Source organism: Streptomyces sp. NPDC007025, assembly GCF_042869455.1.
Lineage (GTDB): Bacteria > Actinomycetota > Actinomycetes > Streptomycetales > Streptomycetaceae > Streptomyces.
Window position 1 is genome coordinate 396588 of the sequence record NZ_JBIAFT010000006.1, and the last position, 57671, is coordinate 454258.

Sequence of the window (57671 nt, forward strand, 5' to 3'; positions counted from 1 at the left end):
GTCCCTGTCCGCGCCAGCCCGCATCCCCGAGGACCGGCCATGACCATCACCCTTTCCGGTATCAGCAAGACCTTCGGCGACGTCACCGCCGTCCAGCCGCTCGACCTCACCGTTCCCGAGGGGACGTTCTTCGCCCTGCTGGGCGCCTCCGGCTGCGGCAAGACCACCACACTGCGCATGATCGCGGGCCTGGAGGAGCCGACCTCCGGCAGCATCCTGCTGGGCGACGAGGACATCACCCACCTCCCGCCCCACAAACGCCCCGTCAACACCGTCTTCCAGAACTACGCGCTCTTCCCGCACCTGGACGTCGCAGAGAACGTCGCCTTCGGACTGCGCCGCCGCGGGGTGAAGTCGGTCCGTAAGCAGGTCGCGGAGATGCTCGACCTCGTCCAGCTCGGGGACATGGCCCGCCGCAGACCCCGGCAGCTCTCCGGCGGACAGCAGCAGCGCGTCGCCCTCGCCCGTGCTCTGATCAACCGCCCCCAGGTCCTGCTCCTGGACGAGCCGCTGGGCGCCCTGGACCTGAAGCTGCGCCGCCAGATGCAGCTCGAACTCAAGCGCATCCAGACCGAGGTCGGCATCACTTTCGTGCACGTCACCCACGACCAGGAAGAGGCCATGACCATGGCCGACGGCGTGGCCGTGATGCACGGCGGACGCGTCGTCCAACTCGGGCCGCCCGCCGAGCTGTACGAGAACCCGCGCTCCACCTTCGTCGCCAACTTCCTGGGCACCTCCAACCTGATCGAGGCCGAACTGCTCTCCGGTGCCGCCGCGCCCGGCGAGCGGCCGGAGTCCGGCGCCGGGAACGCTTCCCCGGACGGGGCCGGAGACGGGCTCGGGGACGGCGCCGAGATGCGGGTCAAGGTCGTGGAGACCGGCGACCCGCTCCGGCTGCCCGCGGCCCGCTGCTCGGCCGAGGGCGTGCCCCCGGGCGGGAGAGTGCTGGTCGGTGTGCGGCCGGAGAAGATCTCCCTCGTCCGCACCGACGAGGCGGGCACGGTCCCGCCGGAGGTCCCCGACGGCCGCAACCGGCTCACCGGCCGAATCCGGGACGCCGGCTATCTGGGCGTCTCCTGGCAGTACCTCGTCGAGACCCCGGCCTGCGAACTCACCGTCTACGAGCAGAACGTGGAGCGCGACAGCAGGCTCGCGCCGGGCGCGCACGTCGTAGTGCACTGGCGGCCCGCGCACACCTTCGCGCTGGACGCGGACCAGGACGCACGGGCGGGGGAGGAGGCCCTGTGACAGCCGTGGCCACACCCCCGCCCGCCGGCCCCGCTCCCGGCGCGGCGCCGGGCACCGCCCAGGAGCCCGGCAGCGCGGACTCCGCGGGTGGCGGCCGGCGGCCGCGGCGCGGACTGACCCCGTACTGGCTGCTGCTGCCCGCCGGGCTCTGGCTCGCGGTCTTCTTCGTCGCCCCGCTCTTCTACCAGGCCTCCACCTCGGTGCAGAGCGGCTCGCTGGAGGAGGGCTTCCGCGTCACCTGGCAGTTCTCGAACTACACCGACGCGCTGGGCACCTACGGCGAACACTTCCTCCGCTCGTTCGGCTACGCGGCTGTCGCGACGGCACTGTGCCTGATCATCGGCTATCCGCTGGCGTACATGATCGCCGTCCGGGCCGGGCGCTGGCGCAACCTGCTGCTGGTCCTGGTGATCGCGCCGTTCTTCACCAGCTTCCTCATCCGCACCCTGGCCTGGAAGACGATCCTCTCCGACGGCGGCCCCGTCGTGGCCGTCCTGAGCTCCCTGCACATCCTGGACGTGACCTGCTGGCTGGGACTGACCGGTGCCGACCGCGTCCTGGCCACCCCGCTCGCCGTGGTCTGCGGGCTGACGTACAACTTCCTGCCGTTCATGATCCTGCCGCTCTACAGCTCCCTGGAGCGGATGGACACCTCGCTGCTCGAAGCGGCCCGGGACCTGTACGCCACACCGTCGACGACATTCCGGAAGGTGACCTTCCCGCTCTCGCTCCCCGGCGTGGTCGCGGGCACGCTGCTCACCTTCATCCCGGCCTCCGGCGACTACATCAACGCCCAGCTCCTGGGGTCGCCCAACGAGCAGATGGTCGGCAACGCCATCCAGAAGCAGTTCCTCAACGTTCTCGACTACCCGACGGCGGCAGCGATGTCCTTCATCCTGATGGCGCTCATCCTGATCATGGTCAGCGGCTATCTGCGCAAGGCGGGGACGGAGGAACTGGTCTGATGTCCCCGACCCCGACCCCCGCCTCGGCTCCGGTCGCGCGTGCCGCGCCTCACCCCGGACCGCTCGCCGCCGCACTGCGGCTGCTGCGCCGGAACGCCGTCGTCCTGGTGGGATGTGCGGCCCTGGCCTATCTGCTGGTGCCCAACCTGGTCGTCCTGCTGTTCTCCTTCAACAAGCCGGCCGGCCGCTTCAACTACACCTGGCGCACCTTCTCCACCGATGCCTGGACCGACCCCTGCGGCGTCGCCGGGATGTGCAGCGCGCTGGGGCTCAGCCTGCAGATCGCGGCGCTGGCCACGCTGATCGCCACGGCCTTCGGCACGTTCGCCGCCTTCGCGCTGGCCCGTTACCGCTTCCGGGGCAAGGGCACCACCAACGCACTGATCTTCCTGCCGATGGCCATGCCCGAAGTCGTGATGGGCGCCTCCCTCGGCACCCTCTTCCTCAACACCCGCGTCGAATTCGGATTCATGACGATTCTGATCGCGCATGTCATGTTCTGCCTGAGCTTCGTCGTGGTCGCCGTCAAGGCCCGGGTGATGAGCATGGATCCCCGCTTGGAGGAGGCCGCCCGCGACCTCTACGCGGGCCCCTTCCAGACGTTCTGGCGCGTCACCCTGCCGCTCGCCGCGCCGGGAATCGCCTCCGGCGCCATGCTCAGCTTCGCTCTGTCGTTCGACGACTTCATCATCACCCAGTTCAACGCGGGTCCCTCGACGGTCACCTTCCCCATGTTCGTCTGGGGCGCGGCGCAGCGCGGGGTCCCCGTGCAGGTCAACGTGATCGGCTCGGCGATGTTCGGGCTGGCGCTGGTGATCGTGCTGGCAGGGCAGCTCGCGGCCAACCGCCGTGGGAAGCCGCGAGCATCGCCCTCCGGTGCACCGCCCGCGGCCCGCACCGGCACCCCTGCCGGCACCCTGTCCGGCGGCGCCGGGCGTACGACGCGGCGCCGCCCCCGGACGTACGACGCGGCGCCGCCCCCGCCGCGCGCCGCGCGGAGCCCCCAGGAAGAAGGGCGACCATGAACGACACCGGGACCGCACACCTGAGTACGACGAGGAGTCGATGACCGTGAGTGATGCCGTGGCCTCTCCCGCTGCCCTCCGCTCCCTCGCCGACGCCCTGCCCACCCCCTTCTGGCTGGACGACCCTGCCCACCGCCCCGAGCGCCGCCCGGCACTCGTCGGCGACGAGCACTGCGACCTGCTGGTGGTCGGGGGCGGCTACAGCGGCCTGTGGACCGCGCTGCTCGCCAAGGAACGGGACCCCGCCCGCGACGTGGTGCTCGTCGAGAGCGAGGAGGTCGGCTGGGCCGCCTCCGGACGCAACGGCGGCTTCTGCGCGGCCTCGCTCACCCACGGTTTCGGCAACGGCCTCGCCCGCTGGCCAGAGGAGATCGCCGAACTCGAACGGCTGGGCCGGCGCAACCTGGACGCCATCCAGGAAGCCGTCTCCCGCTACGCCATCGACTGCGACTTCGAGCGCACCGGCGAAATCGCCCTGGCCACCGAGCCCCACCAGGTCGCCGAACTGGAGGAATGGGCGCAGCAGGCCGACGCGCTCGGCGTGGGCGACGGGCTGACCCTGCTCGACCGGGACGCGGTGCGCGCCGAAGCCGATTCGCCGACCTTCCTGGCCGGACTCTGGGACCGCACCGGAGTCGCCATGGTCAACCCCGCACGCCTCGCCTGGGGCCTCAAGCGCGCCTGCGAACAGGCCGGCGTCCGCATCCACGAGCACACCCCCGCGACCCGGCTGGACACCCGCGGCGCCGGGATCGCCGTCGGCACTCCCTATGGCCGGGTGCACGCCCGCAGCGTCGCCCTGGGCACCAACGCCTTCCCCTCGCTGCTGCGCCGGGTGCGGCCCTACATCGCCCCCGTCTACGACTATGCGCTGATGACCGAACCGCTCGACGAGGAGCAGCGGGCGGCGATCAACTGGCACAACCGCCAGGGCCTCAGCGACAGCGCCAACCACTTCCACTACTTCCGCATCACCACGGACAACCGCATTCTGTGGGGTGGCTACGACGTCCTCTACCACTACGGCAGCCGGATCTCCCGCGACTACCACCAGCGTCCCGAGACCTTCGCCAAGCTCGCCCGGCATTTCTTCCGCTGCTTCCCGCAGCTCGAGGGACTGCGCTTCACCCACAGCTGGGGCGGCGTCATCGACACCTGCTCGCGCTTCTCCCCGTTCTTCGGCACCGCCGCCGACGGCCGCGTCGGCTACGCCGCGGGCTTCACCGGGCTCGGTGTCGGTGCCACCCGGTTCGGTGCCGAGGTCATGCTCGACCTGCTCGCGGGCGAGCGCACCGAGCGCACCGCGCTGCGGATGGTGCGCAAGAAGCCGCTCCCGTTCCCGCCGGAGCCGGTCCGCTGGGCCGGGATCGGCCTCACCCAGTGGTCGCTGGCCCGCTCCGACGCGCAGGCCGGACGGCGCAACCTGTGGCTGAAGGCCATGGACAAGGTGGGCATAGGCTTCGACAGCTGACGGTGCCGCCGACGTCTCCAGCGGGAGGGCGTCCGCGGCGCCTCAGCCGTCGGCCGGCGGCGTACGGCGGGCCCGCCGTGGGTTACGGCCGCACGGCATCCGGCTGCCGTGCGGCGGCTACTACCGGTCGGGGCGTGGCAGGCGGGCGTCGAGCCCCGACCGGTGTGCGGCCACGAAGGCCGCACACAGCAGCAACACGCTCAGACACCAGCCCGCCAGCACATCCAGCGGCCAGTGGTACCCCCGCCACACCAGCCCGAGCCCGTTCCCGGCCACCAGGGCGACGACCAGCGCTCCCGCCGCTCGGCACGCGGCACGGGAGAGCTCGCCGCTCAGCAGGAGCAGCGCGCCGCCGAACGCCGCCGCCGTGGTGGCGGCGTGCCCGGACGGGTAGAAGCCCCCACCGCCGGACGGACCGGCGCGGTCCGTCCACATTTTCAGGCCCAGCACAAGGGGAACCATCAGCGCCACGGCCGCGCCGTAGCAGGCCACCGGCCACCAGTGGCGGCCTCGCGAACGCAGCAGCGACAGCGCCATCGCGGCGGCGAGCAGGGGCAGCGCCACCTCCGCATTCCCCAGATCCGCGAGCGCCTCGGCCGGTATCTGCGGGGGCGCGGCCCGGCGCACGGCCGCGCCCAGTTCCTCGTCCCGGTCGACCAGCGCACCCGCCACCAGCACCTGCCAGGTGCCCAGAAGCAGTACGAGAGCGCACAGACCGCAGGCCGCTGCCGGCAGCGGCCCGCGGTGGCGCGATCCTCCGGAGCCCGGAGGGGGTGTGAGCGTGGCCGGCCGCCCGGGAACCGGGGGGACAGTTCCAGGGCGGCCGTGTCGACCGGGTTCCCGCCGGTCCCGGGGGGTGTGGGACAAGCGACTATCCGATCGGTGAGGAACGTGCGCGAGGGCACGACCGGGCCTGTCTTGGGGAGTGACCGGCTCGGACCGGGAACCCGGAGGTGGCCCTCCGTGCCTCCCGGCGACTCAAGAAACCGTACGGCAGCGGCTCGGGCCCCGACAGGCGCATTACGCACCGGACATCGGCCCCGCACACATTCTTCACCGGTGCTGCTCCCCTGCTGGTCACCGCCCGCTCCGGCGGTACGCGGCGCCCGTGGGCTCGCGTTCCTACCACGCTACCGGTCCGGCCGCGGGGAGGACCGGCCGCCGGAGGGCCGGTCCTCCCCGTCTCCCCGCGCGGCGGCGCGCCGCGCACCGCCCGGCCGGAACGCCGCGAGCCGCCGGCCGGAGGGAAGACCGGCCGACGGCTCGCTCAGCAGGGCTCGGCGAGCCCTCGGGTCCTCACAGCCCGGCGACTGCCTCCTCCAGGACGTCGAGGCCCTCGTTGAGCAGGTCCTCGCCGATGACCAGCGGCGGCAGGAAGCGCACGACGTTGCCGTAGGTGCCGGTCGTCAGGACGAGCAGGCCCTGCTGGTGGCATGCCTTTGCGAGCGCCGCGGTGGCCTCCGGGTTGGGCTCCTTGCCACCCGGCTTCACGAGCTCGACGGCGAGCATGGCGCCCCGGCCGCGGACATCGCCGATGATCTCGGAGCTCTCCGCCAGCTTCTCCAGCCGCGGCTTCATGATCTCCTCGATGCGCCGGGCCTTGGCGGGAAGATCGAGCTCGCGCATCGTCTCGATGGATCCGAGCGCGGCCGCGCACGCCACCGGGTTGCCGCCGTAGGTGCCGCCCAGGCCGCCGCTGTGCGCGGCGTCCATGATGTCGGCCCGGCCGGTGACCGCGGCCAGTGGCATACCGCCCGCGATGCCCTTCGCGGTGGTGATCAGGTCCGGCACGAGGCCCTCGTCCTCGCAGGCGAACCACTGGCCGGTGCGGCAGAAGCCGGACTGGATCTCGTCCGCGACGAAGACGATGCCGTTGTCCCGCGCGAACTGCTGGATGCGCGGCAGGAAGCCCTTGGCCGGGACGATGAAGCCGCCCTCGCCCAGCACCGGTTCGATGATGATCGCGGCGACGTTGTCGGGGCCGATCTGCTTGGTGATCTGGTCGATCGCCTGGGCCGCGGCCTCCTCGGCGCAGTTCTCCGGGCCGGTCAGCCAGCGGTAGGGGTAGGCGACGGGGACCCGGTAGACCTCGGGCGCGAACGGACCGAAGCTGTGCTTGTACGGCATGTTCTTCGAGGTGAGCGCCATCGTCAGGTTGGTGCGGCCGTGGTAGCCGTGGTCGAACACCACGACGGCCTGGCGGCCGGTGTGCGCGCGGGCGATCTTGACGGCGTTCTCCACCGCCTCGGCGCCGGAGTTGAACAGTGCGCTCTTCTTGGCGTGGTCGCCCGGGGTGACCGCGGCCAGCTCCTCGCAGACCCGCACGTAGGGCTCGTAGGGAACGACCATCGCGCAGGTGTGGGTGAAGTCGTTGAGCTGCTCCGTCGCCCGGCGCACGACCGCCTCGGCGCTGTTGCCGACCGAGGTCACGGCGATACCGGAGCCGAAGTCGATGAAGGAGTTGCCGTCCACGTCCTCCAGGACGCCGCCGCCGGCGCGGCGCGCGAAGACCGGCAGCACCGTCCCGATGCCGTTGGCGACCGAGGCCTGCTTGCGGGCCATCAGCTCCTGCGACACGGGCCCGGGGACAGCGGTGACCACACGCCGCTCCTGGGGGAGGGAAGGCCCTCCGGACAGTTCCGTCTTTCCGGTCATAGCGCACTCCTCGGGAGGAACGGGTGTCTGGCACTTCGCAGGCTAGGGGCACGCGGACGGACGACACATGCACCGCTCCGGAGAAGTGCGGACCGCGTGTTGGCCACGACGGACATAGGTGTGCAGGCGGCGGCCCGCACCGGCCGTGCCCGGCCTCCTCTGCCGACTGCCGACGTCCGCGCACCCGGCACGCCCGCGGCCACGTGTGAGCCGCGGCCCCGGCGATCCCGCCGACGGGCCGGGCCAACTGACATGGTCAGCCGCTAGATTGGGGGAAGGAGGGCGCCGGTCGCTTACCGGACCGGCGCGTCGGGGCGTCAGGGAGCTGAGGCAGCACATGGACATGGGGCTTCCCCACCGGAAGCAGGGCACGGGCAGCACGCACCACACTGCCCCCACCCCCACCGGCCACCCCGCGGTCCCACCCCAACCGTCCGCGCCCCCCGCGGCCCCCGACACGAGCGCCGCCACCCGGGCCTCCGGAGTGGAGGCGGGCCCGCCACCCATGCCCCCCGGCGCCCCCCAGGGTGCCCCCCCGCTCGCCGACTGGCTGCGCCTGCCCCGCCCCCAGGCGGCCCCGGGCGTATGGCGCTGCGGCTACGAACAGCGCCCACCGGAAGACCCCGACCGCACCCCCGCCCGCCAGCTCGTCAGCGGCGCCCTCATCTCCTTCCTCATGGGATGGCTGCTGTGGTCGTTGTTGTGGAACGGGTATCTGGGCAGCTACTGGAAGTGGCCCCTGCTGGCTCTGACGCCCGATTCATGGCGGGAGGCGGACGGCAACCAGATGCTCTATGTGTGGTCGGCCTGGCTGTACAGCGGCGCGATCCTGGTGGGCCTCGCCTTCTTCTTCGGCCGTGTGGGCCGCTGGGACGAGCTGGCGCGGCGCGTGTGGGCGCGGCTCACCGGGCAGGGAGCACGGCACCACGGCGGATTCGTCCCCGACGAGTCAGCGACGGCGGAGTCTGGGCACGCACCCGTCCCCCCGCCGCACCTCGACCCCGTCCAGTGGCCGGAGCTGCGGGCCGGGGGGGCCGGGCGGGCGGCCGAGGTGCTGGCGGGGGAGCTGGGCGCCGGCCGGATGACGGATGTCGACCATGCCCGGTTGGAGCGCGCGTGGCAGACCGTACGGGCACGGCCGCAGCGGCTGGAGGTGTTCGTCGAGAATGTGCTGGCGCAGGGCGCGGAGGCGTGCGCGCACCCGTCGGGGGCCCGGGACCTGTCCGTGCGGGCGGCTCGGCACGATCTGTCGCTGCGCCAGGTCCGCATCGGGCGGGCCGCCGACTCCGAGCGCAATCCGCACGAGTACCGCGGGGCCGGCATCGCGCTGGACCCCTCGTTGCTGGGCACGTCGGCGCTGGCCGTCGGTCCGCCCGGCACCGGCAAGACGAGCAGGCTGGCCCGCCCGGTGGTGGAGTCGCTCTGTCTGCAGGCGCTGGCCGGGCAGGCGGCGGTGATCGCGGTGAGTCCGGCGGGTTCGCAGTTCGTGCGCGACGACTCCTTCGACCTCGTCATCCGGCTCGGGCACCCGGGCTCGACGCACGATCTGGATCTGTACGGCGGGACGACGGATCCGGACGAGGCCGCGGGGATGCTCGCCGAGGGCCTGGTGGGGGATCTGGCCGCCACGCTGCCGGGGGGTGACAGCCGCCGCGCCGCGACGTCGCTGGCCCAGCTCATCGGGCCGTTCGCCGCGGTGCACGGCCGGTTTCCCACCGTCCCCGAGCTCCGCGAACTGCTGGACGGCGGCCCGGGCGCGCTCGACTCGCTGCGGGAGGCGCTGCGGGCCGAGGGGCAGGGCGGGCAGCTCCGGGAGCTGGACGCCTTCGAGCGGCAGTCCGGGCGCGCGGGGGACATCGCCGCGCTGCTGGCGGACCGGATCGCGCTGCTGGACCGGCCCGCCTTCGCCGACTTCTTCCTGCCCGAGGGCAGCCCGAAGGCGGCGGGCCGACGCCCGTTCTCGCTGCGGACGCTGGAGCATCCGCTGCGGGTCCGGGTGGACCTGCCCGAGCGGGGGCACGCGGAGGCGTCGCGGATCCTGGCCCGGCTGCTCCTCGCGCAGTTCACCGAGTGCGCGGTGGCCCGGGGTGACCAGTCGCTCTTCGCCTGCCTGGTGCTGGACGACGCGGCGCAGACCGTCACTCCGCAGGCGCTGCGGGGCCTGCAGCGCCTGCGCTCGGTGCACGCGGGCGTGCTGCTGACGCTGCGGGCGCTGGACGATGTGCCCGAGCCGCTCCGCGGGCCGCTGCTCGGCGCCGTGGGGTGCCGGATGGTGTGTGCGGGTGTCACACCGTGGGACGCCGAGCGGTTCGCCGAGGTGTGGGGTACCGAGTGGGTGCAGACCCGGACGGTCACCAATCGGCAGCTGGTCTCGGACGAGCCCGTCACCCGGGTCCTGCACGCGGTGCGGCGGCTGGCGACCGGCAAGCACGTGACGGCCGAGTCGGTGACCGTGCGCAGCGAGCAGCGGGAGCGCTGGTCCGCCTCCGACCTGGCCAACGAGCTGCAGCCGGAGCACGCCGTGCTCTCCGTGACCACGGTCCGCGGGGAACGTACCCCGCCGATCCTGACGAAGCTGGGGGAGTGACGCGCGTCCCGTTCCCGGGCCCGGCATCCGGGGGCCCGGACGCAGGCCGGCGGCTGTACCGTGAAGTGCGTTATGCCACCGACTCTTGCCGCGCTCGTCCAGAACTCCGCGCTCCGCCTCTCCGTGCTCGCGGGGCACGGCGGGCTGGACGCCACCGTGCGGTGGGCGCACTCCAGTGAGCTGGCCGATCCGACCCCGTACATGGACGGCGGGGAACTGATCCTCTTCACGGGGCTCAAGCTCGACGCGGACGACCCCGGCGCGATGCGCGCCTATGTGGACAAGCTGCTGGGCAAGGGCGTGGTCGGGCTCGGCTTCGCGGCGGGTGTCAACTACGAGGGGGTGCCGCAGGCCCTGGTCGACGCCTGCCGCGGCGCGGACCTCCCGTTGCTGGAGGTGCCGCGGCGCACCCCGTTCATCGCGATCAGCAAAGCAGTGTCGGCGGACATCGCCGCCGAGCAGTACCGCGCGGTGAGCGCCGGGTTCGACGCGCAGCGGGAGATGACCCGCGCCGCGCTCTCCCGGGAGGGTCCCTCCGCGCTGCTCGCGCGGCTGGCCTCGCAGGTCGACGGGTGGGCGGCGCTCTACGATGCCTCCGGGACGGTCGTCGCCACGGCTCCGGCCTGGGCGGTGCGCCGGGCGACCCGTTTCGTCGGCGACGCCGAGCGGCTGCGGGACCGACCCGCCCCCGCCAGCGCGGTGGTCAGCGAAGGGGACGGCGGGGACGACCGGGTCGAACTCCAGTCGATCGGCAGCGGGCGCCGCGCCAAGGCGGTACTGGCCGTCGGGACGGCGGCGCCGCTGGGCACGGCCGAGCGCTATGCCGTGAACTCGGCCATCGCGCTGCTGACCCTGACCATGGAGCGTTCCCGGGCGTTGCAGGAGGCGGAGCAGCGCCTGGGTGCCGCGGTGCTCAAGATGCTGCTCGTCGGCGAGGGCGAGCACGCGCGTGCGGTGGCCGGGCAGCTCTACGGCGGTCTGTTGGACGCCCCGATGCGGGTGATCGTCGCGGAGCCGGCGTCGGCCGCTGCCGCGAGGTTCGCGCAGGAGGGCATCGCGGCGGTGCAGTCGGCCCAGTCCGCCGGACCGCCTCCGGTGCCCACCGCGTCCGCGGTCCGGCCGTCGTCGCCCGCACCCGCCGGGTATCTGGCCCGCGCGGGTGAGTTGTGCGGGCTGGCCGACCTGGCGGCCGCGGCGGGCACTCCCGCGGTGGTGTCCGCGTCGTCCGAGGGGGTGCGGCCCGGCGGCGTGAAGGCGTCCACCAAGGCGTCCGCCAGGTCTTCCGCAAACCAGTCGGCGCAGCCGGCCGCCTCGAAGCCGGCCGCCGGGAAGCCGTCGCCCGCCGGCGGACGGGACGGCTCGACCGGGCCGGCCACCGGGGCGGGGGCTTCCGCGGCCTCCGGTGTGGTGGTCGGCGCGGGCGGTCCGCAGACCGACCCGTCGGACACGGGGCGGCTGAGCCGCATCGTCTGGCCGCTCGAGGAGCTCGCGGACGCGGTCGAGACCGCGGCGGCGCGCAACGGCGAGGCGGTGCTGGTGGTGCCGGACGGGGCGCGACTGGTGGTGCTGGCGTCGGACGGCGGCGCGGCGGTTGCCGGGTGCGCGGAGTTCGCCGGGACGGCGTCGGCGGCGCAGCCCGGCCGACGGTCCGGCGGGGGTGGTGAGGAGGGGCTGGCCATCGGGGTCTCGGCCCCGGTCGGTCTGGCCGCGGCCGCGGTCGCCTTCAAGCAGGCCGATCAGGCGCTGTCGGTCGCGCGGCGGCGCGGGGTGGCGCTGGTGGAACACGAGGACGTCGCCGCGGGGTCGGTGCTGCCGTTGCTGGCCGACGACGCCGTCCGCGCCTTCGCCGACGGGCTGCTGCGCGCGCTGCGGGAACACGACGCGAACGGCAGGGGCGATCTGGTGGCGTCGCTGCGCGCCTGGCTGTCCCGGCACGGGCAGTGGGACGCCGCGGCGGCCGAGCTCGGGGTGCACCGCCACACGCTGCGGTACCGCATGCGCCGGGTGGAGGAGATCCTGGGCCGCTCCCTCGACGACCCCGACGTGCGCATGGAGCTCTGGCTGGCCCTGAAGGCCACCGGCTGACCTCGCGCGGCGGCTGCTCCGTCCCGCGTGGCGTGCCGCCGGGGGAGCCGACGGGCACTTCGCGGAGCCGGTCGTCGATCCCGTCGCCGGTCCGTCCGCCGCGGGCCGGCCGGTGGAGCCGCGGGGTGGTCGGCGCCGTCCCGGGGCCGGGTCGGGTACCGGGGCGTACGGGGACAACCCGTGCGGACCGCAGGGCGCCGCGTACAGTGACAATCCGTATGACGGCACAGCCGAAGTGCTCCATCCTGGCGAAGAAGCGGACGGGCCGCGACGCCCTACCGTGGACGCTGGAACCGAGGCACTCTCCCGCATCCGGAAGGCGATCCGCAGTGACGACAGCGACTTCCCCGCACGCATTCTGGCTCGCCGGCCGCAAGGCCACCGGCGACACCACGCTCGACGTCACCTCGCCCTGGGACGGCAGGCACGTCGGCACCGTCAGCATCCCCACCTCCGCGCAGGTGGAGGAGGCCGTGGCCACCGCCGCCGCGGTGGCCGGCGAGTTCTCCGCCACCCCCGCGCACGTTCGCGCCGCCGCGCTGGACCACATCACCCGCCGTCTCGTGGAGCGCACGGACGAGATCGCCGAGCTGATCTCCGCGGAGAACGGCAAGCCGATGAAGTGGGCGCGCGGTGAGGTGGGCCGCTGCATCTCCGTCTTCCGCTGGGCGGCGGAGGAGGCCCGCCGCTTCAACGGGGGCGAGGCGCAGCGCCTGGACTCGGACGCGGGCGGCACGGGCCGGCTGGCCTTCACCCGCCGCTTCCCCTACGGCCCGGTCCTGGGGATCGCGCCGTTCAACTTCCCGCTCAACCTGTGCGCCCACAAGGTCGCCCCGGCGCTCGCGGTGGGCACCCCGATCATCCTCAAGCCGGCGCCCGCCACTCCGCTGTCCGGGCTGATCCTCGGCGAGCTGCTGGCCGAGACGGACCTGCCCGCGGGTTCCTGGTCGGTGCTGCCGGTGCCGAACGACCAGATGCCGGGCCTGGTGCAGGACGAGCGGCTGCCGATCATCTCTTTCACGGGTTCGGCGCCGGTCGGCTGGTCGATCCTGGACTCCGCGCCGCGCAAGCGGGTCACCCTGGAGCTGGGCGGCAACGGCGCGGCGGTCGTGCTGGCCGACTACGCCTCCGAGGCGGACCTGGACTGGGCGGCCCAGCGCATCGCGACGTTCTCCAACTACCAGGCGGGCCAGTCCTGCATCTCGGTCCAGCGGGTCGTCGCCGACGCCTCGGTCTACGACCGGCTGGTCCCCAAGGTCGTGGCGGCCGTCGAGGCGCTCACCACGGGTGACCCCGCGGACGAGGCGACCGATGTGGGCCCGCTGGTGAGCGAGGACGCCGCACGCCGGGTCGAGTCGTGGATCGGCGAGGCCGTCTCGCGCGGCGCCAAGGTGCTCACGGGCGGCAAGCGGGACGGTGCCTCCGTGGAGCCGACGGTGCTGGAGGACGTGCCCGCCGACACGCAGATCGGCTGCGAGGAGGTCTTCGGGCCCGTCATGTCGTTCGTCAAGGTGAACGGCGAGCAGGAGGCGTTCGAGATCGTCAACGACTCCAAGTACGGCCTGCAGGCCGGTCTGTTCACCCACGATGTGCAGGCCGCCTTCCGTGCGCACCGCGCGCTGGAGGTGGGTGGGGTCGTCGTCGGCGACGTGCCGTCCTACCGGGCCGACCAGATGCCCTACGGCGGCGTCAAGGACTCCGGTGTGGGCCGCGAGGGCGTGCGGTTCGCGATGGAGGACTACACCTACGAGCGCGTCATGGTGCTCACCGGTCTCGACCTCTGAGCCGCCCCCCGGCGTCGCATGCTGCCGGGCGCTGCTGCGGATTCGCGGCGGCGCCCGGCAGCGGTGCGTCGGGGCAGGCACCGCTGTCCGTGATGCCAGAGGCCGCCGACTCTGTACCTACTGGTATGTACACTGCGGGTGTGGACGGTGAGGATACGGCGGAGCGGCTGATCGAGGCCACCCAGGAACTCCTGTGGGAGCGCGGATACGTGGGCACGAGCCCGCGGGCCATCCAGCGGCGTGCCGGAGCGGGCCAGGGCAGCATGTACCACCACTTCGGCGGCAAGCCCGATCTGGCCCGGGCCGCGGTGCGCAGGAGCGCGGGGGAGATGCGGACCCGGGCCGAGGCGGACCTCTCCGGCGCGGGAAGTGCGCTGGAGAGAGTGCGCACCTACCTCACCCGCGAGCGCGCGGTGCTGCGCGGCTGCCGGATCGGCGGACTCGCCCAGGACCCGGACGTGGTCGCCGACCCCGGACTGCTGGCCCCGCTGCACGAGACCTTCGACCGGCTCCGCGCCCGCCTGGCGGAAGTGCTCGAAGAAGGCCGCGCCGACGGGGAGCTGCCGCCGGGTCTCGACCCGGCGGCAACAGCGGCCACCGTCGTCGCCGTCGTCCAGGGCGGCTATGTGCTCGCCCGTTCGGCAGGGCACCCCGGACCGTTCCACGAGGCTGTCGACGGTCTGCTGCGGCTCCTGGAGGCACATACCGCCGAGCCGGACCCCCGCTCATGACCGGCGAGGACACCGGGGCCACAGTCGCCCCGCACGCCGCGAGCGGCTCGCCCGGGTCCGGCCCGGCGGTGCGCACCGTCGAAGGCGATCTCCCCGGAGCGGAGCTGGGCGTCTGCGACGCCCACGACCACCTCTTCCTGCGCAGTCCGCGGCTGCCGGGGCAGGAGCTGGCCGACCCGGACGCCGCTGAGCGGCAGTTGCGCGCCTTCGCCGAGCACGGTGGCCGCAGCCTCGTGCAGTGGACGCCCCACGGGATGGGCCGTCGCTCCGGTGCGCTGGCCGACCTCGCCCGGCGCACCGGAGTGCGACTCGTCGCCGCGACCGGACTGCACCAGGCCCAGCACTACACCGGGGAGCTGCCGTCCGATCCGGCGGCCCTGTTCGTGCAGGAGCTGACCCGCGGGATGCGCGGCGGGGTGTGCGGCGAAGCGCCGCGGGCCGGTCTGATCAAGGTCGCCGGCGACTTCCACGGGCTGGGCCGGTACGCACGGTGGACGATGGCGGCTGCGGCCGAGGCGCACCGGGCGACGGGTGCGCCGATCGCGGTGCACCTGGAGCTGGGCACCGGCGCAGCCGAGGTGCTGGACCACCTGTGCGGGCAGCACGGGGTACCGCCCTCCGGCGTGCTGCTCGGCCACTTGGGGCGGTGCGCGGACCCGGGCATGCAGCGGGCGGTCGCCGCCTCCGGTGCCTGGCTGGTCTTCGACGGGCCCTCGCGCACCCATCACGCGACGGACTGGCGCCTCTTCGGCAGCCTCGCCGAGCTGCTCGAGCGCGGGTACGGAGACCAGCTGCTGATGGGCGGGGACACCGTCACGGCGACAGCCCGCGCGGAGACGGGGGTGCCGTATGTGGCGCGGACACTGCGCCCCCGTGTCGCCGAGGAGTTGGGCGCCGCGGCGGCGCGGCAGATCTTCGAGCGCAACCCTCGGCGGGCTCTCGCCGTCCATTGGAAGGGCTGAGCAGTCCCATCCGGCCCGATCCCGCCGGCGAGGACCGGGAGCGGCCTGGACCGAGCCGAGTACGAAACCTGGACCGAGCCGAGTGAGGAGCCACTCATGTTCACCTTCGCGCAGTTCAGCGACATCCATCTCGGCCAGGATCGGGGCGACGGCGGCGCACGCGCCCGCGAACGCACCGAGCGCGTGCTGGCCTGCCTCTCGGAGGTGCTCGACGGGCTCGACGCCGTCCTGCTCACGGGGGACATCGCCGACCACGGTCGGGAGGACGAGTACACGCTGGCGGCGAAGCTCTTCGCCGACCACGGCGTGCAGCCGCTGATCTGCCCCGGCAACCACGATGCGCGCGGCGCCTACCGCGCGGTGCTGTTGCACGGCGACGCCGCCGACGCCTCGCCCGTCGACGAGGTGCACCGGCTGCCCGGCGCCACCTTCCTGATGTGCGACTCCAGCGTGCCCGGGGAGGGACACGGCCGCCTCGACGACGCCACGCTCGGCTGGCTCGACCGGGAACTCGCCGGGACCCCGGACGACGCGCCCGCGTTCGTGTGCTTCCACCATCCGCCCGTACCGCTGTACGGCCAGTACGTCGATCCGATCCGGCAGTTCGGGGAGGAACGGCTGGCCGAGGTCGTCGGCAGGCACGGCACCGTGGCGGGGCTGCTGTGCGGGCACAGCCACACCCCGGCCGTGACCAGCTTCGCGGGGGTGCCGCTGGTCGCCGCACCCGGTGTGGTCTCCACGCTGAAGATGCCCTGGGAGGGCGAGGAGGGCGGGCCGGTCGACTACACGCTGCCCCCGGTGATCGCCTTCCACGTCCTCGACGACGAGGGCAGGTTGACCACTCACTTCCGGGTCGTGCCCTGAGCCGCGGCCGGTCCCGGAACCGGGAGGGCGGGCGGCTGCCGCAACCCGCCGCCGCACGTCGGCCGGCCGCACTACAGTGCTCCGGGGAACGTGATTCCGGGACACTCGTGTGCGAGCCGCGGAGCCGGGAGTCCGCAGGAGGGGTGGGGGCCATGCGTCCGGGTAAGGAGTGGCGGCACCGGCGGATCTGCCGCGTCCTGACCGTCGCGGTGGCGGCTGTGGCGCTGCTGCTGCTGATCGTCACCGTCGTGCTGACGCTCGGCGGGCATCCGGCCGCCGGGAGCAGCGCCACGCCCTGAGGCCCTCGGCGGCCGCGGATTCCCCCGGCCCGTGGCCCGTCCCCCGTGCCCGGGGCGTGGCGCTCTCCCTGGCATCCGACAGTACGCCGGGTGCCGGTGCCGGTCGTCACCGTTCGGCGGTATTCGCGGATGAGGGAAGGTCGGCCCGCTGCGGTAGCCGGGGCCCGGCCTCGTACCAGGACGGTAGTGCGCGGCTGCCGCGGCTGCCGCGGCCGGCGCGGCCGGTGGATGAGCACCCTGCCGGGGGGTCGCTACGCTGCGGCGATGCGGAGTGCGACGGTCTGGGCCCGGGTGCGTCTGGGGGCTGAGCGGGTGCCGGCGGGGGTGTACGACGGTGTGATCGCGCTCGCCATCACGGCGGTCAGCCTGCTGCTGGGCAACGACCGCGTCCCGGCGGGCTGGTCGGGCCTCGACCCGCCGGGTGTCGCGCTGACCTGTGCGGTGAACCTGCCGCTCGCCGCCCGCCGCCGGTTTCCGAGCACGCTGTGCCTGCTGGTCCTGGCCGTCTGGGCGGTGTACGTGGCGCTGGACTACTGGCCGGTCGTCAACTCCCTGGGGCCGCTCCTCGCGCTGTACACCGTCGCGGCCCTGCGCCCGATGCGCCAGGCGGTGCTGTGCGCCCTGCTGCTCGCGGCGGTGTGGAACCTCGCCGGTACGACGGGTGCGGAGAGCTCCTGGGCCACCGTCCTGGGGCAGAGCGTGCTCTACCCCGGTGTCCTGTGCGGATTCGGCCACCTCGCCCGCAAGGCGGCCCGGCGCAACGTGGAACTGGACCGGCTGACCGACCAGCTGCGGAGCGAGCGGGCGGGGGCCGAGCGGCGTGCCGTCGCCGAGGAGCGGGTCCGCATCGCCCGCGATCTGCACGATGTCGTCGCGCACCACATGTCGGTGATATCCGTGCAGGCGGGCCTGGCTGGCTATGTCTTCGACAGCGATCCGGGCACGGCGCGGGGTGCGCTGGGCACCATAGCCGACACGTCCGGCGATGCACTGGCCGAACTCCGCCGGCTGCTGGCCGTGTTGCGGGTGGAGGACGGCGACGGCCCGGAGGACGGCGGTCGGGGCGTCGGCGGGGGAGAAGACGGGGCTGAGTTCGGTCCGGCACCCGGCCTCGGCCAGCTGCCGGACCTGGTCGAGCGGGTACGCGGTGCGGGTGTGCCCGTGCGGTTCACCGTCACCGGCGAGCCGCGCTCCCCGGCGCCCGGCGCGGGGCAGTGCGCCTACCGCGTGGTCCAGGAGGCGCTGACGAACGTGCTCAAGCACGCCGGTACCGCGCGCGCCGATGTCATCCTCGCCTACGGGCCCCGACAGCTCACCGTGGCGGTCGTCGACGACGGCCCGGGGAGCGCGGGCGCGGAGGATGGCCGGATTTCGCTTCCCTCCGCGGCGGGCTCCCGCCAACCGGGCGGGCACGGCTTGATCGGGATGCGCGAGCGGGCCAGGATCTACGGGGGCCGGCTGGACGCCGGGCCACGGGCGAGCGGCGGATTCGAGGTGCGGCTGATCCTCCCCGCCTGACGGGGCGGAGGGGACACAGGCGGTGGCGACCAGAGTGCTCGTCGTCGACGATCAGGTGCTCATCAGGGCCGGGGTCGCGGCCCTGCTGCGTGCCGCACCGGGCACGGAGGTGGTCGGCGAGGCGCCGGACGGGGACGAGGCGGTCCGGCTCGCCGCGCAGCAGCGGCCCGACGTCGTTCTCATGGACATCCGGATGCCCGGCACCAGCGGCATCACCGCGACCGAGCGGATCCTCGCGCAGAGCACCGAGCCCCGCCCCCGCATCCTGGTGCTGACCACCTTCGACCTGGACGAGTACGTCTACGCGGCGCTGCGCGCGGGAGCCAGCGGCTTCCTGCTCAAGGACACCGGGCCGCAGCGGCTGCTGGCCGCCGTCGCCGCCGTCGCGGAGGGCGACACCCTCTTCGCACCGAGCGTCACCCGGCGGCTCGTCGAGGCATACGCGCCGCGGGCGGAACGGCCGGCCGCGCCGGCCGGGACCCTCGACCAGCTCACCGGGCGGGAGCTGGACGTCCTCCGCCTGGTGGCGGGGGGACTGTCCAACCCCGGGATCGCCCGGGCGCTGGTGATCAGCGAGTCGACCGTCAAGACACACCTCAACCGGACGATGGCCAAGCTGGGCATCGGTTCCCGTGCGCAGGCCGTCGTGCTCGCCTACGAGACCGGGCTGGTCGTCCCGGGCGGCAGGCCGCGGGAGCCGGGCGGATAACGCGCCGGTCCGGTCGGCGGACAGCCCGTCGGGCGGTGCGGAGGAGCTTGTGCTGCGCGGCGTCTGGTGGGTCCGGGGCGAATCGGGTACATACGACCGAGTGGTACCCGGCGGTGGTCGGGGTGGTTCCGGCACTGCGGCCGGCTCCCGTCGGTACCGTTCCCGCACCGCGTGTCCGCCTCCACACCGTTTCGAGGTGAGCGAGATGACCGTCTCCGAGCGTGCAGCACGCGAAGTCGCCGAGGCAGCCCGGGAGAAGGACTGGCGCAAGCCCAGCTTCGCCAAGGAGCTGTTCCTCGGCCGCTTCCGCCTCGACCTCATCCACCCGCACCCGGAACCGGCGGCCGAGGACGCCGCACGGGGCGAGGAATTCCTGGCCCGCCTGCGCGATTTCGCCACCACGAAGATCGACGGAGCGCTGATCGAGCGCGAGTCCCGGATCCCGGACGAGGTGCTCGGCGGCCTCAAGGAGCTCGGCGCGCTCGGCATGAAGATCGGCACCGAGTACGGCGGGCTCGGGCTCACCCAGGTGTACTACAACAAGGCACTCGCGCTGGTCAGCTCCGCCAGCCCCGCCGTCGGGGCCCTGCTCTCGGCACACCAGTCCATCGGTGTGCCGCAGCCGGTCAAGCTGTTCGGCAGCCGGCAGCAGAAGGACGCCTACCTGCCGCGCTGCGCGCGCACCGACATCTCCGCCTTCCTGCTGACCGAGCCCGACGTGGGCTCCGACCCGGCCCGGCTGGCGACGACGGCCGTGCCGGACGGGGACGGCTACGTCCTCGACGGTGTGAAGCTGTGGACGACCAACGGGGTGATCGCCGACCTGCTGGTGGTCATGGCCCGGGTCCCCGAACCGGCTCCCGACGACCCGCGGCGCGCCGAAGGACACCGGGGCGGCATCTCGGCCTTCGTCGTCGAGGCCGGCTCCGAGGGCATCACCGTGGAGAACCGCAACGCCTTCATGGGGCTGCGCGGCATCGAGAACGGCGTCACCCGCTTCCACCGGGTGCGGGTCCCGGCCGCCAACCGGATCGGTCCCGAGGGCGCCGGGCTCAGGATCGCGCTGACCACCCTGAACACGGGTCGGCTGTCGCTGCCCGCCACCTGTGCGGGCAGCGGGAAATGGTGTCTGAAAATCGCCCGCGAGTGGTCCCGGGAACGGGTCCAGTGGGGCAGGCCGGTCGCCGAGCACGAGGCCGTCGGCAGCAAGATCTCCTTCATCGCGGCGACCACCTTCGCCCTGGAAGCGGTCCTGGACCTGTCCTCGCAGATGGCCGACGAGGACCGCAACGACATCCGGATCGAGGCCGCCCTCGCCAAGCTCTACGGCAGTGAGATGGCCTGGCGGATGGCGGACGAGCTGGTGCAGATCCGCGGCGGCCGGGGCTACGAGACCGCCGAGTCGCTGTCGGCCCGCGGCGAACGCGGCGTTCCGGCCGAGCAGTTGCTGCGCGATCTGCGGATCAACCGGATCTTCGAGGGCTCGACCGAGATCATGCACCTGCTGATCGCGCGGGAGGCCGTGGACGCGCATCTGTCGGTGGCCGGGGACCTGATCGATCCGGACAAGACGCTCGCCGACAAGGGCAGGGCGGCGGTCGGTGCGAGCGCGTTCTACGCGAAATGGCTGCCCGGGCTGGTCGCCGGGCCCGGCCGGATGCCGGGCGCCTACGGTGAGTTCGCCGCCCTGGCGGGGCATCTGCGCTACGTCGAGCGCGCCGCCCGCAAGCTGGCCCGCTCCACCTTCTACGCCATGTCCAGGTGGCAGGGCCGGATGGAGACGAAGCAGGGGTTCCTCGGCCGGGTCGTCGACATCGGTGCCGAACTGTTCGCGATGAGCGCCGCCTGCGTGCGGGCCGAGAAGCTGCGGCGCGACGGCACCGACGGGCGGGCCGCGCACCAACTGGCCGACGCGTTCTGCCGGCAGTCCCGCCTCCGGGTCGAGGAGCTCTTCGGACGCCTGTGGAACAACACCGACGACCTGGACGGCACGGTCGTCCGCCAGGTCCTGGACGGGGCCTACAGCTGGCTGGAGGAAGGCGTCGTCGACGCGTCCACCGAGGGCCCCTGGATCGCCGACGCCGCGCCCGGGCCCGCGGAGAGGGAGAACGTGCACCGCCGCGTCCCGTGACCGGTCGCCGTCCGGGCACCCCGGGGCGAGCGGACGGTGGAGCCCGGGCGTCCCGGGGCGCCCGGGCCCCGGCGCGCGTAGCCGATTCCGGCGCGCACCCGGCTCCGCGCCGGTGCGCTGTCCGGTCCCGTCCGGGGAGCGGACACAATAGGGGCATGACCGACTCCCTCGCTGACCCGCATCTGCGCCATCCCGGCACCGGGCCGTCCGGCAACGGCACGGCGGCAGCGTCGCCGGCGGGCGCACCGCGCGACATCGTGATCCTCGGCTCGACGGGCTCGATCGGCACGCAGGCCGTCGACGTCGTGCTGAAGAACCCCGGCCGGTTCCGGGTGACCGCGCTGGCGGCCTCGGGCGGCCGCGTGGACCTGCTCGCCGAGCAGGCGCGGCTGCTGCGGGTGGGCACGGTCGCCGTGGCCCGTACGGAGGCGGTGCCCGACCTGCGCACGGCCCTGCGCGCGGCCTACGGCGGCGGTGAGCCGCTGCCCGAGGTGCTGGCCGGGCCGGACGCGGCGACGGAGCTGGCCGGCTCGCCGTGCCACACGGTGCTCAACGGCATCACCGGTTCCATCGGCCTGGCGCCCACCCTGGCGGCGCTGGAGGCCGGCCGGGTCCTGGCGCTGGCGAACAAGGAATCCCTCATCGTCGGCGGGCCACTGGTCAAGGCGCTGGCGCGGCCCGGCCAGATCGTGCCCGTCGACTCGGAGCACTCCGCGCTGTTCCAGGCGCTGCTCGGCGGTACCCGTGCCGAGGTGCGGAAGCTGCTGGTCACCGCCTCGGGCGGTCCGTTCCGGGGGCGGAGCAGGTCCGAGCTGGCCGAGGTGACCCCGCGCGAGGCGATGGCGCACCCGACCTGGGAGATGGGCCCGGTCATCACCGTGAACTCGGCCACCCTGGTCAACAAGGGCCTGGAGGTGATCGAGGCCCACCTGCTGTACGACATCCCGTTCGAGCGGATCCAGGTGGTGGTCCATCCGCAGTCCGCGGTCCACTCGATGGTGGAGTTCACGGACGGCTCGACCATCGCCCAGTGCGGACCTCCCGACATGCGGCTGCCGATCGCGCTCGGCCTCGGCTGGCCCGAGCGGGTGCCGGACGCCGGACCGGTCTTCTCCTGGACGCAGGCGATGTCCTGGGACTTCCACCCGCTGGACGAGGAGGCGTTCCCCGCCGTGGCGCTGGCGTGCCGGGTGGGTGCGCTGGGCGGAACGGCCCCCGCGGTGTTCAACGCCGCGAACGAGGAGTGCGTCGAGGCGTTTCTGGCCGGAAGGCTGCCGTTCACGGGCATCGTGGATACGGTGGCCGCTGTGGTCGAGGAGCACGGCACGCCGGACGGAACCGGGCTGACTCTTCCCGATGTCCTCGCCGCAGAGAAGTGGGCGCGTGCCCGCGCCCGTGACCTGGCGGCACGTTCCGCCACAGCAACAGCGGAGGCCCGCGCATGACGGCGCTCATGACCATCCTCGGCATAGTCGTCTTCGTCGTCGGCCTGCTGTTCTCCATCGCCTGGCACGAGTTGGGCCACTTCTCCACGGCCAAGATGTTCGGTGTCCGGGTTCCGCAGTTCATGGTCGGCTTCGGCCCCACCCTGTGGTCCAGGCACAGGGGCGAGACCGAGTACGGGATCAAGGCCGTGCCGCTCGGCGGCTACATCCGCATGATCGGCATGTTCCCGCCGGGGGACGACGGGGCCGTGCGGCAGCGCTCCTCCTCGCCGTTCCGCGGCATGATCGAGGACGCGCGTTCGGCCGCGTACGAGGAGCTCAAGCCGGGGGACGAGCACCGGATGCTCTACACCCGCAAGCCGTGGAAGCGCGTCGTCGTGATGTTCGCCGGGCCGTTCATGAACCTGGTGCTGGCCGTGGTGATCTTCCTGCTGGTGCTGATGACCTTCGGCGTCAACACCCAGACCACCACCGTCTCCACGGTCTCGGAGTGCGTGATCCCCGCCTCGGCGCAGACCGACAAGTGTCCCGAGGGTGCCAAGGACTCCCCGGCCAAGGCCGCCGGACTGCAGCCGGGTGACAAGATCGTCTCCTTCGACGGGAAGCGCGTCGAGGACTGGGGCGCACTCCAGCGGAGCATCCGCGACACGACCGGGCCCGCGACCCTGACCGTCGAGCGGGACGGCGCACGGCGGACACTGCACGCCGACCTGATCGAGAACAAGGTCGCCAAGTCCGACGGCCACGGCAGCTATGTGCCCGACGAGTACGTCTCCGCCGGGTTCCTCGGCTTCACCCCGGCCAGTGGGATCGTGCAGCAGTCGTTCCCGCAGGCCGCGGACCGGATGGGCGACATGATGGCCAACGGCGTGGAGGCGCTGATCGCCCTGCCGGGCAAGGTGCCCGACCTGTGGAACGCGGCTTTCGACGGTGCCGAGCGCAAGCAGGACTCGCCGATGGGCGTGGTGGGCGCGGCGCGGGTCGGCGGTGAGGTCTTCTCGCTCGACATCCCGCCGAGCCAGCGGGTGGCGACGATGCTCTTCCTGGTGGCCGGGTTCAATCTGAGCCTGTTCCTGTTCAACATGCTGCCGCTGCTGCCGCTGGACGGCGGACACATCGCGGGGGCTGTGTGGGAGTCGCTCCGGCGGAATCTGGCCAAGGTCTTCCGGCGGCCCGACCCCGGCCCCTTCGACGTCGCCAAGCTGATGCCCATCGCCTATGTGGTGGCCGGGATCTTCCTGTGCTTCACCCTTCTGGTGCTGGTGGCGGACGTGGTCAATCCGGTCAGACTCACCGGCTGACCGGACCCCGGTCCGACACGCGGACGCCCATGCGATTCCTGCATGGGCGTCATGGAATGCGGCATATTTCCCCGACGATGTGCCCGGTGCGACGGCAGTGCCGTAATCTCGGGGGCCGGAGCCCGCTGAACCCGGGACTTGAACGACACCGTTGGGGTTGCACGCTGATGACAGCGATTTCGCTCGGAATGCCGGACGTCCCGGCCAAGCTCGCCGACCGCAGGGTGAGCCGGAAGATCCAGGTAGGACCGGTCGCGGTGGGTGGGGACGCGCCCGTGTCCGTGCAGTCCATGACCACGACCCGCACCGCGGACATCGGCTCGACGCTGCAGCAGATCGCGGAGCTGACGGCGTCCGGCTGCCAGATCGTCCGCGTGGCGTGCCCCACCCAGGACGACGCCGACGCACTCGCCACGATCGCCCGCAAGTCGCAGATCCCGGTCATCGCCGACATCCACTTCCAGCCGAAGTACGTCTTCCAGGCCATCGACGCCGGCTGTGCGGCCGTCCGGGTGAACCCCGGCAACATCAAGCAGTTCGACGACAAGGTCAAGGAGATCGCCACCGCGGCCTCCGCCGCGGGCACCCCCATCCGGATCGGCGTCAACGCGGGCTCCCTGGACAAGCGGCTGCTGGAGAAGTACGGCAAGGCCACTCCCGAGGCCCTGGCCGAGTCCGCGCTGTGGGAGTGCTCGCTCTTCGAGGAGCACGGCTTCCGCGACATCAAGATCTCGGTCAAGCACAACGACCCGGTCGTGATGGTCAACGCCTACCGGCTGCTGGCCCAGCGCTGCGACTATCCGCTGCACCTCGGCGTCACCGAGGCAGGCCCCGCCTTCCAGGGCACCATCAAGTCGGCCGTCGCCTTCGGCGCCCTGCTCAGCGAGGGCATCGGCGACACGATCCGGGTCTCCCTCTCGGCGCCGCCCGCCGAGGAGGTCAAGGTCGGCATCCAGATCCTGGAGTCCCTCGGGCTGCGCCAGCGCGGCCTGGAGATCGTCTCCTGCCCCTCTTGCGGCCGCGCCCAGGTGGACGTCTACAAGCTCGCCGACGAGGTCACCGCGGGCCTGGAGGGCATGGACGTGCCGCTCCGCGTCGCCGTCATGGGCTGCGTCGTCAACGGTCCCGGTGAGGCCCGGGAGGCCGACCTCGGCGTCGCCTCCGGCAACGGCAAGGGGCAGATCTTCGTCAAGGGCGAGGTCATCAAGACCGTCCCCGAGTCCAAGATCGTCGAGACACTCATCGACGAGGCCATGAAGATCGCCGAGCAGATGGAGAAGGACGGCGTCACCTCCGGCGAGCCCGTGGTCACCACGGCGGGCTGAGCCCGGCCCCGGCGCTCCGCCGGCCGGCCCCGACTCTCCTGCGGCCGCCGCGGCCGCCACCGCGTCGCAGCCGCCGCGCGGCCGTACCCGGTCGTGCGGCGGCGCGCTGCTGAGCGCCCGGGTACAGTGCCAGCAGATCGTCCTTCACGCCCGCGGGCCGCACGGTGAGGCACCGAGACCGTTGTTGACCACCACCTCCACCAAGGTCGTCGAACCGGCCGAACTGCAGGAAGCGCTCGCCGTCCTGCGCCGGGAGCCGGTCAACAACGCGTTCGTCACGGCCCGCGTGCAGACCGCCGGGCTCGACCCCTGGCGGCTGGGCGGCGAGATGTGGGGCTGGTACCGGGACGGCAGCCTGGAGGCCCTCTGCTACAACGGCGCCAACCTGGTCCCGCTGTGCGCCGGGCCCGAGGCCGTGCGCGCGTTCGCCGAGCGGGCGCGCCGCCAGGGCCGCCGCTGCTCCTCCATCGTCGGCCCCGCCGGCCCGACCGCCGCGCTGTGGTCCTGGCTGGAGCCGCACTGGGGGCCGGCCCGCGAGGTGCGGGCCAACCAGCCGCTGCTGGTCACCGACCGGGTACCGTCCGACGTCCCGCCCGACCCGCTGGTGCGCCGCGTCGCCAAGGACGAGATGGACCTCGTGCTGCCCGCCTGCGTGGCCATGTTCACCGAGGAGGTCGGCGTCTCCCCGCTCGCCGGCGACGGCGGACTCGTCTACCAGGCGCGGGTCGCCGAGCTGGTCGGCACCGGACGCTCCTTCGCCCGCATCGAGGACGGCCGGGTCGTCTTCAAGGCGGAGATCGGCGCCGTCACCCCCTACGCCTGCCAGATCCAGGGCGTCTGGGTGGCACCGGACCGGCGCGGCGAGGGCCTCTCGGAGACCGGCATGGCCGCCGTCGTCGACCACGCGCTGCGCGACGTCTCCCCGCTCGTGAGCCTGTACGTCAACGACTTCAACACGCCCGCCCGCGCCGCCTACCGGCGCGTCGGCTTCCGCGAGGTCGGCGCGTTCATGAGCGTCCTGTTCTGAGCCCGTACCCCGGTGCGGCCGCGCTGCGCGGCCTCTTCGCGCGGGCCCGGCCGAGGAAGTAGCCTCCCGGCCATGCCGCACACAGCCGGGGGATCGCTCCCGGACCCCCGGAGCGTGGTCACCGGCCCGCTCGACCTCGCCGTCCGCGTCGACGAGGCGCTGGCCGTCCAGGCCGTCGCCTTCGGACTGACCGACGACGAGATCGGCGTCCGCAGGCACATCGTGCTGCGGCACATGGCCTCACCGGGTGCGCGGGCGCTGGGCGCCGCCACCGAGGAAGGCCGGCTGGTCGGCTTCGTCTACGGGATGCCGAACGACCGCTCCCAGTGGTGGTCGACGGTGGTGGAGCCCTATCTGGCCCAGCACGGCTGCCAGGACTGGCTGGACGACACCTTCGTGATCACGGAGCTGCATGTGCACCCGGCCTTCCAGCACCGCGGGATCGGGCGGGAGCTGATCACCCGGCTCACCGACGCGGCCACCGAACCGCGGTCCCTGCTGTCGGCCCTCGACCTCGACAGCCCGGCCCGCGCCCTCTACCGCAGCCTGGGATACCGCGATCTGGCCCGCCGGGTGCAGTTCCCCAGCGCCCCGCAGCCGTACGCGGTGATGGGCGCGTGGCTGCCGCTGGCACGGGACTGAGCGGGTCGGCCGGGCGGCCGCCGTCGCGGCATCTCGTTTCCGTGCTGCCGGTCCGGGCCGATAGGCTCCGCACCGACGTGTTCCGTCACTCATCGCGAGTACAGCCCCGAGCAGGAGTCCCCATGGCAGCCCGTGTCCAGCGTTTGTCCAGGTCGATGCTGAAGACGCTGCGTGACGACCCGGCGGACGCGGAGACACTCAGCCACAAGCTGCTGGTCCGCGCCGGATTCGTACGCCGCACCGCAGCCGGGATCTGGACGTGGCTCCCGCTGGGCAAGCAGGTGCTGGAGAACGTCACCCGCGTCGTCCGCGAGGAGATGGACGCCATCGGCGGCCAGGAGGTGCTGCTCCCGGCGCTGCTGCCCAAGGAGCCCTACGAGGTCTCCGGCCGCTACGAGGAGTACGGCGATCTGCTCTTCCGCCTCAAGGACCGGAAGGGCGGCGACTATCTGCTCGGCCCCACGCACGAGGAGATCTTCACCCAGGTCGTCAAGGACCAGTGCACCTCGTACAAGGACCTGCCGGTCACGGTCTACCAGATCCAGACCAAGTACCGGGACGAGGCCCGCCCCCGCTCCGGCATCCTGCGCGGGCGCGAGTTCACCATGAAGGACTCCTACTCCTTCGACGTCTCCGACGAGGGCCTGGCCGAGTCCTACGCCGCGCACCGCGTCGCCTACCGGCGCATCTTCGAGCGCCTGGGCCTGGACTACCGCATCGTCTCGGCGGTCTCCGGAGCCATGGGCGGCTCCGCCTCGGAGGAGTTCCTGGCGCCCGCCGCAGCCGGCGAGGACACCTTCGTGCAGTGCCCGCAGTGCGGCTACGCGGCCAACACCGAGGCCGTCTCGGTCACGCTCCAGCCCGCCACCACCGAGGGCCACGACCCGGTCGAGAAGCTGGACACCCCCGACACGCCCACCATCGAGACGCTCGCCGAGCACCTGGGCGTGCCCGCCTCGGCGACGCTGAAGAACCTGCTGGTCAAGGTGGACGGCGAGATCACCGCGGTCGGCGTCCCCGGCGACCGCGAGGTGGACCTGGGCAAGCTCGGCGAGCAGCTCGCGCCCGCCACCGTCGAGCTGGTCACCGCGGAGGACTTCGAGGGCCGCCAGGACCTGGTCCGGGGCTACGTGGGACCGCAGGGCGGCATGGCCGGCAAGGCGTTCCGCTACCTGGCCGACCCGCGGGTGGCGCCCGGCACCTCCTGGATCACGGGTGCCAACGAGGAGGGCAAGCACGCCCGCAACGTGGTCTGCGGACGGGACTTCGAGGTCGACCAGTACCTCGATGTCGTCGTCGTCGAGCCGGGTGACCCCTGCCCGAACTGCGGCGCCGGCATCGAGCTGGACCGCGCCATCGAGATCGGCCACATCTTCCAGCTCGGCCGCAAGTACGCCGACGCGTTCGAACTCGACGTGCTCGGCCAGGACGGCAAGCCGGTCCGCGTGACGATGGGCTCCTACGGCATCGGCGTCTCGCGCGCCGTGGCCGCGTTGGCCGAGCAGCACGCCGACGAGCACGGCCTGTACTGGCCGCGCGAGGTGGCGCCCGCCGATGTGCACGTGGTCGCGGCGGGCAAGGCCCAGCAGACGGAGGCCGCGCTGGAGATCGCCGACCGGCTCGGCGCCGCGGGCGTGCGGGTGCTGGTGGACGACCGCACGAGCGTCTCCCCGGGGGTGAAGTTCACCGACGCGGAGCTGATCGGGGTGCCGACCATCCTGATCGCCGGGCGGGGCGTCAAGGACGGCCGCGTCGAACTCAAGGACCGGCGCACCGGCGAGCGCGAGGAGCTCCCCGTCGAGGAGGCTCTCGCGCGGCTCACCCGGAGCTGACCGCGCCCATCCGGCACCGACCGGGTCCGGCCCGGTGCGGGATCCCCGCACCGGGCCGGCCGCGTCACAGCCAGGCCGCGAACTCCAGCAGCATCTCGGCGTCCGCGGTGCCGCCGCCCGCGTACTGCCGGCACGCGGACTCGACCGCGCGGTAGAGCGTCCAGAGCCGCACCCGTTCGCGGGGGACGTCCAGCGAGTCGGCGAGCTTGTTGACACGGCGCCGGGTGGCGGCCGGGGCCCCGCTGGAGGCCATCAGGTCGTGCAGCCGGTCCCGCACCAGCCGCGCCAGGTCGTAGGCGGGCTCCCCGACCAGGGGATCGGGCCCTACCGTCAGCCAGTGCGCCCGCTCGCCGGATCCGGCGGCGGCCAGCACGGCGCCCTGGCGGAAGTCCCCGTGCAGCAGCACCTGCTCGCCCTCGGCGGGGTCGGCCAGCATCGCCGCGCGCGCCTCCAGTGCGGCGGCCACCAGCGGTTCCGCGTCCGGGGGCACCCAGGAGCGCATCCGCGCCGCCTCCAGCGCGGTGTGCTCGGCGACCGTCTCCAGGCCGTGTCCCGCGGCCGGCGGCACCCACAGCCGCCGCACCACCGAGACCGCCTCCAGCGTCGCCTTGGCCTCCGCCAGCGACCGCAGCGACACCTCGCAGCGCAGCCGCTCCAGCAGCAGCACGCCCTCCTCCGGCGCGGCCCGCAGCACCCGTACGGCCCCGAGCCCGTGCCACGCGGTCAGCGCCGCGTACTCGCGCGCGGTCCGCACGAGCGCGGGCGCACCGTCCGGTGCCGGCAGCTTGAGGGCCGCCGGGGTGCCGTCGGCCTGCCGCACCAGCACCACCACGCTGCTGCGCCCGCCCGGAGTCACCACCCGTTCGGCCTCCAGCTCCCACTCCCGGAGCCACCGCTCCAGCAGCGCGGGCAGCTCCCGCAGCCAGTTCTGCGCCGCGGCGGCCGCCGGCGCGCCCTGCTGGGCGGCCAGCGCGCGCGACAGCCGCTGCGGGGGTTCGAGGGGCAGCACGGAAGCCATTCCGGACGGGCCTTTCGTCAGGACTCTCGGGAGCATTCTCGGGGAGCGCGCACGGCCGGATCACAGCGCGCCGGGCACGGCGGAGCGGTCCGGCGCCCCTGAGGGGGAGGCCGGTGAGTCCCCGGCGCCCAGTTCGGTCAGGCCCGGGAAGGCCACCCCGCCGCCCTTCCAGCGGACCGAGCGGACCGCGGCCTCGCGCAGTGCGTCGGCGGCCGTGCGCCGCCGTGCCCCCTCGCTTGCCCGCACCAGGTCCGCGTACACCCCGGCGACCCGGTCCTCCAACTGGGCGGCGAGCCGCACGGCCGCCGCGCTGTCGGGTACGGCGAAGGGCAGCGCGTAGGCGGCGGCGGCCGGTTCCGGTTCGCCGCCGAGTGCGCGGACGGTACGGCGCAGCGCGTCCCGGCGCGCCCGGTGCGCCTCGTAGCACTCCCGGGCCTCGCCCTCGCGGTCCTCGTCGATCCGGCCGCCGACGACGCCGTAGCCGTAGACGGCGGCGTGTTCGGCGCGCAACGCCGCCTGCACAGCGGTCAGTTCCGTCATCCTTCCGCCGCTCCTTCCCGACGCGGTCCGGCCTCGTCCGCCATGCCGTCCTCCGCGCTCCCGCCGTCGTCCGCCGTGCTCTTCCCGTCGTCACCGCTGCCGGCGTCCTTGCCCCGCCGGTCGAGGAGGTATCCGTGCGCCGAGCCGCAGGCGGCCACCGAGGCGAGCAGCCGGGCCAGCTCGGGTGGCGCGCCGTCCAGCGCCCTGGTGCGGGTGTCGGCCAGCTTCCGCTCCGCCCTGGCCAGTGCCGCGAGCGCCGCTGCGGGGCTCTTCGGCACGGAGGCGGTGTCCGGGCCGGGCGGACGTTCGGAGGCGCTCTCCCGCCCGTCGGGCTGCGCCGAGCGGTCGGTGCCGGGTGCGTCGGAGGGGCGCCGCGAGCCGCGACCGCCGGGGGAGGGGGACCGGGTGCCGGACTCGCCGCCGCGCAGTACCCGCACATGGCGGACGATCTCCTCGCGCAGCGGGCGCAGCGGTGCGGCCAGTGCCGGGTGCACCTTGGCCGTGCCGTCGTAGCGGGCCAGCAGGTGTTCGCTGTCGCGTGCCGCGCCGCTGCGCAGCCGCCGCGCCGTGTCGGCACCAGCACCGTCGGCGTCCTCCGCCGCCTCTCCGCCCGTGCAGGCCGTGAGGAGCGGCAGTCCGAACGCCGCTCCGGTGGCGCCCAGCACCCCGGTCAGCAGCGCTCTGCGGCGCGGCCGCGCCGCCGCCGGTGACGGCATCAGCGACATGTGCACTCCCTGGATGTGGGCGAACGGACGGCCAGACGGACTGCGGCCTCGCCCGGGCCCGTGACCGCGGTGGGGCGCAGGTCACGCCCCGCGAGGGTACCCGGGGTCCTTCCCGCGGCTGTCCGCGGCCACCCCTGCCCGGCCGGGGCTGTACCCGGACGCCGCACACGGCGGCGGGGCGGTGCGGCCGCGCACAGCCGTGCGTTGTGCCACCGGGTCGGCGCAGCGCGCCACAGGCGATAGGCTTGGGCGGCGACACGCCCTTGTCACAAGGCCCCCCTACAACAGCACACGCGGCCGAGGAGTCACCCGGATGAGCACCACCCAGAGCGAGAGGCTGCGCGGACTGCTGGAACCGCTCGTCAGCGAGAGGGGGTTGGATCTCGAGGAGATCGATGTGACCCCGGCCGGAAAGCGGCGCGTCCTGCGTGTCGTGGTGGACGCTGAGGACGGGGTCCAGTTGGACACCTGCGCGGAACTGAGCCGCGCCTGCTCCGAAGTGCTCGACGAGAGCGACGCGATGGGCGGCGCCCCGTATGTGCTGGAAGTCACCTCTCCCGGGGCCGACCGGCCGCTGAGCGAGCTGCGGCACTACCGCCGCGCCGTCGGGCGGCTGATCAAGGCGCAGCTCACCGAGGCCGCCGGCGGCGGGGAGCTGACCGCCCGCCTCACCGCTGTCGACGACGAGGGCCTCGACCTGGAGGTGCCCGGGGTCAAGGGGCGCAAGCCCACCGCCCGCAGGCTCGCCTTCGACGAGATCGCCAAGGCGCGGGTCGAGATCGAGTTCAACCCCAAGGCCGCGCAGCAGCGGCGCATGTCCGCGGACGGCGACGCCGAAGCCGCCGGGAACGAGAACGAGGAGGAGGCGTAGCCGTGGACATCGACATGAGTGCCCTGCGCGGGCTGGTCCGGGAGAAGGAGATCTCGCTGGACCTGCTGGTCGAGGCGATCGAGTCGGCCCTCCTCATCGCATACCACCGCACGGAGGGCAGCAGGCGCGACGCGCGCGTCGAGCTGAACCGCAAGACGGGCCACGTCACGGTGTGGGCCAAGGAGAGTGCCGAAGAGCTCGAAGAGGGCGCGGAACCGCGGGAGTTCGACGACACCCCCACCGGATTCGGCCGGATCGCCGCCACGACGGCCAAGCAGGTCATCCTGCAGCGGCTGCGGGACGCCGAGGAGGAGGTCACCTTCGGCGAGTACGCAGGCCGCGAGGGCGACATCGTGGCGGGCGTCGTCCAGCAGGGCAAGGACCCCAAGAGCGTGCTGGTGGACATCGGCAAGCTGGAGGCCATCCTGCCGCCGCAGGAGCAGGTGCCCGGCGAGGAGTACGGGCACGGCACCCGGCTGCGGACCTATGTGGTCCGGGTGGTCAAGGGTGTGCGCGGTCCCTCGGTGACGCTGTCGCGCACCCATCCCAACCTGGTCAAGAAGCTCTTCGAGCTGGAGGTCCCGGAGATCGCGGACGGCTCGGTGGAGATCTCGGCCATCGCCCGCGAGGCGGGCCACCGCACCAAGATCGCCGTACGGTCGGCCCGCTCGGGGCTCAACGCCAAGGGCGCCTGCATCGGCCCGATGGGCGGCCGGGTGCGCAACGTGATGGCGGAGCTGCACGGCGAGAAGATCGACATCGTGGACTGGTCCGAGGACCCGGCCGAACTGGTCGCCAACGCCCTCTCCCCGGCGCGGGTGAGCAAGGTCGAGATCCTCGATCTCGCGGCGCGGTCCGCCCGCGTCACCGTGCCCGACTACCAGCTCTCGCTGGCGATCGGCAAGGAGGGGCAGAACGCCCGGCTCGCCGCGCGCCTCACGGGCTGGCGCATCGACATCCGCCCGGACACCGCCGACGCGGTGGGCGGCGAACCGGCTCCGGAGCGTTCCGCCGAGCACGGCTGAATCACGACGGGACCTGTCACCCCGCGCGGTCGGGTGCGCACGGCACGGATGGCGGACGAGTAACGGCGCCCTTACCCCCCAACGGGTTTCGGGGCTTCGGGGAGGTAGACTTAAGCAGTGTCTGGCCGGACGTGTGGTCGGGCGTGCCCTCAGCGGACCTGTGTCGGCTGCCGGGAGCGCACCGACAAGCAAGGTCTGCTGCGGGTGGTACTGATCGGGGGAAGCCTGATCCCCGATCTTCGCGGTAGGCTGCCCGGTCGGGGTGCGTATGTGCACTCTGTGCCGTCCTGCCTCGAGCAGGCGGTCCGGCGCCGGGCATTCAACCGGGCCTTCCGGGGTCCGGGTCCGTTCGACCTCGCAGATCTGCGGGAGCACGTGGAGCGGAACGCACAGCACGCACCGTAGGAGCCCGTACGGAACCTCCGTACCGGGAGAGGTACCTCGCGAGTGGGAAGTAGGTCGAGATTGCGATGAGCACTCGATGAGTACGCGATGAGTACGCCCATGCATCAGTAGCGAAGGTCCGGCGGACGACCCCCCGGGCCGTAAGGAGCGAAGTGGCTAAGGTCCGGGTATACGAACTCGCCAAGGAACTTGGAGTCGAGAGCAAGGTCGTCATGGCCAAGCTCCAGGAACTCGGTGAATTCGTCCGTTCGGCGTCCTCGACGATCGAGGCGCCGGTAGTCCGCAAATTGACAGACGCGTTCGACGCGGGCTCTGGCTCAGGTGCCAAGAAGTCCGCGGCGAAGCCTGCGGCGCCGAAGAAGGCCGCCGCCCCGACCCCCGCGCCCAAGCCGGGCGCACCCAAGCCGGGCGCCCCGAAGCCCGGTGCCCCCAAGCCGGGCCCCGCGGCCCCGGCGACCCCTGCCCCGAGTGCCCCGAGCCCCGCACAGGATGAGACGGGCGCTGCCGAGGCACCCAAGCCCGGCGCCCCGAAGCCCGGTGCGCCCAAGCCGGGGCCCGCACAGCCGGCCGCGCCGGCGAAGCCGGACTTCCAGGCGCCGCCCGCCGCACCGGGAGCTCCCAAGCCGGGCCAGGCCCCGAAGCCCGGCCAGGCACCCAAGCCGGGTCAGGCTCCCAAGCCGGGCGGCCAGGGCCGTCCGCAGGGCGGTCAGGCGCCGAAGCCGGGTCAGGCTCCCAAGCCGGGCGGGCGCCCCTCCGGCCCGCGCCCGGGCAACAACCCCTTCACCTCCGGTGGCTCCACCGGTATGGCGCGTCCCCAGTCGCCGCGCTCCGGCGGTGCCCCCAAGCCGGGTGCTCCGAAGCCCGGTGCCCCCAAGCCCGGCCAGGGTCAGGGGCAGGGCCAGGGCCAGGGTGGAGCCGGCCAGTCCGGTCCGCGTCCGCAGGCTCCGGGCGGCGGTCGCGCCACGCCGGGCAACATGCCGCGTCCGCAGGCCCCGCAGGGCGGCGGCCCGCGTCCCGGCGGTGCCGGCGGCAACCGTCCGAACCCGGGCATGATGCCGCAGCGTCCCGCTGCGGGCCCGCGTCCCGGCCCCGGCCGCGGCGGCCCCGGCGGCGGTGGCCGTCCGGGTGGCGGTGGCCGTCCGGGTGGCGGCGGTGGTTTCGCCGGTCGTCCCGGTGGCGGCGGTGGCCGTCCGGGCGGTGGCGGTGGTTTCGCCGGTCGTCCCGGTGGCGGTGGCCGTCCCGGTTTCGGTGGCCGCCCCGGCGGTCCCGGCGGCCGCGGTGGCACCCAGGGCGCGTTCGGCCGCCCCGGCGGTCCGGCCCGTCGTGGCCGCAAGTCGAAGCGGCAGCGGCGCCAGGAGTACGAGCAGATGCAGGCGCCGTCGGTCGGCGGCGTGATGCTGCCGCGCGGCAAGGGCGAGATCGTCCGGCTGTCGCGCGGTGCCTCGCTCACGGACTTCGCGGAGAAGATCAACGCCAACCCGGCGTCGCTGGTCCAGGTGATGTTCAACCTGGGCGAGATGGTCACCGCGACCCAGTCCGTCTCCGACGAGACGCTGAACCTCCTCGGCGAGGAGATGAACTACGTCGTCCAGATCGTCAGCCCGGAGGAGGAGGACCGCGAGCTTCTCGAGTCCTTCGACATCGAGTTCGGCGAGGACGAGGGCGGCGAGACGGCGCTCGTGGCGCGTCCCCCGGTGGTGACCGTCATGGGTCACGTCGACCACGGTAAGACGCGGTTGCTGGACGCGATCCGGAAGACCAACGTCATCGAGGGCGAAGCCGGCGGCATCACCCAGCACATCGGTGCCTACCAGGCGTCGACCGAGGTGAACGACGAAGAGCGCAAGATCACCTTCATCGACACCCCCGGTCACGAGGCGTTCACCGCCATGCGTGCCCGCGGTGCCAAGTCGACCGACATCGCGATCCTCGTGGTCGCGGCCAACGACGGCGTGATGCCGCAGACCATCGAGGCGCTCAACCACGCCAAGGCGGCCGAGGTGCCGATCGTCGTCGCGGTCAACAAGATCGACGTCGAGGGTGCCGACCCCACCAAGGTCCGCGGCCAGCTGACCGAGTACGGGCTGGTGGCCGAGGAGTACGGCGGCGACACGATGTTCGTCGACATCTCCGCGCGCCAGGGGCTGAACATCGAGGAGCTCCTCGAGGCCGTGGTCCTGACCGCGGACGCCTCGCTCGACCTGCGGGCCAACCCCGACCAGGACGCGCAGGGTCTCGCCATCGAGGCCCACCTCGACCGCGGCCGCGGCGCCGTGGCGACCGTCCTGGTCCAGCGCGGCACGCTGCGGGTCGGCGAGACCATGGTCGTGGGCGACGCCTACGGCCGGGTGCGCGCGATGCTCGACGACAAGGGCGAGAACATCAAGGAAGCGGGTCCCTCGACCCCCGTCCTGGTGCTCGGTCTCACCAATGTCCCGGGCGCCGGCGACAACTTCCTGGTGGTGGACGAGGACCGCACGGCACGGCAGATCGCCGAGAAGCGCGCGGCGCGCGAGCGCAACGCGGCCTTCGCCAAGCGGACCCGCCGCGTCTCCCTGGAGGACCTGGACAAGGTGCTCAAGGCGGGCGAGGTGCAGCAGCTCAACCTCATCATCAAGGGCGACGCGTCCGGTTCGGTGGAGGCCCTGGAGTCCTCGCTGCTCCAGCTCGACGTCGGCGAAGAGGTGGACCTGCGCATCCTGCACCGCGGGGTGGGTGCGGTCACCGAGACCGACATCGACCTGGCGACCGGCTCCGACGCCATCGTGATCGGCTTCAACGTCCGCGCCGAGGGGCGTGCGACCCAGCTGGCCGAGCGCGAGGGTGTGGACGTCCGCTACTACTCGGTGATCTACCAGGTCATCGAGGAGATCGAGGCGGCGCTCAAGGGCATGCTCAAGCCCGAGTACGAAGAGGTCGAGCTGGGCACGGCGGAGATCCGCGAGGTCTTCCGTTCGTCCAAGCTGGGCAACATCGCCGGTGTCCTCATCCGCTCCGGCGAGGTGCGCAGGAACACCAAGGCCCGCGTCATCCGGGACGGCAAGGTCGTGGCGGAGAACCTCAACATCGAGGGCCTGCGCCGCTTCAAGGACGATGTCACCGAGATCCGCGAAGGCTTCGAGGGCGGTATCAACCTCGGGAACTTCAACGACATCAAGGTCGACGACGTCATCGCGACGTACGAGATGCGGGAGAAGCCGCGCGGCTGATCCCTGCGCAGGGCAACCCGTGCATCGCCCGGTCACCGTGAGTGGTGATCGGGCGATGCACGGGACCGGGGCCGACCGGCGGAGTATTTCCGTCGATCGGCCCCGGCCGTTGCGTGTACGGTGCCAGTGCATTCCAGGCCCCCAGCCACCGCTGGGCGGCACCCCCAAGGCCCCACGGGTGGCTTGACCCGGACTGTATGTACGTAGGGACGCTGTCCTTCGACCTGCTTCTCGGCGATGTGCGGTCGCTCAAGGAGAAGCGCTCCGTCGTCCGCCCCATCGTCGCCGAGTTGCAGCGCAAGCACGCGGTCAGTGTCGCCGAGACGGGCGAGCAGGACCTCTACCGCAGAGCCCACATCGGACTGGCGGCGGTGTCCGGCGACGCCGGGCACCTCAGCGACTTGCTGGACCGCTGCGAGCGGCTGGTCGCCGGGCGCCCCGAGGTGGAACTGCTCTCCGTGCGGCGGCAGTTCCACGGCGACGACGCATAGCACCACAGCCGCCGCGACAGGCGCCGCGGTGGAGAACGCAGAACGTCAGCAGACGCAGAGAGAACGCAGCAGCGCGTGAGCGCGAGGCGCAGAGCAAGGAGACGGACCAGTGGCCGACAAGGCGCGGGCGAAGAGGCTGGCGGACCTCATCCGTGAGGTGGTCGCCGAGAAGCTGCACCGCGGTATCAAAGACCCCCGGCTCGGCACCCAGGTGACCGTCACGGACACCCGGGTCACCGGGGACCTCAGAGAGGCGACGGTCTTCTACACCGTGTACGGCGACGAGGAGGACCGCAAGGCGGCCGCAGCCGGACTGGAGAGCGCCAAGGGCGTGCTCCGCTCCGCTGTCGGCTCGGCGGCGGGAATCAAGCACACCCCGAGTCTGACGTTCGTCGCGGACGCGCTCCCGGAGAACGCCAAGACGATCGACGAGGCGCTCGCCCGCGCGCGGGCCGCCGACGAGGAGGTCCGCAAGACCTCTTCCGGAGCCTCCTACGCCGGTGAGGCCGACCCCTACCGCAAGCCGGGCGAGTCCGACCTGGACGGCGGGGACGGCGAGGGCGGCGAGGACGAGAGCGCCTGATCCGTGGCACGCAGAAGAGACAACGGCCCCGGCGGGCTGCTCGTCGTCGACAAGCCCGCCGGGTTCACCTCGCACGACGTCGTGGCCAAGGTGCGCGGTATGGCCCGCACCCGGCGGGTCGGCCACGCGGGAACACTCGACCCGATGGCCACCGGCGTGCTGGTCGTCGGCACCGAACGGGCCACCCGCCTGCTCGGCCACCTCGCCCTGACGGAGAAGGAATACGTCGCGACCCTCCGGCTCGGGCAGGAGACCGTGACGGAGGACGCCGAGGGGGAGATCACCGCCGCGCGGGGCGCCGAGGACGTCGACCGCCAGCGGCTCGACGCGGCCGTCGGCGCCCGGACCGGCCCCATCTCGCAGGTACCCTCCGCGGTCAGTGCCGTGAAGGTGGACGGCAAGCGCGCCTACGCCCGGGTCCGCGAGGGCGAGGAGGTGGAGCTGGCCGCCCGCCCGGTCACCGTCTCCTCCTTCCAGGTGCACGATGTGCGCCCGGACACCGCCGAGGACGGCACACCCGTCACGGACGTGCTCGTGTCGGTCGTGTGCTCCTCCGGCACCTATGTGCGCGCACTCGCCCGCGACGTGGGCGCGGAACTGGGCACGGGCGGCCATCTGACCGCGCTGCGGCGCACCAGGGTCGGCCCCTACGGCTTGGACGGCGCGCACACCATGGAGCAGTTGCAGCAGTTCGTGGACGCCGAACAGCTGCTGCCGGTGCTGCCGCTGGGTGACGCCGCCGCGGCGGCGTTCGCCCGCTGGGACGTCGACGAGGAGCAGGCGCGCCGTATCGGCAACGGCGTGCAGTTGCGGATGCCCCGCGACAGCGGACCGGGCCCCGTCGCGGTGTTCGGCCCGGGCGGGCAGTTCGTCGCACTGGTGGAGGAGCGCGAGGGCAGGGCCAGGAGCCTGGCCGTCTTCGTGTGAGGCCCGCCCGGTGCCGTCGGGGCGGCTCCCCGTGCGGCGGCCGCGACACGCAGGGCGGCGCGTGCCGCGCAGCCCCCGGCGCCGGGATCCGGAGCGGGCGTGTGCCACGCCACCTGGTACCTCCCGAGGTGGGTCCCTGCGGGCCGCGCCGGCGGGGCATGGCACCCTTGGACCGGCGGCGGAACCCGCCGTCATCACCAACGGCACAGGCACTGGCGAACTAGGTAGCGACGAGGAGCAGACGTGCAGCGCTGGCGTGGCTTGGAGGACATCCCCGAGGGCTGGGGGCGCAGCGTCGTCACCATCGGCTCGTACGACGGGGTGCACCGGGGGCACCAGCTCATCATCGGCAGGACCGTGGAGCGCGCCCGGGAACTGGGCGTCCCCGCCGTCGTCGTCACGTTCGACCCGCACCCCAGCGAGGTCGTCCGGCCGGGCAGCCACCCCCCGCTGCTCGCACCGCATCACCGGCGGGCCGAACTCATGGGCGAACTGGGGGTGGACGCGGTTCTCGTGCTCCCCTTCACCTCCGAGTTCTCCAAGCTGTCGCCCGCCGACTTCGTGGTCAAGGTCCTGGTGGACAAGCTGCACGCGCGCAGTGTCGTGGAGGGCCCGAACTTCCGCTTCGGACACAAGGCGGCCGGCACCGTCGCCTCCCTGGCCGAACTCGGCGGCACCTACGACTACGACGTGACCGTCGTCGACCTCTTCGAGCGCACGGACGGCGGCGAGGCGTTCTCCTCCACGATGGCCCGCCGGCTGGTGGCCGAGGGCGATGTGCGCGGCGCGGCGCAGGTGCTGGGCCGCCCGCACCGCGTCGAGGGCGTGGTGGTGCGTGGTGCGCAGCGGGGCCGCGAACTCGGCTATCCCACGGCGAACGTGGAGACCCTTCCGCACACGGCCGTCCCGGCCGACGGCGTGTACGCCGGCTGGCTGACGGTGAACGGTGAGGCGATGCCCGCCGCGCTCTCGGTCGGCACGAATCCCCAGTTCGACGGCGTCGAGCGCACAGTGGAGGCGTACGCCATCGACCGGGTGGACCTGGACCTGTACGAGTTGCACGCGGCGGTGGACTTCCTGGAGTACATCCGGGGCCAGGAGAAGTTCGAGACGCTCGAGGCGCTGAAGGAACGGATGGCCCAGGACGTCGAGGAGTCCCGGCGGCTGGTGGCCGCGGCGGAGGACTGAGTCGCACCCCGGACCTCCCGGTCCGGCGGGCGGCTCGTCAGGATCCGCGCCGGAACGGACGGATCGGCCGGGCGGAAGCAGGTGAGGGGCGGTCGGACCTGGTCCGACCGCCCCTCACCTGCATTTCCCGTTCCGGGGGAGGCCTCCCGCTACTGCTGCTGCGGCCAGCCGCTGCCGGGCTGGGGCTGCCCCGGCTGTCCGGGACCGCCCGGGTGGCCCTGCTGCTGCGCGGGGCCGGGATAGCCGTAGCCGCTGCCGCCCGCCCCGTACGGCGGCTGCTGTGCGGGCGGTGGGCCGCCCGGATGCCCCGGCTGAGCGCCTTGCCCCGGTACCCCGCCCTGGCCCGGCATCGGGGGAGCGAGCTGCGGCGGCGGACTGCCGTTCGCCGTCCACAGGCCCTGCTGCTGCTGGGCCCGCGCGAAGTCCTCGGCCACCATGGCGGACAGGTTGAAGTACGCCTCGCGCGTCCGCGGACGCATCATCGTCAGATCCAGTTCGGCTCCGGCGGAGAGATGCTCGTCGAACGGGACGGTCACCACACCGCGGCACCGGGTCTCGAAGTGCGCCACGATGTCCTCGACCCGGATCATCTTCCCCACCTCGCGGACCCCGGAGATGACCGTGATGCTCCGCTGCACCAGCTCCGAGTAGCCGTGCGCGGCCAGCCAGTCGAGCGTCGTGCTCGCGCTGCTCGCGCCGTCCACCGACGGCGTGGAGATGATGATGAGCTGGTCGGCCAGGTCCAGCACGCCCCGCATGGCGGAGTACAGCAGCCCCGTGCCCGAGTCGGTCAGGATGATCGGGTACTGCCTGCCCAGCACGTCGATGACGCGCCGGTAGTCGTCGTCGTTGAACGTGGTCGAGATGGCCGGGTCGACGTCGTTGGCCAGGATCTCCAGCCCGGACGACGCCTGGGAAGTGAACCGGCGGATGTCCATGTAGCTGTTCAGATACGGGATCGCGGTGACCAGGTCGCGGATGGTGGCACCGGTCTCGCGCCGCACCCGGCGGCCGAGGGTGCCCGCGTCCGGGTTGGCGTCGATGGCGATCACCTTGTCCTGGCGCTCGGTGGCCAGAGTCGAGCCCAGCGCCGTGGTGGTGGTCGTCTTCCCGACGCCGCCCTTGAGGCTGATGACGGCGATCCGGTAGCAGGACAGCACCGGCGTACGGATCACATCCAGCTTGCGCTGCCGCTCGGCCTCCTCCTTCTTGGCGCCGAACTTGAACCGCGAACCCTTGTTGCCCGACTGGGGACGCGGCTTCTTCTTGTTGTTGATCAGCCGGTCCGAGGACAGCTCGACCGCCGCCGTGTAGCCAAGCGGCGAGCCGGACTGGTCCACCCGGCGCGGATCGACGGCGCCGGGATGCGGCTGGAGCGGCGGCTGCCCCTGCACGGGCGGCTGGGCCTGCCCCGGATGCGGTGCCTGCGCGGGCGGCTGCCCACCCGGTGCGGGCTGCGGGGCCGGCGCCTGCTGCGGTGCCGGTGCCTGAGCTGCCGCGGCGGGCGGGTACCCGGGCGTGTGGCCGGCCGGACCGGGGCGGCCCGCCTCCGGCTGTGCCGGGAACCTCTCCTGACCGGGCTGCGGCTGACCGGGCTGTGCCTGGCCCGGGGGGATCTGGCCGGGCTGCTGGAGGGCCTGCGGCGGCACAGGCCGGCCCGGCCCGGTCCCGTACGGCTGGCCAGGCTGCACCTGCCCAGGAACCGGCTGCCCCGCCCGCGGCTGCGCGGGCGGCACCGGGGCGCCGCCGGGCTGCTGCCCTGCCTGCGGGTAACCGTAGTGACTCCCCGGCGTCTGCTCCGGCTGCTGGCCCGGTACCTGGTGCGGCTGCTGCGGGAGTTGCGGATTCAGCGGCGCATGCGGCTGCGCTGCCTGCGGTGCGCCGAGCGGTGCCTGCGGATCCGGGACCCACGGCGCCTGTCCCTGAGGCGTGCCGAGCGGCTGATCAGAGTTCGGCGCGCCACCGGACTGCCGCAGCGGTACGGAGGCCTCGCCGCCCGGGTGCCAACCCTCCGGCGCACCAACGGCGTTGTCGTCCCGCGCCGCGCCTGCCTCGGGTGCTCCGCCGCCGCTGCCCGGCCAACCGGTGCCGACCGCCGGTGCGGCCGCGGCGGGCTGGAAGTCCGGTGGCAGCGGGGGCAGTCCCTGCCCGTCCCCCAGTGTGCTGCCGCCGCCCTCGGCGGGCGGGCCGTTCTCCCGCCGCAGCGGGTGCGGCGGCATCGCGTCCCGCGGCTCGTCGCCCTGCGGCTGCGGCGTCGTCCGGGGAGGCGGGGCGTCCACCAGCCGTTCGCTGGAGGGCGCCTCCAGGGCGAAGTCGTAGGAGGCCGGGATCGCGTCCTGCGGCTCCGCCGCTCCCACCTCGCCGACCGCACCGCCTTCGCCCGCGGCCGCCGGCGCCGGAGCGGTTCCGCCGTGTTCGGCAGGCGCCGCATCGGTCCGAAGGTGTGCCGCGCGGCCCGTCGTGCCGTCGCCGTCGTCGCTCTGCGGTGCGTCGGCGCCGGCCGTTTCGCCGGCGTGCTCCTCCCCGGCGTGTGCGGCGATCTCGCGGCGCAGCGCCGCGGCGGAGAACCGCATGGTGGCGCCGTCCTCGACCGCGCCCGGGACCTCCGGAACCGCCGAGGCGACCGGCGCCTGCTGGGCTTCCCCGGACTCGGGTGCCGACTCGGACTCGGGTCCGGCCCCGGTCAGCTCCTCGGGCTCCGGCGCGCCCTCCGCTGCGGGTGCGGCCGCGGAGGGCGCGCGCCAGCTCGGGGTGGCGGTGTCCCGCGGGGCGTTCTCCGCGGCCGGCTCCGCCCGGTCGGTCTCGGCACCGAAGGAGTCGGGCCCGAGCGCGTCAGCTGCTTCGTCCGTGTCCCGCACCTCGGGGCCCGCGCCCGGTTCGGCAACCGCGAGGTCCGCTCCACTGTCCTCGCTGCCCGCGTCGGTCGGAGCGGGCGCGTAGCGCTGCTCCGGCCGCACGTCCGGGGCGCGTTCGGCATCCGCGCCGCCCGGTTCCGCCCCGGCCGGGGCCGTCGCCGCACCGGGCACCTGCTCGCTCAACGGCGTCAGCGAGGGGAAGGCGGGCAGGTCCGCAGCGGGCTCGGCAGCGGAACCGCCGTACGGTCCGGTGGCCTCCCCGACTTCCTCGGGAGGAATGGTGCCACTCGGATCGCGGTGCTCCGGCTGCGGCGGTGCCTCGGGCGGGGCGGGGGCGCCGGCGTCCGGCGAACCCGCCCACCAGTCCCGGTCGTACCCCGCACCGCCGTGGGCCGTACCGGCCGGCGGAGCGGGCGGCGCGGCCGACGCCGCCTGCGGGGGCTCCGGCCTGCTCGCCGCGTCCTGCGTGTACCAGGCAGGCGGTGTGTAGTCGATGGTGAACTGGCCCGTCGACTCCGTTTCGACCTCGGCATCCGCTTCCGCGTCGAGCTGGTCGGAGCCGGGCATGGTCCCGCGGACGCGGATCTCGTCCCGGTCGCTGCTCACAATGCCTCCTGCTGTGGTCATTCACCCCGGTTTGCCGCGCGTCCGCCCACGCGCGTAAGTCCAGCCTAATCATCGCAACTGTCGTTCGGGCACCGCGGTCGTGCGCCCTGCGTCAGTCCAGTCGGCGCGGAGACCCCAGCAGCCCCGACTCCGCGTCGGTCGGCTGCGTCAGCGCGTACTGCCTCTCCCGTCGCGTGCACCACAGGGTGACACCGTCGCCCAGCGTGGAGAGCGCCTGCACCTCCTGCGGCGGCAGTTGCATGATGCGCCCGATCTGCCGCGCCTCGTCGGGCGAGACCCGCTGGACACCGACCAGCGACGCACTCCGCAGCAACCGGGGTGCCACCGGGCTCAGATAGGGCAGCAGCGTCAGTACCGACTGCCACGGCATCGAGGCCACCCGGCCCCGCGGAGGCCGCATCCCGCAGTCCCGGACGACCAGCACCGGGCTGCTCACCGTCGGCCCCATGGGCGGCACCCGCCCCACATCGTAGAGCGAGATGCACTCCTGGCCCGCGCCCGCCGCCTGCACCAGGTTGGTCCACACCGGGGCCCGGCCCGTCTCCACCGCGACCCGGGCGCCTGCCCCGGCCAGCCGCAGCGCCAGCACCTGAGCAGTCCACAGACCGCCGATGAGCACCACGTCGTAGGGGGACGGGTGGTGGAAGCCGACGACCTGGGGCCGCCCCTCCGCATCGTTGCCGACCAGCACACCGTCGTCCCCGATGGGGAGGGACAGCGCGGCCAACTGCTCGCCCGGCACCCCGTGCTCCGTACGGCGCGGACCCAGCAGCCCGCGCGTCCAGCGGTCGGCCATCAGTGCACACCTCCCAGCGGAAGGGTCGCGAAGACACCCGGGAGCTGCTCCCGGTCCAGCCGCACCAGCCCGACCCGCGCCGAACGCGCGCCGCGCTCCAGATGCTGCCGGGCAGCCGCCAGTTCGTTGTCCGAACGGGCGGTCACCCGTACGTGCCCGCTCACCGTGACCGCGCCTCGGCGCGCGGAGCGGCCCAGCGTCAGGCTGAAAGTCGTCGTCAATGTCGGTGCCGAGGTCAGCAGCGCGACCAGCCGGGGGAGCGGAGTGGCGGCCCGGCCCAACTCGGGCCAGCGGCCGATCCCGTAGGTGGTGTGCCACCGGTCGTCGCACCGCCAGGCCCGCGTCGACTCGCTGGTGCGCCGGGTGGGAGCCGCGTCCGGCCGGCTCGCCCTGGCTGTCGCCGCGGGGCTCACGCACGCGGAGGTGGCCACCGCTGCCGTCAGATCCTGCTCGTTGAGCACCGTGGCGACGAAACCGGCCCCCGTCACCCGGCTGGCCAGATGGTCCGCAGCGCGTATCAGGCAGCGCTGAGCACCCTCCAGCCCACCGCCGCGCGCCTCGACCGCGTCGGGAGACAGCTCCGGATCGAACTTCAGCGCCACCCAGGTCAGCCGCACCGCGGGTGAGCCCGTCTGCTCCTGCAGCGGCCCGTAACTGCGCCGGGCGACCGACTGCTCGGGCAGATGCGGGGCCGGTGCCGGCTGGACGTGCTGCACGATCTGCACGGACTCCAGCGAGATCCCGTCCACCTCGAGTGCGTCCTGCATCAGCTCCAGCGGCAGGGCGCGGGCCCCGAATGCCGGGCGCAGCGCACTGGGCGCGGCCTCGATCCGCACCAACGCGGTGAGGAACGTCCCGTCGCCCAGCATCCCGGTGGTGCGGCGCTTCTTGTCGACATACGCGTATGTGCGCAGTGCCGGAGCGCACTCCACCAGAGGCAGGAAGCTGGCGTCGATCCGCTCGCCCCCCTCGTCCAGCACCATCGCGGGCGTCAGCGGCTGCGCCGCAGCCCGCCGCCGGGCCCGCAGCGCCAGCAGCGTGCCGACCCAGTCGTGGAACGAGCGCTGGTGCCTGCGCATCACCGCCAGCGCCACCAGCACGGCGGCGACCACCACCGCCGGGACCAGCAGCAGACGGTCGACAGCCGCCGCGATCAGCAGCACCGCCACGGCCAGCTCCAGCAGCACAAGTTGTTGCAACTGAAACGGTCCGAGGCGACGAGTGCGCGACTCGGTGCGCAGGGACGTCGAGGCGGGCACCCGGGATCCGGGCCGGGGCGTCCGGGAGGCGGACGCGGTGCCCTCCGGGCGCCGGGGGGCACCCGGCCCCGAGCGGCTCGCGGTGCCTGCCGCACCCCGCGCCCGCGTCACAGATCCCATCCGAGAAGGCCCCCTCATGTCCGAATTCGCCCCCCTCGTCCGGGGTGTTGGGCGGGCGATCACGATACCGGAGCGGCACAAGGCAATCCCCAACCGGCATAGTAGGGGCCCGGCCCGACAATCGGCAGCGCCCGCGGGTGCCCGCCGGGCCGGTGGGCGGTACCGTTCCGGACCGGCCACCGCCGTCCGGGCTCCGGGCCCGGCGGCTGCGGGGGACAGCAGGGACTTCAGGGGAGCGTCTTTCACTCATGGCATCACGGCGCGACGAGCTCAATGCCTACACCTTCGCGAAAAAGCGGCTGGTGGCGGCGTTCCTCCAACCGTCACCGACAGGCACCGAGGAAGGCGCCCCCCGCCCGCTGCGCGGGATTCTCCCCGGATTCGTCGTCGGCGCGCTGATCCTCGCCGGATTCGGCGCCTGGGGGATGTTCAAGCCGAAGGCGCCCGAGGGCTGGGACACTCCGAAGGAGAAAGTCATCATCGGCTCGGAGTCGACGACCCGCTACGTCGTCCTCAAGACCGACGGCAAGGCGCAGCTCCACCCGGTGCTCAACCTGGCATCGGCCAAACTGCTGCTCGATCCGGGCAAGGGCGAAGTCGTCAAGGTCGACGAGAAGGTTCTCGACAAGGGCGACATCCCGCACGGCGCCACCCTCGGCATCCCCTACGCACCCGACCGGCTCCCCGAGGGCAAGGAGGCCGGCGAGAAGAAGCGCTGGGCCGTCTGCGAGCGGCCCAGCCAGGGAGAGCGGGCCGTGCAGAAGGCAGCCTTCGTACTGGCCGACCGCGACAAGGACGCGGTCGAGGGCGACGACCGGCTGCACGGCGGCGAGCTCATCTACGTCCAGGGGCCGGACGACCGGCTCTACGTCGTGGACCGGTCCGGCAACAAGTACCGTGTCGCCCGCGACGAGACCCTGCTGCGGGTCCTCGTCGGGGACCGCCGTCCCCAGCGCGTCTCCCGGGAGTGGCTGGCCACCCTGCACACCGGCGACAACATCTCCTTCCCCCAGATCCGCGGCCGGGTCGGCGAGGAAGCCGGCGTCTCCGGCCTCGACCCGAACACCAACCGGGTGGGCACCGTCATCCGGTCGACCTCCGGCAACCACATGCAGCAGTACCTCGTGCTGTCCGGCAAGGTCCTGAGGATCAGCGACTTCATGGCGCAGCTCCTGCTCGCCTCCGAGCAACTGCTGCCCCTCAAGCAGAACGGCGCGGCCACCACGGTCAGCGCCAGCGCCTTCGCGCCCTCCGGCAGCTACGGCGACAAACTCCGCTGGCCCGAGGAGAAGAGCTACGCCGTCAACTCCGCAGGCACGCGTTCCGGCAACCGCAACGTGGCCTGCAACGTGCTGCGCAAGGTTGACGGCAAGAGCGGCGCCACCACCCTCTCCACCTGGCTCGGCAAGGAATTCCCCGAGCAGCTGCCCACCGGCACCTCCAGCGCCTACGTCACGCCCGGAACGGGTCAGCTGCTCCGCCAGTTCAAGGGCCGCAGCCCGGACGTCGGCGGGATCTTCCTCGTCACCGACACCGGGTTGCGGTACGCGATGCAGAGCAACACCGACAGCGAGCAGGGCGACTCGGGCATCGGCGAGGACAGCAGGAAGTCCAAGAAGCAGAAACAGCAGACGGAGAGCCAGAACGCCCAGCGCAGGCTCGGGTACGAGAAGGTCAAGCCCGCGCCCGTGCCCGCCGAATGGGCCGCCTTCCTGCCCATGGGCCCGCGCCTGTCCACCGGTGACGCACAACAGCCGCAGGGCTCCTGAACGGGGTGACGAGGACGATGCACAGCAGCGAGACGACGCCCCCGGCCAACGGCGCCCGGCTGGCCCCGCTGCGGCGGCGCACCCGGCGGGCCCTGCGCCGCGCCGCGGCGACAGCTGCTGCCGTGGCGGTCACGGCCTCCACGCTGGTGGTCACCGCGGCGCCTCCGGCCGCCGCGGACGTCAGCACCCAGTGCACCTTCCCCGCGAAGCCGTTCAAGGGCCGCCCCTGGTCGCTGCAGCGGGTCCTCCTCAACGAGCTGTGGCGGGACACCGACAAGGGCGCCGGTGTCCGGGTCGCGGTCATCGACACGGGCGTCGACATCGAGAACAAGCAGCTCACGGATGCCGTCGATGCCGACGCGGGGAAGAACCTGCTCCCCAAGAAGCCGAAGAAGGACAAGGAGACCGGCCGCGCCACCCCGCGCGGCAAGGCCGACGGCACCTCGGACGAGGTCGGCCACGGCACCAAGGTCGCGGGCATCATCGCCGCGCGCCCGGACGACGACACCGGCTTCGTCGGCCTCGCCCCCAAGGCGACGATCATCCCGATCAAGCAGAACGACGCCAACGGCAGCGGCACCGCCCTCTCCCTCGCCGACTCGATCGACTACGCGGTGAAGGCCGGCGCCGACGTCATCAACATCTCCCAGGACACCGCCGAGGCCCTGAAACCGGACTCCTCGCTCGAGCGCGCCGTGCAGCGCGCCGTCCGCGCGGACATCGTCGTCGTGGCCTCCGCCGGCAACGACGGACTGGGCGGCAAGGACAAGGCCACCTATCCGGCCTCCTACCCCGGCGTCCTCGCCGTCGCCTCCTCGGACCGCAACAACGAGCGCGCCCCCTTCTCGCAGGCCGGTGACTTCGTGGACGTGGCGGCCCCCGGTGTCGACATGGTCTCGACCGTCCCCAAGGGCGGCCACTGCATCGACAACGGCACCAGCTTCTCCGCGCCCTATGTGGCCGGCGTCGCCGCCCTGCTGCGCGCGAAGCACGACAAGGGCGCCGACAAGTGGTCCCAGCAGAACATCGTCGCGCAGATCGAGCAGACCGCCGAGCGCTCCATCCCGGGCCACGACCGCCTCGTCGGCTGGGGTGTCGTCGACCCGGTGGCCGCCCTGACCGAGGACGGCAAGCGTCTCGAGCGCCCCGAGGCCGAAGAGGGCGTCGAAACGGGCAAGAAGCCGACACCCGCCAAGCTGCAGCTCGGAGAGACGGAGCAGGAACGGAACGAAAGGCTGGGAACCTACGTCCTTGTCGGCGGCGGCACCCTCGTCGCCGTGGTCGCGGGCACCTCGGTCGTCCTCCGCGACCGTCGCCGCAAGGGCACCTCGGCGGGACGCTGACAGGACGCCCGCACTGTCGGAGGTGGTTGAGAGAATATGAGCAGTGTGCCGCTCGCGTGCCACACGTCACGGTCCTGCTACACCAACTGCTGTTCTTTCATTTGCAGTTGGAACGTGCTGGACTCGCCTACTACAGTGATGTGAACGCCGTTCCCACGGAGCCGCCGAGCCGGAACCGTGGAGAACGTGCAGAGGACCTGGCAGAAGGGGGGAGCCATGGGGGAGTTGGGTCCGGACGGCAGGGAGAGGCGACCGCCGGTGCTGCCGCCGAAGAAGGCGTCGTCCTCCTCGAGCGGGGAGGGGGAACTGGAACGACGTGCTGAAGCGCTGAAGAAGCTGAAGAAGCGGATCGATGGTGTCATCGCGGAGTTGGACACCTCACCCGCCGCGAAGCACAAAGTCTCCAGTAGGCGCGTCACCCGAAAGTCACTCAGTGGGGAGAGCATCCGCTACGTGGAAGCGGACGACCTCTTCGCCAAATACGGAGAGGTGCACGACACCCTCACGCTCCTCTCCTCCACCCTCCGGGACCAGATCGACGCGACGGGTATCGCCATCAAGGGCGCCGACCAAGGCTTCGACACCCTGGACGAGGACGAGAAGCGTCGCTTCTGGCAGATCCAGGCTCGGGCGCAGGCCGCAGAGGAGAAGTTGAAGCATCCGGACGGCGAGGCATCCAGGAAAGACGGACACAAAGGGGATGCCGGCGGGACCGAATGGTGATCGGCAGGCTTACGCCCGAGAACAGGAGGATGCATGGGCGGCAAGGGGAACAATGAATCGGTTGACCCATTCACAGGGAAGGGGTACACCGCTGATGAGATGCCGGAGGACCCTGCACTCCCGGCGGAATTCAGCCCTTTTCTCAACCCGCCGACCACGCAGAAGCCGCCGACCACGCAGAAGCCTGAGCTCTTCCGTGCTCCTGGCGCCGGCCCCTTGGCCCCACCGGCTCTCGGATCGGGTGGCACGGACTTCGAGCCCTACCGCCTCAACCAGATCGTGGATCTAGTCGAGGACGCATCTCCCCAGGACCTTGAGGACGTCGGGGACGCCCTCTGGGACGCCGCCCGCGCCATCAGGAAGGCCGCGGAGGAGCTGAAGACCTACTTCGCCGAGGTGGATCCCGGGTGGAAGGGGGAGGCGAAGAAACACTTCTCCACGTGGGCCACGGGCCTGCACCGGGACACCCTCAAGCTCAGCGAGTATGCGGGTGCTGCCGGTACGCAACTCAAGGCTGCCGGCTTCGGTCTGTCCATGGTCAAGGCGTCGATGCCGAAGAGGGACCCGAAGGAGGACGAGATCTTCGGGCCCTACCTTCCTCCCAAGATCACCAAAAAGTCCACGCCTGAGATGCGCGAGCGGGAGAAGAACCGCCAAGAGGCCATCCAGCAGGCGAACAAACTGAGTTCCTACTACACGGTGGCGCTCACGAACATCAAGGCTGCGGAAAAGAGCAAGCCAACGTTCGGGGCGATGCCGCATGTGGGAGTGCCGCCGGTGTCTCCGGGCTTTGATCCAGACCACACGGGCGGTCCTGGCGGGGGAGGCGGTCAGGGACCGGTAGCAGCAGCGGCGCCCTATGTTGCCGGAAACTCTCCAGAAACGACGGATCACGCGGCCGCGGCTTATGTGCCTCATGGTGAGGAGGGAATCAGCAGGACCGACCCCCTTGCTCCCCACCACCGTCTCGAAGAGCCGATGCGCCCGGAGATGTCTGTGGCCACGGACATCGACAGCGCCCCTCCCGCTCCCGTCGCGCCGATGGAGCCCGGCACCCCGCCTCAACTGCCTGCGCCTGGCCAGCCCGGCCTGCCGCCCAGCGGGCCTCCGAGTCCCGGCCCTGTCGTCGTTCCGCCAGGTAGCCCGCCGCCTGTAGGACGGATGGTTCCGCCGACCGGCCGGGTCACACCTCCGTCCCCTGGCCGAGTGGGGCCCGGTACCTCCGGGCCCCAACGTCCCTACATGCCGCCGCCGACCAACACCGGACGGACCGGGCAGACGGGTCCCACCGGTCCTGGGCGCCCGGGTCCGGTGCGGCCGGGTCCTGTGAGCCCGGGCACTTCAGCACCCACGAATCGGGACGCCGGCCGAACGGGACCCCGGGGGCTCGGACGTCCCGGACCCATGGGTGTTCCGCCGGGCACGGCGGGCCCGCACGCAGGCGGCGGCCGTGGAACGGACTCCGGCTCGGTTCGCGCATCCCAGCGCGGCGGGATTGTGGGCGGTTCACCGAGCCGCTCCGGAGCCGGTGAGACTCCTGCAAGCTCGTCGAGGCAACGAGGAACAGTCATCGACGGGCAGGGCGCGGCGGCCGCGCGGCGGCCCATGGGGGTGACCCCGCCCGTCAACGCCGTGGGCTCGGGCGGAGTCTCCGGCGCGAACAGCAGGCGGAGTGAGTCCGGCAGGAAGAAGGCGACCGGTCGTGAGGGCGTCGTCGGGGAACCTCGCGATGACGAGTCCGGACAGCCGCTTGACGCGCGGGTTGCCATGCCCGGAGGCGCTGGTCTGGTGATGGGAGCTGCGCAGCAGTCGTCGAAGAAGGAGCGGCGTCAGGAGAAGCGGCGCCCGGACAAGTCGACGGATGAGGAATAACAGAGGCCGACCGGGCGGCGCGGCAGCGTACCGCCGGTTGTCGAGTGACCCGATGAGAGCGTTCATGGCAGCAGAAACACGAGAGCGTCGAAAAGGGCGCCGCCTTCTGGCCGGAATCGCCGCCGTCGGGGCGTGGACGGTCTGTCTGGTCGGACTCGCTCCGACCGCGGACGCGGAAGACGTCCAGGCTCAGGAGTGGCATCTCAAGGTCATGCAGGCCGAGAAGATATGGAAGGTCAGCACCGGTGAAGGTATCAAGGTGGCTGTCATCGACACCGGTGTCGATCCGACCACTGAGTCCCTTCAAGGCCGAGTACTTCCAGGCAGGGATGTCTCTGGTGCTCCTGGTGACGAAACTCGGGACGACGTGGGCCACGGCACGACGATGGCCGAACTCATCGCAGGCTCCGGGAAGGGCGGAACCCTGAAGGGGCTTGCACCGGGCGCCAAGATCATTCCAATCCGCACCAACCTCAATGGCATGAAGGGTGCTGACAAAAAGAAAGAGCACCTCGGGGAAGCCATCAGGGCGGCGGCCGACAGCGACGCCCGCATCATCAATATGTCTCTTGGGGGGACAGCTCCTCATCCTTCCATTCAGGAAGCGGTGGAGTATGCGGCTAAGAAGGGTAAGCTCCTGTTCGCGAGTACCGGGAATGACGCCCAGAAAGGCAATGAGGAGAACTGGCCTGCGGCGTATCCTAACGTAGTAGCTGTGGCGTCGATCAACAAGGCCGGAAGAGTTGCCGCATATTCCAATTTTGGCCAGCACACGACTCTTTCTGGGGCGGGTGATGACCTTCCTGCATGGTGTGACGGCAAGAAGCAGAGGTACTGTTCAAGAGGGGGTACCAGTTCTGCCACCGCCGTTGTCTCGGCCTCCGCAGCCCTGATCTGGTCCCATCACCCGGACTGGACGTCGAATCAGGTACTCCGAGTCATGATCAAAACCGCTGGCCTGAAGGGTGATGAGCCCAGCAAATACGTCGGATTCGGAGGGGTCCGCCCTCGCATGAACCTCCTGGAAGGCAAGGGCGATCCCGGCGACCCGGACATCAGTCCTCTCACCGGTGAGAGGACGCTGCACACAAAGCCGAAGGAGTCCGGCCAGAACTCGGACGCCAAGGGCCCCGGCAAGGAAGACTCGGACAAAGGGGCTGCCCCCGACAAGGTCGAGGTGGCAGACTCAGAGCGCGAAGACAGTGGCAACGCGCAGCTCTGGTGGGCAGTTGGGGCCGGCGCAGCGGTGCTTGTCATCGGCGGGGGAGCTGCTTTCGCGATCAGGCGGTCTCGCCGCGGATGACCGACCATGACCAACCACCACATCACCGTTCAACCGATGCGCCGAAGGCGCAACGATCCGTAGGGAGGCGCAATGGGTGACAAGCAGAATGTAGATGACAAGACTCTCAAGTCGATGGCCAATGAGCTCGAAGAAATGATGGGGGCCATCACCGGGCGAGTCACGCGTCTGAACCAGCTCATCGACAACCTCGAGGGTGCTTGGCAGGGTGTCGCCAAGGGAGCCTTCGACCGCGTCCAGCGGGGAATGAACGATGATCTCCGGGTCCAGCGCAGGATCATGGAAGGCTTCGTCGGGTCGATCCACGGGAACCTCGGCATCAAGGACTCGAACGAGGACGACATCGTCCAGAGCATGAACAAGCTCGGGAGCGGTGAGAACCCTCAGCACTTCTCGGCGACCGGGCCCGACACCACGCAGGGTTCACTGGCCGGGGCCTACTCCTCCAAGCTCAGCCAGATGTGACGGTCACGCCGCGCAGACCGTTTAGAAGCGAGCCCGTGTAACACAAGTAGCGCAGCGCGGCAGCACGACCGCGCTCCTTTCAGGCCGCGAGCCGAGATGTAGGGGAATCACATGGGGTACAACAACGGCGATCACCTCAAGGTCACATACAGCAGTCTGGACGCTGCCGCCGACGCCATCATGAAGGAAGCGAAGCAGCTTCGCGCCGACATGGAACGGGTGCAGCAGAAGGTTCGCTCCGTCTCCGAGATCTGGGAAGGCGAGGGACAGCGGGCCTACCAGCAGGCTCAGCACGGCTGGGACCAGAAGGCCGACGACATTCAGAACCGCCTCCTGGCGATCGCGGCTGAAGTTCGGCAGGCCAGTGGCACATACCTCGCGGGCGACAAGCGCGCAGCGGCGATGTTCGACCAGTTCAATAGCCGCGGGTAGCCGTCCCGGCTTGAACGGGCAGAAGGTGGGCGCGTGCGGGAGGCGCCCACCTTCTGCGTCACGGTTCAATCCGGCGCACACATCATGCCCACCTTCTGTGGGCCATGTGTCCCCTACGGCGTGATGATCGCCCTCGCCTGCGCACTGCTGGCCGGGGCTTCCGGGACGAATGCAGTGATGGCGTCAGTGTTGCTGCTGGCGACAGCGGTCGTAGGGACCATGGCCGAACTGATGCGCTCGGTGAGCTCTTGGGAGCTTGCGGTCGCTTTGGCCCCGGAACAGGCGCGAGCCTCGTATCTGGGGGTGGCCGGGATGGCTCAGTCGGTGCAGAAGTCCGCCGGCCCCCCCGCTGGTCACCGGCATCATGGCCGCCGGCCCGCCGGCCCGCCGGGCTGGTTGGTGCTCGGCGGGAAGCTCGCAGGATTGGCGCTTGTCCAATCGCGCACATCCACCCGCAGGCTCGCGTCAATGCGATTGGAGGCGGAGAAGATACCTCCGGGCCGCGGGTCCATCCAAAGGTGAAGGCCACCGTGAGGTCCTCCAACCGACGTCGGCGCTTCACATCCACCACGGTCACCAGGCCGTCCCGGCGTACGGCCAGAAGGTCCGGGACATGACGCCGCCGTCGGCCGTCCACCGTCGTGACCAGCTGAAACGGTTGAGAAACGATACGCCGCAAGCGTCGGTCTCGATCGTTGAGCAGCAACCACGTCAGTTCCAGCAGCGACTCGTAGCCGACGTGCCCCCTCGTCACGGTCGACCCCTAACCGCCCGAGTCGTGGGCTTGACCCCGCCGAGAACGGAATACCCGCCAGGGCGTCAACTCATCGAACCCGGCCGCTGCCGCCCCTCCACACAGCGGAACCTCCACGACCTCGCTCCCGTACCGCTGACGCAGCACAGCATCCCCGGCCATCCGACCCCCAGTCCTTCGCGACTGGCGCCAACCTCACGCTGACAGAGCCAAGGAGGACCGCGTACAGCACGCATCCCGAGCGCCACCCCTACGGGTGAAGGGTCGGGCCGAAGTTGATTGCGCGTGCCTCCCTGCGTGGTCCACTCAGGGCCAACCGGCCTCCGAGTGGCTCTCATCGCCGGGAAGTGGTCTCGTTCACGAGGAACCTGCAGAATCCGTCCCCCCACCGGACGTCCGCGGCTCCAGGTCGAACTCCCCGTCCCGCGCCCCCAGCACGAACGCCTCCCACTCGGCGGCCGTGTAGCGCAGCACCACGTCCGGCTCCTTGGAGTTGCGCATGGCGACGGCGCCGCCGGCCAGGTGGGCGATCTCCACGCGCTCCTCCTCCGGACTGCCCGGGGCGCTTTCCCAGACCGCGTCGGAGATGTCCATCGCGTACAGCTCGTCCTTCTCCTGCTGAGTCCCCACCTGTGGCTCTCCCTTCGGGGCGTGCGTGCGGGCTCCAGCGTACGTGTGCCGGAGCCCGCCAACAGCGCTTTCCCGTCAGCCCCTCAGCCTCTCAGGCCCCTCAGCCTGTCAGCCTCTTCCCGCAGGCGCGGGGACGCGCTCACGTCTCGTCCGGCAGCCAGCCCAGCTGCACCAGCGGGGTGCCCCGCTTACGGGAGACGAAGAAGCCGCGGCCGGGGGGCATCGGGCGGGGGCGGACATTGCCCAGGAGGTCGCCCTCGCTCGGATCGCCGGAGAGCAGGACTCCCTGGGCGCCCAGTTCCTTGATGCGGGTCATGAACGACTCGAACATTGAGCGAGAGGCGCCTGCGGCGCTGCGGGCGATGATGAAGCGGACGCCGACGTCCCGGGAGAAGGGCAGGTGCTCGGTGAGGACGGCCAGCGGGTTGCCGCTGGAGGTGGCGACCAGTTCGTAGTCGTCGACCACGATGAAGATCTGCGGGCCGGTCCACCAGCTTCGGTCGCGCAGCTGCTGCGGGGTGACGTCGGAGGAGGGCGCCCGCCGGTCCATCAGATCGCGGAGCGCGTTCATGTGCGTCTCCATCGTGTTGGACATCGGCGCGTACTCCAGCAGATGGCTGTCCGGGATGGCGCCGAGCAGCGCGCGCCGGTAGTCGCCCACGACGATCTTCGCCTCGTCGCCGGAGTACCGCTCGCTGATCTGCTTGACGAGCAGCCGCAGCAGCGCCGTCTTGCCGGACTCGCTCTCGCCGAAGACGAGGAAGAAGGGGTCGGTGTCGAAGTCGACGAAGACCGGTTCCAGGTTGTTCTCGTCGATGGCGAAGGCGACCCCGCGTTCGGGGTGCTCCGCGCCGCCGGGCAGCCGCCCGGCCGGCAGTTCCCGGGGCAGCAGCCGTACCTGCGGTGCGGGCTCGCCCGGCCACTGGGAGGCGACCGCGGTGCACATCTCGGCGCTGGCGTCGGCGAGTTCGTCGTCGGAGCCGACGCCGTCGATGCGGGGGACACCCGCCATGAAGTGCAGCGCGTCCATGGTCTGGCCGCGCCCCGGTACACCGGGCGGGACGTTGGCGGCGACCTTGCGGTTGAACTCGGAGTCCATGGTGTCGCCGAGCCGCAGCTCCAGCCGGTTCATCAGCAGGTCCTTCAGGGCCGCCCGCACCTCCATGTTGCGGGAGGCGGTGATGACCAGGTGGACGCCGTAGCCGAGACCGCGGCCCGCGATGTCGTTGACGACATCGGTCAGGCCCTCGTACTCGTTGCGGAAGTTGCCCCAGCCGTCGATGACCAGGAAGACGTCGCCCCACGGCTGGTCGGTGATCTGGCCGCGCGCCCGGCGCCTGCGGTAGGTCGAGATGGAGTCGATGCTGTTCGCCCGGAAGTACTCCTCGCGGCGGTTGAGGATGCCGTACACCTCGGCGACGGTGCGGCGTACCCGTTCGGGGTCGAGGCGGGATGCGATGCCGCCCACGTGCGGGAGGCCGGAGACGGACGACATGCCGCCGCCACCGAAGTCGAGTCCGTAGAACTGCACTTCGGCGGGGGTGTGGGTGAGCGCGAACGCAGAGATCAGGGTCCGCATCAGGGTGGACTTGCCCGACTGCGGGCCGCCCACGACCAGCATGTGTCCGGCGGCTCCGGAGAAGTCCAGGTACAGCGGGTCGCGGCGCTGCTCGAACGGCTTGTCGACCAGGCCGACCGGCACCACGAGCTGGCCCTGCCGCGGATAGTCGGTGGCGGCCAGTCCGCGCCCCTCCACCGGGGCGAGCGAGGGCAGCAGTTCGTCCAGTGGCGAGGCGTTGTCCAGCGGCGGCAGCCACACCTGGTGGGCCGGGGTGCCCTGGCCTTCCAGGCGCCGTACGACCACGTCCAGCACGGTGTCGGCGAGCGCGTCGTCGTCCGCCGCTGCGGGGGCGGGCTGCGCGGGTACCGGCACGGTGTCCGGGTCGGGGCGCTGCACGGCGACCTCGGCAGCGGTGAACAGGACGGGCCGCCGGTTCGGTGCCAGCGGACCGGCGGGGAGCTCGTCCCCTCCGGTGCGGTGGACGCCCGAGACGTAGGCGGCCTTGAAGCGGGTCATCTCGTCGGTGCCGAACTTCAGATAGCCCGAGCCGGGCACCGAGGGGAGGTGGTAGGCGTCGGGGACGCCGAGCGCGGCGCGGGACTCGGCGGAGGAGAAGGTCCGCAGCCCGATCCGGTAGGAGAGGTAGGTCTCCAGTCCCCGCAGCCGGCCTTCTTCGAGGCGCTGTGAGGCAAGCAGCAGGTGCACGCCCAGCGACCGGCCGATCCGGCCGATCTGGATGAACATGTCGATGAAGTCCGGCTTCGCGGTGAGCAGTTCGCTGAACTCGTCGATGACCAGCACCAGTGAGGGGATGGCGGAGAGCGGGGCGCCGGCCGCGCGGGCCTTCTCGTAGTCGTGGATGTTCGCGTAGTTCCCCGCGTCGCGCAGCATCTCCTGGCGCCGGTTGAGTTCGCCGCGGATCGAGTCGCCCATCCGGTCGACGAGGGTCAGGTCGTCGGCGAGGTTGGTGATCACGGCGGCGACGTGCGGCATGTGCGCCATTCCGGCGAAGGTGGCGCCGCCCTTGAAGTCCGCGAGGACGAAGTTGAGGGTCTCGGAGGAGTGTGTGACGGCCAGTCCGAGCACCAGGGTGCGCAGCAGTTCCGACTTGCCGGAACCGGTCGCGCCCACGCACAGCCCGTGCGGGCCCATTCCGTCCTGTGCCGCTTCCTTCAGGTCGAGCATCACCGGCTGGCCGTCCTCGCCCACGCCGATGGGCACCCGCAGCCGTTCGGCTTGCGAGCGGGGCCGCCAAGTGCGGGAGACGTCGACGGAGGCGGCGTCTCCCAGGTTGAGCAGGTCGGTGAACTCCAGCTTGGCCAGCAGCGGCTCGTCCCCGTCGTCTCCCGAGCCCACCCGCAGCGGGGCGAGCTGCCGCGCCACGGCCTCGGCGGCCGGGTAGGAGAGGGCGTCCGGCGTTCCCTCGTAGACCAGGCCGTGCCCCGACTCCAGGCGCAGGCTGCGCGGGCCGACCACTACGGACAGGGTGCCGCGTGCCACGTCGATGTCGCCGGGGACGATCTCGACGATGGTGACGCCCTGCAGGCCCTCGGGCGCGGACAGCAGCGAGT

44 protein-coding genes and 1 pseudogene (1 of these 45 only partly in view) are annotated in these 57671 nt (G+C 72.2%); 35 read left to right on the plus strand and 10 right to left on the minus strand.

The window, feature by feature from the left end; translation table 11 throughout:
* Positions 1–39 precede the first annotated feature (39 nt).
* The 4 genes and pseudogenes from ACFYMO_RS14705 to ACFYMO_RS14720 all read left to right on the plus strand — a co-directional run bounded on the left by ACFYMO_RS14705 (position 40) and on the right by ACFYMO_RS14720 (position 4712).
* Positions 40–1251, plus strand: a complete 1212-nt coding sequence (locus ACFYMO_RS14705) for an ABC transporter ATP-binding protein (RefSeq protein WP_388546516.1) — start codon at positions 40–42, stop codon at positions 1249–1251.
* Positions 1248–2216 carry an ABC transporter permease gene (locus tag ACFYMO_RS14710; RefSeq protein WP_388546519.1) on the plus strand — a complete coding sequence of 323 codons (969 nt, stop codon included), beginning with the start codon at positions 1248–1250 and terminating at the stop codon, positions 2214–2216. Before ACFYMO_RS14705 ends, ACFYMO_RS14710 begins: the two co-directional genes overlap by 4 nt.
* Positions 2216–3082 (plus strand): annotated as a pseudogene (locus ACFYMO_RS14715) (ABC transporter permease); the annotation flags it as partial. The gene ACFYMO_RS14710 and the pseudogene ACFYMO_RS14715, both read left to right, overlap by 1 nt.
* A 199-nt stretch (positions 3083–3281) precedes the next feature.
* Positions 3282–4712 (plus strand): NAD(P)/FAD-dependent oxidoreductase, encoded by a 1431-nt coding sequence (locus ACFYMO_RS14720; RefSeq protein ID WP_388546521.1) that lies wholly within the window; start codon positions 3282–3284, stop codon positions 4710–4712.
* A gap of 120 nt (positions 4713–4832) precedes the next feature.
* On the opposite strand, the gene ACFYMO_RS14725 is transcribed toward ACFYMO_RS14720, so the two are convergent.
* Entirely contained in the window at positions 4833–5384 is a 552-nt protein-coding gene (locus ACFYMO_RS14725; RefSeq protein ID WP_366774073.1) for a phosphatase PAP2 family protein, read from the minus strand.
* 624 nt (positions 5385–6008) lie between these two features.
* Positions 6009–7367 carry a 4-aminobutyrate--2-oxoglutarate transaminase gene (gabT, locus tag ACFYMO_RS14730; RefSeq protein ID WP_075002535.1) on the minus strand — a complete coding sequence of 453 codons (1359 nt, stop codon included), beginning with the start codon at positions 7365–7367 and terminating at the stop codon, positions 6009–6011.
* Between the two features lie 337 nt (positions 7368–7704).
* On the opposite strand from gabT, the gene ACFYMO_RS14735 reads away from it, so the two are divergent.
* The 16 genes from ACFYMO_RS14735 (at position 7705) to ACFYMO_RS14810 (ending at position 28609) form a co-directional block, all read left to right on the plus strand.
* Positions 7705–9954 carry an ATP-binding protein gene (locus ACFYMO_RS14735; protein ID WP_388546525.1) on the plus strand — a complete coding sequence of 750 codons (2250 nt, stop codon included), beginning with the start codon at positions 7705–7707 and terminating at the stop codon, positions 9952–9954.
* Positions 9955–10026: 72 nt separating this feature from the next.
* Positions 10027–12039, plus strand: a complete 2013-nt coding sequence (locus ACFYMO_RS14740) for a PucR family transcriptional regulator ligand-binding domain-containing protein (RefSeq protein WP_366774071.1) — start codon at positions 10027–10029, stop codon at positions 12037–12039.
* A 329-nt stretch (positions 12040–12368) separates the two neighbouring features.
* The gene (locus tag ACFYMO_RS14745) at positions 12369–13823 is read left to right on the plus strand and encodes an aldehyde dehydrogenase family protein (protein WP_366774070.1); all 1455 of its coding nucleotides are present in this window, start codon (positions 12369–12371) and stop codon (positions 13821–13823) included.
* Between the two features lie 125 nt (positions 13824–13948).
* The gene (locus ACFYMO_RS14750; RefSeq protein WP_366774069.1) at positions 13949–14554 is read left to right on the plus strand and encodes a TetR/AcrR family transcriptional regulator; all 606 of its coding nucleotides are present in this window, start codon (positions 13949–13951) and stop codon (positions 14552–14554) included.
* A complete protein-coding gene (locus ACFYMO_RS14755; RefSeq protein ID WP_366774068.1) occupies positions 14551–15516 on the plus strand; it encodes a phosphotriesterase in 966 nt (321 codons plus the stop codon). Before ACFYMO_RS14750 ends, ACFYMO_RS14755 begins: the two co-directional genes overlap by 4 nt.
* 96 nt (positions 15517–15612) lie before the next feature.
* Positions 15613–16380 (plus strand): metallophosphoesterase, encoded by a 768-nt coding sequence (locus ACFYMO_RS14760; protein WP_366774067.1) that lies wholly within the window; start codon positions 15613–15615, stop codon positions 16378–16380.
* 152 nt (positions 16381–16532) lie between these two features.
* Complete coding sequence (locus ACFYMO_RS14765; RefSeq protein WP_388546530.1) at positions 16533–16679, plus strand: hypothetical protein; 147 nt, start codon at positions 16533–16535, stop codon at positions 16677–16679.
* Positions 16680–16943: 264 nt separating this feature from the next.
* Positions 16944–18197 carry a histidine kinase gene (locus ACFYMO_RS14770; protein WP_366774065.1) on the plus strand — a complete coding sequence of 418 codons (1254 nt, stop codon included), beginning with the start codon at positions 16944–16946 and terminating at the stop codon, positions 18195–18197.
* A gap of 22 nt (positions 18198–18219) precedes the next feature.
* Entirely contained in the window at positions 18220–18906 is a 687-nt protein-coding gene (locus ACFYMO_RS14775) for a response regulator transcription factor (RefSeq protein WP_366774064.1), read from the plus strand.
* A gap of 205 nt (positions 18907–19111) precedes the next feature.
* Positions 19112–21037, plus strand: coding sequence for an acyl-CoA dehydrogenase family protein (locus ACFYMO_RS14780; protein WP_366774085.1), 1926 nt, complete (start codon positions 19112–19114; stop codon positions 21035–21037).
* Positions 21038–21192: 155 nt separating this feature from the next.
* Entirely contained in the window at positions 21193–22482 is a 1290-nt protein-coding gene (gene dxr, locus ACFYMO_RS14785) for a 1-deoxy-D-xylulose-5-phosphate reductoisomerase (protein ID WP_366774063.1), read from the plus strand.
* A complete protein-coding gene (locus tag ACFYMO_RS14790; RefSeq protein ID WP_366774062.1) occupies positions 22479–23783 on the plus strand; it encodes a site-2 protease family protein in 1305 nt (434 codons plus the stop codon). Before dxr ends, ACFYMO_RS14790 begins: the two co-directional genes overlap by 4 nt.
* 167 nt (positions 23784–23950) lie before the next feature.
* On the plus strand, positions 23951–25108 hold the full coding sequence (gene ispG / locus ACFYMO_RS14795) for a flavodoxin-dependent (E)-4-hydroxy-3-methylbut-2-enyl-diphosphate synthase (RefSeq protein ID WP_366774061.1): 1158 nt from the start codon (positions 23951–23953) through the stop codon (positions 25106–25108).
* A gap of 181 nt (positions 25109–25289) precedes the next feature.
* Positions 25290–26135 (plus strand): GNAT family N-acetyltransferase, encoded by an 846-nt coding sequence (locus tag ACFYMO_RS14800; RefSeq protein ID WP_366774060.1) that lies wholly within the window; start codon positions 25290–25292, stop codon positions 26133–26135.
* 72 nt (positions 26136–26207) lie between these two features.
* Complete coding sequence (locus tag ACFYMO_RS14805; RefSeq protein WP_388546536.1) at positions 26208–26777, plus strand: GNAT family N-acetyltransferase; 570 nt, start codon at positions 26208–26210, stop codon at positions 26775–26777.
* A gap of 122 nt (positions 26778–26899) precedes the next feature.
* A complete protein-coding gene (locus ACFYMO_RS14810) occupies positions 26900–28609 on the plus strand; it encodes a proline--tRNA ligase (RefSeq protein WP_366774058.1) in 1710 nt (569 codons plus the stop codon).
* Positions 28610–28673: 64 nt separating this feature from the next.
* On the opposite strand, the gene ACFYMO_RS14815 is transcribed toward ACFYMO_RS14810, so the two are convergent.
* The 3 genes from ACFYMO_RS14815 to ACFYMO_RS14825 are packed head-to-tail and all read right to left on the minus strand — an operon-like array spanning position 28674 to position 30892.
* Entirely contained in the window at positions 28674–29627 is a 954-nt protein-coding gene (locus ACFYMO_RS14815) for an aminoglycoside phosphotransferase family protein (protein WP_366774057.1), read from the minus strand.
* Positions 29628–29687: 60 nt separating this feature from the next.
* A complete protein-coding gene (locus ACFYMO_RS14820) occupies positions 29688–30167 on the minus strand; it encodes a ferritin-like domain-containing protein (protein ID WP_366774056.1) in 480 nt (159 codons plus the stop codon).
* Positions 30164–30892: a hypothetical protein gene (locus ACFYMO_RS14825; RefSeq protein WP_366774055.1), complete on the minus strand. Its 729-nt coding sequence runs from the start codon at positions 30890–30892 to the stop codon at positions 30164–30166. The genes ACFYMO_RS14820 and ACFYMO_RS14825 overlap by 4 nt, the downstream gene beginning before the upstream one ends.
* 313 nt (positions 30893–31205) lie before the next feature.
* Here ACFYMO_RS14825 and rimP point away from each other — a divergent pair, with 313 nt between their 5' ends.
* From rimP to ACFYMO_RS14865, 8 genes are all read left to right on the plus strand, one after another.
* Positions 31206–31763 carry a ribosome maturation factor RimP gene (rimP, locus tag ACFYMO_RS14830; protein ID WP_366774054.1) on the plus strand — a complete coding sequence of 186 codons (558 nt, stop codon included), beginning with the start codon at positions 31206–31208 and terminating at the stop codon, positions 31761–31763.
* Positions 31764–31765: 2 nt separating this feature from the next.
* Positions 31766–32788, plus strand: a complete 1023-nt coding sequence (gene nusA / locus ACFYMO_RS14835; RefSeq protein WP_366774053.1) for a transcription termination factor NusA — start codon at positions 31766–31768, stop codon at positions 32786–32788.
* 117 nt (positions 32789–32905) lie between these two features.
* On the plus strand, positions 32906–33193 hold the full coding sequence (locus ACFYMO_RS14840) for a YlxR family protein (RefSeq protein WP_366774052.1): 288 nt from the start codon (positions 32906–32908) through the stop codon (positions 33191–33193).
* 152 nt (positions 33194–33345) lie between these two features.
* On the plus strand, positions 33346–36402 hold the full coding sequence (gene infB / locus ACFYMO_RS14845; protein ID WP_366774051.1) for a translation initiation factor IF-2: 3057 nt from the start codon (positions 33346–33348) through the stop codon (positions 36400–36402).
* A 197-nt stretch (positions 36403–36599) separates the two neighbouring features.
* Positions 36600–36893 (plus strand): DUF503 domain-containing protein, encoded by a 294-nt coding sequence (locus ACFYMO_RS14850; protein ID WP_366774050.1) that lies wholly within the window; start codon positions 36600–36602, stop codon positions 36891–36893.
* Between the two features lie 109 nt (positions 36894–37002).
* On the plus strand, positions 37003–37476 hold the full coding sequence (rbfA, locus tag ACFYMO_RS14855) for a 30S ribosome-binding factor RbfA (RefSeq protein WP_366774049.1): 474 nt from the start codon (positions 37003–37005) through the stop codon (positions 37474–37476).
* A 3-nt stretch (positions 37477–37479) separates the two neighbouring features.
* Entirely contained in the window at positions 37480–38403 is a 924-nt protein-coding gene (gene truB, locus ACFYMO_RS14860; RefSeq protein WP_366774048.1) for a tRNA pseudouridine(55) synthase TruB, read from the plus strand.
* 243 nt (positions 38404–38646) lie between these two features.
* The gene (locus tag ACFYMO_RS14865; RefSeq protein WP_366774047.1) at positions 38647–39591 is read left to right on the plus strand and encodes a bifunctional riboflavin kinase/FAD synthetase; all 945 of its coding nucleotides are present in this window, start codon (positions 38647–38649) and stop codon (positions 39589–39591) included.
* Positions 39592–39740: 149 nt separating this feature from the next.
* On the opposite strand, the gene ACFYMO_RS14870 is transcribed toward ACFYMO_RS14865, so the two are convergent.
* The 3 genes from ACFYMO_RS14870 to eccE all read right to left on the minus strand — a co-directional run bounded on the left by ACFYMO_RS14870 (position 39741) and on the right by eccE (position 45248).
* The gene (locus tag ACFYMO_RS14870) at positions 39741–43052 is read right to left on the minus strand and encodes an SCO5717 family growth-regulating ATPase (protein WP_388546546.1); all 3312 of its coding nucleotides are present in this window, start codon (positions 43050–43052) and stop codon (positions 39741–39743) included.
* 112 nt (positions 43053–43164) lie between these two features.
* The gene (locus ACFYMO_RS14875) at positions 43165–43869 is read right to left on the minus strand and encodes a hypothetical protein (RefSeq protein WP_366774045.1); all 705 of its coding nucleotides are present in this window, start codon (positions 43867–43869) and stop codon (positions 43165–43167) included.
* Positions 43869–45248: a type VII secretion protein EccE gene (eccE, locus tag ACFYMO_RS14880; RefSeq protein ID WP_388546550.1), complete on the minus strand. Its 1380-nt coding sequence runs from the start codon at positions 45246–45248 to the stop codon at positions 43869–43871. Before eccE ends, ACFYMO_RS14875 begins: the two co-directional genes overlap by 1 nt.
* A gap of 248 nt (positions 45249–45496) precedes the next feature.
* Here eccE and eccB point away from each other — a divergent pair, with 248 nt between their 5' ends.
* The 7 genes from eccB to ACFYMO_RS14915 all read left to right on the plus strand — a co-directional run bounded on the left by eccB (position 45497) and on the right by ACFYMO_RS14915 (position 53155).
* Positions 45497–47017, plus strand: coding sequence for a type VII secretion protein EccB (eccB, locus tag ACFYMO_RS14885; RefSeq protein WP_388546553.1), 1521 nt, complete (start codon positions 45497–45499; stop codon positions 47015–47017).
* 17 nt (positions 47018–47034) lie between these two features.
* Positions 47035–48360: a type VII secretion-associated serine protease mycosin gene (mycP, locus tag ACFYMO_RS14890; protein ID WP_366774042.1), complete on the plus strand. Its 1326-nt coding sequence runs from the start codon at positions 47035–47037 to the stop codon at positions 48358–48360.
* 177 nt (positions 48361–48537) lie between these two features.
* Positions 48538–49083: a hypothetical protein gene (locus ACFYMO_RS14895; RefSeq protein WP_366774041.1), complete on the plus strand. Its 546-nt coding sequence runs from the start codon at positions 48538–48540 to the stop codon at positions 49081–49083.
* A 33-nt stretch (positions 49084–49116) separates the two neighbouring features.
* Entirely contained in the window at positions 49117–50955 is a 1839-nt protein-coding gene (locus ACFYMO_RS14900) for a hypothetical protein (RefSeq protein ID WP_366774040.1), read from the plus strand.
* A gap of 64 nt (positions 50956–51019) precedes the next feature.
* Entirely contained in the window at positions 51020–52258 is a 1239-nt protein-coding gene (locus ACFYMO_RS14905; protein ID WP_366774039.1) for a S8 family serine peptidase, read from the plus strand.
* A 72-nt stretch (positions 52259–52330) separates the two neighbouring features.
* Positions 52331–52723, plus strand: a complete 393-nt coding sequence (locus tag ACFYMO_RS14910) for a WXG100 family type VII secretion target (RefSeq protein WP_366774038.1) — start codon at positions 52331–52333, stop codon at positions 52721–52723.
* Between the two features lie 111 nt (positions 52724–52834).
* On the plus strand, positions 52835–53155 hold the full coding sequence (locus ACFYMO_RS14915; RefSeq protein WP_366774037.1) for a WXG100 family type VII secretion target: 321 nt from the start codon (positions 52835–52837) through the stop codon (positions 53153–53155).
* 1111 nt (positions 53156–54266) lie between these two features.
* Here ACFYMO_RS14915 and ACFYMO_RS14920 read toward each other — a convergent pair.
* Complete coding sequence (locus ACFYMO_RS14920) at positions 54267–54539, minus strand: DUF397 domain-containing protein (protein WP_366774036.1); 273 nt, start codon at positions 54537–54539, stop codon at positions 54267–54269.
* Between the two features lie 139 nt (positions 54540–54678).
* Positions 54679–57671, minus strand: partial view of a type VII secretion protein EccCa gene (gene eccCa / locus ACFYMO_RS14925; RefSeq protein ID WP_388546559.1) — the 3' portion only. The gene runs 982 nt beyond the window's last position; the window shows 2993 of its 3975 coding nt (coding positions 983–3975); its start codon lies off the right edge, out of view — the gene reads right to left on this strand; it ends in the stop codon at positions 54679–54681.

What these genes read in the sequence shown, in the direction of transcription:
- ACFYMO_RS14705 (WP_388546516.1), top strand. Translation starts at nt 40, where the DNA reads ATGACCATCACCCTTTCCGGTATCAGCAAGACCTTCGGCGACGTCACC.
- ACFYMO_RS14720 (WP_388546521.1), top strand. Translation starts at nt 3,282, where the DNA reads ATGACCGTGAGTGATGCCGTGGCCTCTCCCGCTGCCCTCCGCTCCCTC.
- gabT (WP_075002535.1), bottom strand. Translation starts at nt 7,367, where the DNA reads ATGACCGGAAAGACGGAACTGTCCGGAGGGCCTTCCCTCCCCCAGGAG.
- ACFYMO_RS14735 (WP_388546525.1), top strand. Translation starts at nt 7,705, where the DNA reads ATGGACATGGGGCTTCCCCACCGGAAGCAGGGCACGGGCAGCACGCAC.
- ACFYMO_RS14740 (WP_366774071.1), top strand. Translation starts at nt 10,027, where the DNA reads ATGCCACCGACTCTTGCCGCGCTCGTCCAGAACTCCGCGCTCCGCCTC.
- ACFYMO_RS14750 (WP_366774069.1), top strand. Translation starts at nt 13,949, where the DNA reads ATGTACACTGCGGGTGTGGACGGTGAGGATACGGCGGAGCGGCTGATC.
- ACFYMO_RS14755 (WP_366774068.1), top strand. Translation starts at nt 14,551, where the DNA reads ATGACCGGCGAGGACACCGGGGCCACAGTCGCCCCGCACGCCGCGAGC.
- ACFYMO_RS14760 (WP_366774067.1), top strand. Translation starts at nt 15,613, where the DNA reads ATGTTCACCTTCGCGCAGTTCAGCGACATCCATCTCGGCCAGGATCGG.
- ACFYMO_RS14765 (WP_388546530.1), top strand. Translation starts at nt 16,533, where the DNA reads ATGCGTCCGGGTAAGGAGTGGCGGCACCGGCGGATCTGCCGCGTCCTG.
- ACFYMO_RS14770 (WP_366774065.1), top strand. Translation starts at nt 16,944, where the DNA reads ATGCGGAGTGCGACGGTCTGGGCCCGGGTGCGTCTGGGGGCTGAGCGG.
- ACFYMO_RS14780 (WP_366774085.1), top strand. Translation starts at nt 19,112, where the DNA reads ATGACCGTCTCCGAGCGTGCAGCACGCGAAGTCGCCGAGGCAGCCCGG.
- dxr (WP_366774063.1), top strand. Translation starts at nt 21,193, where the DNA reads ATGACCGACTCCCTCGCTGACCCGCATCTGCGCCATCCCGGCACCGGG.
- ACFYMO_RS14790 (WP_366774062.1), top strand. Translation starts at nt 22,479, where the DNA reads ATGACGGCGCTCATGACCATCCTCGGCATAGTCGTCTTCGTCGTCGGC.
- ispG (WP_366774061.1), top strand. Translation starts at nt 23,951, where the DNA reads ATGACAGCGATTTCGCTCGGAATGCCGGACGTCCCGGCCAAGCTCGCC.
- ACFYMO_RS14805 (WP_388546536.1), top strand. Translation starts at nt 26,208, where the DNA reads ATGCCGCACACAGCCGGGGGATCGCTCCCGGACCCCCGGAGCGTGGTC.
- ACFYMO_RS14810 (WP_366774058.1), top strand. Translation starts at nt 26,900, where the DNA reads ATGGCAGCCCGTGTCCAGCGTTTGTCCAGGTCGATGCTGAAGACGCTG.
- ACFYMO_RS14815 (WP_366774057.1), bottom strand. Translation starts at nt 29,627, where the DNA reads ATGGCTTCCGTGCTGCCCCTCGAACCCCCGCAGCGGCTGTCGCGCGCG.
- ACFYMO_RS14820 (WP_366774056.1), bottom strand. Translation starts at nt 30,167, where the DNA reads ATGACGGAACTGACCGCTGTGCAGGCGGCGTTGCGCGCCGAACACGCC.
- ACFYMO_RS14825 (WP_366774055.1), bottom strand. Translation starts at nt 30,892, where the DNA reads ATGTCGCTGATGCCGTCACCGGCGGCGGCGCGGCCGCGCCGCAGAGCG.
- rimP (WP_366774054.1), top strand. Translation starts at nt 31,206, where the DNA reads ATGAGCACCACCCAGAGCGAGAGGCTGCGCGGACTGCTGGAACCGCTC.
- ACFYMO_RS14850 (WP_366774050.1), top strand. Translation starts at nt 36,600, where the DNA reads ATGTACGTAGGGACGCTGTCCTTCGACCTGCTTCTCGGCGATGTGCGG.
- ACFYMO_RS14875 (WP_366774045.1), bottom strand. Translation starts at nt 43,869, where the DNA reads ATGGCCGACCGCTGGACGCGCGGGCTGCTGGGTCCGCGCCGTACGGAG.
- eccE (WP_388546550.1), bottom strand. Translation starts at nt 45,248, where the DNA reads ATGGGATCTGTGACGCGGGCGCGGGGTGCGGCAGGCACCGCGAGCCGC.
- eccB (WP_388546553.1), top strand. Translation starts at nt 45,497, where the DNA reads ATGGCATCACGGCGCGACGAGCTCAATGCCTACACCTTCGCGAAAAAG.
- mycP (WP_366774042.1), top strand. Translation starts at nt 47,035, where the DNA reads ATGCACAGCAGCGAGACGACGCCCCCGGCCAACGGCGCCCGGCTGGCC.
- ACFYMO_RS14900 (WP_366774040.1), top strand. Translation starts at nt 49,117, where the DNA reads ATGGGCGGCAAGGGGAACAATGAATCGGTTGACCCATTCACAGGGAAG.
- ACFYMO_RS14905 (WP_366774039.1), top strand. Translation starts at nt 51,020, where the DNA reads ATGGCAGCAGAAACACGAGAGCGTCGAAAAGGGCGCCGCCTTCTGGCC.
- ACFYMO_RS14910 (WP_366774038.1), top strand. Translation starts at nt 52,331, where the DNA reads ATGGGTGACAAGCAGAATGTAGATGACAAGACTCTCAAGTCGATGGCC.
- ACFYMO_RS14915 (WP_366774037.1), top strand. Translation starts at nt 52,835, where the DNA reads ATGGGGTACAACAACGGCGATCACCTCAAGGTCACATACAGCAGTCTG.